At 56.1% G+C, this 57,671-nt stretch carries 51 protein-coding genes (1 of these 51 only partly in view); 31 read left to right on the forward strand and 20 right to left on the reverse strand.

The window, feature by feature from the left end:
• Positions 1–177: 177 nt before the first annotated feature.
• The 4 genes from M6D89_RS00245 to rlmB all read left to right on the forward strand — a co-directional run bounded on the left by M6D89_RS00245 (position 178) and on the right by rlmB (position 7,600).
• Positions 178–2,985: a TonB-dependent receptor gene (locus M6D89_RS00245; RefSeq protein ID WP_253966021.1), complete on the forward strand. Its 2,808-nt coding sequence runs from the start codon at positions 178–180 to the stop codon at positions 2,983–2,985.
• Positions 2,986–3,377: 392 nt separating this feature from the next.
• The gene (locus M6D89_RS00250) at positions 3,378–4,097 is read left to right on the forward strand and encodes a FadR/GntR family transcriptional regulator (RefSeq protein ID WP_253966022.1); all 720 of its coding nucleotides are present in this window, start codon (positions 3,378–3,380) and stop codon (positions 4,095–4,097) included.
• A gap of 74 nt (positions 4,098–4,171) precedes the next feature.
• Complete coding sequence (rnr, locus tag M6D89_RS00255; RefSeq protein WP_253966023.1) at positions 4,172–6,784, forward strand: ribonuclease R; 2,613 nt, start codon at positions 4,172–4,174, stop codon at positions 6,782–6,784.
• 75 nt (positions 6,785–6,859) lie between these two features.
• Positions 6,860–7,600, forward strand: a complete 741-nt coding sequence (gene rlmB, locus M6D89_RS00260; protein ID WP_253966024.1) for a 23S rRNA (guanosine(2251)-2'-O)-methyltransferase RlmB — start codon at positions 6,860–6,862, stop codon at positions 7,598–7,600.
• Positions 7,601–7,615: 15 nt separating this feature from the next.
• On the opposite strand, the gene M6D89_RS00265 is transcribed toward rlmB, so the two are convergent.
• Positions 7,616–8,764, reverse strand: coding sequence for a trypsin-like peptidase domain-containing protein (locus M6D89_RS00265; RefSeq protein ID WP_253966025.1), 1,149 nt, complete (start codon positions 8,762–8,764; stop codon positions 7,616–7,618).
• Between the two features lie 23 nt (positions 8,765–8,787).
• Entirely contained in the window at positions 8,788–9,264 is a 477-nt protein-coding gene (locus tag M6D89_RS00270) for a Z-ring associated ZapG family protein (RefSeq protein ID WP_253966026.1), read from the reverse strand.
• A 152-nt stretch (positions 9,265–9,416) separates the two neighbouring features.
• Here M6D89_RS00270 and M6D89_RS00275 point away from each other — a divergent pair, with 152 nt between their 5' ends.
• The 16 genes from M6D89_RS00275 to M6D89_RS00350 all read left to right on the forward strand — a co-directional run bounded on the left by M6D89_RS00275 (position 9,417) and on the right by M6D89_RS00350 (position 26,207).
• Positions 9,417–10,088 carry an alpha/beta hydrolase gene (locus M6D89_RS00275; RefSeq protein ID WP_253966027.1) on the forward strand — a complete coding sequence of 224 codons (672 nt, stop codon included), beginning with the start codon at positions 9,417–9,419 and terminating at the stop codon, positions 10,086–10,088.
• Positions 10,085–11,188, forward strand: a complete 1,104-nt coding sequence (gene zapE, locus M6D89_RS00280) for a cell division protein ZapE (protein ID WP_253966028.1) — start codon at positions 10,085–10,087, stop codon at positions 11,186–11,188. Before M6D89_RS00275 ends, zapE begins: the two co-directional genes overlap by 4 nt.
• 126 nt (positions 11,189–11,314) lie before the next feature.
• Positions 11,315–11,743 carry a 50S ribosomal protein L13 gene (gene rplM, locus M6D89_RS00285; RefSeq protein WP_253966029.1) on the forward strand — a complete coding sequence of 143 codons (429 nt, stop codon included), beginning with the start codon at positions 11,315–11,317 and terminating at the stop codon, positions 11,741–11,743.
• A gap of 14 nt (positions 11,744–11,757) precedes the next feature.
• Positions 11,758–12,150, forward strand: a complete 393-nt coding sequence (gene rpsI, locus M6D89_RS00290; RefSeq protein ID WP_253966030.1) for a 30S ribosomal protein S9 — start codon at positions 11,758–11,760, stop codon at positions 12,148–12,150.
• 271 nt (positions 12,151–12,421) lie between these two features.
• Complete coding sequence (gene petA / locus M6D89_RS00295; protein WP_253966031.1) at positions 12,422–13,015, forward strand: ubiquinol-cytochrome c reductase iron-sulfur subunit; 594 nt, start codon at positions 12,422–12,424, stop codon at positions 13,013–13,015.
• A gap of 2 nt (positions 13,016–13,017) precedes the next feature.
• Complete coding sequence (locus tag M6D89_RS00300) at positions 13,018–15,069, forward strand: ubiquinol-cytochrome c reductase (RefSeq protein ID WP_253966032.1); 2,052 nt, start codon at positions 13,018–13,020, stop codon at positions 15,067–15,069.
• Positions 15,070–15,123: 54 nt separating this feature from the next.
• The gene (locus tag M6D89_RS00305; RefSeq protein ID WP_253966033.1) at positions 15,124–15,753 is read left to right on the forward strand and encodes a glutathione S-transferase N-terminal domain-containing protein; all 630 of its coding nucleotides are present in this window, start codon (positions 15,124–15,126) and stop codon (positions 15,751–15,753) included.
• A gap of 53 nt (positions 15,754–15,806) precedes the next feature.
• Positions 15,807–16,208: a ClpXP protease specificity-enhancing factor gene (locus tag M6D89_RS00310; RefSeq protein ID WP_253966034.1), complete on the forward strand. Its 402-nt coding sequence runs from the start codon at positions 15,807–15,809 to the stop codon at positions 16,206–16,208.
• 150 nt (positions 16,209–16,358) lie between these two features.
• Positions 16,359–16,976 (forward strand): Yip1 family protein, encoded by a 618-nt coding sequence (locus M6D89_RS00315; RefSeq protein ID WP_253966035.1) that lies wholly within the window; start codon positions 16,359–16,361, stop codon positions 16,974–16,976.
• 186 nt (positions 16,977–17,162) lie between these two features.
• Positions 17,163–18,131, forward strand: coding sequence for a PstS family phosphate ABC transporter substrate-binding protein (locus tag M6D89_RS00320; RefSeq protein ID WP_253966036.1), 969 nt, complete (start codon positions 17,163–17,165; stop codon positions 18,129–18,131).
• Positions 18,132–18,262: 131 nt separating this feature from the next.
• Positions 18,263–20,548, forward strand: a complete 2,286-nt coding sequence (locus tag M6D89_RS00325) for an ABC transporter permease subunit (protein WP_253966037.1) — start codon at positions 18,263–18,265, stop codon at positions 20,546–20,548.
• A gap of 18 nt (positions 20,549–20,566) precedes the next feature.
• The gene (gene pstA, locus M6D89_RS00330) at positions 20,567–22,234 is read left to right on the forward strand and encodes a phosphate ABC transporter permease PstA (protein WP_253966038.1); all 1,668 of its coding nucleotides are present in this window, start codon (positions 20,567–20,569) and stop codon (positions 22,232–22,234) included.
• Positions 22,235–22,394: 160 nt separating this feature from the next.
• A complete protein-coding gene (gene pstB / locus M6D89_RS00335) occupies positions 22,395–23,165 on the forward strand; it encodes a phosphate ABC transporter ATP-binding protein PstB (RefSeq protein ID WP_272496036.1) in 771 nt (256 codons plus the stop codon).
• A gap of 91 nt (positions 23,166–23,256) precedes the next feature.
• Positions 23,257–23,988, forward strand: a complete 732-nt coding sequence (gene phoU / locus M6D89_RS00340) for a phosphate signaling complex protein PhoU (protein ID WP_253966039.1) — start codon at positions 23,257–23,259, stop codon at positions 23,986–23,988.
• A gap of 74 nt (positions 23,989–24,062) precedes the next feature.
• On the forward strand, positions 24,063–24,617 hold the full coding sequence (locus M6D89_RS00345) for a thioredoxin family protein (protein WP_253966040.1): 555 nt from the start codon (positions 24,063–24,065) through the stop codon (positions 24,615–24,617).
• A 3-nt stretch (positions 24,618–24,620) separates the two neighbouring features.
• Complete coding sequence (locus M6D89_RS00350) at positions 24,621–26,207, forward strand: mechanosensitive ion channel family protein (RefSeq protein WP_253966041.1); 1,587 nt, start codon at positions 24,621–24,623, stop codon at positions 26,205–26,207.
• A 58-nt stretch (positions 26,208–26,265) separates the two neighbouring features.
• Here the strand turns inward: M6D89_RS00350 and purD are convergent, their stop codons facing one another.
• From purD to M6D89_RS00400, 10 genes are all read right to left on the reverse strand, one after another.
• Positions 26,266–27,558 carry a phosphoribosylamine--glycine ligase gene (gene purD / locus M6D89_RS00355; RefSeq protein WP_253966042.1) on the reverse strand — a complete coding sequence of 431 codons (1,293 nt, stop codon included), beginning with the start codon at positions 27,556–27,558 and terminating at the stop codon, positions 26,266–26,268.
• 79 nt (positions 27,559–27,637) lie between these two features.
• On the reverse strand, positions 27,638–29,215 hold the full coding sequence (gene purH, locus M6D89_RS00360) for a bifunctional phosphoribosylaminoimidazolecarboxamide formyltransferase/IMP cyclohydrolase (protein ID WP_253966043.1): 1,578 nt from the start codon (positions 29,213–29,215) through the stop codon (positions 27,638–27,640).
• A 100-nt stretch (positions 29,216–29,315) separates the two neighbouring features.
• The gene (gene fis, locus M6D89_RS00365) at positions 29,316–29,612 is read right to left on the reverse strand and encodes a DNA-binding transcriptional regulator Fis (RefSeq protein ID WP_253966044.1); all 297 of its coding nucleotides are present in this window, start codon (positions 29,610–29,612) and stop codon (positions 29,316–29,318) included.
• On the reverse strand, positions 29,609–30,598 hold the full coding sequence (gene dusB / locus M6D89_RS00370; RefSeq protein WP_472924526.1) for a tRNA dihydrouridine synthase DusB: 990 nt from the start codon (positions 30,596–30,598) through the stop codon (positions 29,609–29,611). Before dusB ends, fis begins: the two co-directional genes overlap by 4 nt.
• Positions 30,599–30,816: 218 nt before the next feature.
• A complete protein-coding gene (locus M6D89_RS00375; protein WP_253966045.1) occupies positions 30,817–32,166 on the reverse strand; it encodes a DUF3426 domain-containing protein in 1,350 nt (449 codons plus the stop codon).
• A 90-nt stretch (positions 32,167–32,256) separates the two neighbouring features.
• Positions 32,257–33,138, reverse strand: a complete 882-nt coding sequence (gene prmA / locus M6D89_RS00380; protein WP_253966046.1) for a 50S ribosomal protein L11 methyltransferase — start codon at positions 33,136–33,138, stop codon at positions 32,257–32,259.
• A 52-nt stretch (positions 33,139–33,190) separates the two neighbouring features.
• Positions 33,191–34,534, reverse strand: a complete 1,344-nt coding sequence (gene accC / locus M6D89_RS00385) for an acetyl-CoA carboxylase biotin carboxylase subunit (protein WP_253966047.1) — start codon at positions 34,532–34,534, stop codon at positions 33,191–33,193.
• 35 nt (positions 34,535–34,569) lie between these two features.
• Positions 34,570–35,034, reverse strand: a complete 465-nt coding sequence (accB, locus tag M6D89_RS00390; protein WP_253966048.1) for an acetyl-CoA carboxylase biotin carboxyl carrier protein — start codon at positions 35,032–35,034, stop codon at positions 34,570–34,572.
• 42 nt (positions 35,035–35,076) lie between these two features.
• Positions 35,077–35,523, reverse strand: coding sequence for a type II 3-dehydroquinate dehydratase (gene aroQ, locus M6D89_RS00395; RefSeq protein WP_253966049.1), 447 nt, complete (start codon positions 35,521–35,523; stop codon positions 35,077–35,079).
• A 290-nt stretch (positions 35,524–35,813) separates the two neighbouring features.
• On the reverse strand, positions 35,814–37,586 hold the full coding sequence (locus tag M6D89_RS00400) for a protein-disulfide reductase DsbD family protein (protein WP_253966050.1): 1,773 nt from the start codon (positions 37,584–37,586) through the stop codon (positions 35,814–35,816).
• 290 nt (positions 37,587–37,876) lie between these two features.
• Between M6D89_RS00400 and M6D89_RS00405 the strand changes: the two genes are divergently transcribed.
• The 4 genes from M6D89_RS00405 to M6D89_RS00420 all read left to right on the forward strand — a co-directional run bounded on the left by M6D89_RS00405 (position 37,877) and on the right by M6D89_RS00420 (position 42,541).
• A complete protein-coding gene (locus M6D89_RS00405) occupies positions 37,877–38,611 on the forward strand; it encodes an N-acetylglucosaminyltransferase (protein ID WP_253966051.1) in 735 nt (244 codons plus the stop codon).
• A 90-nt stretch (positions 38,612–38,701) separates the two neighbouring features.
• On the forward strand, positions 38,702–39,091 hold the full coding sequence (locus M6D89_RS00410) for a copper chaperone PCu(A)C (protein ID WP_253966052.1): 390 nt from the start codon (positions 38,702–38,704) through the stop codon (positions 39,089–39,091).
• A 13-nt stretch (positions 39,092–39,104) separates the two neighbouring features.
• A complete protein-coding gene (locus tag M6D89_RS00415; protein ID WP_253966053.1) occupies positions 39,105–40,187 on the forward strand; it encodes a DUF2333 family protein in 1,083 nt (360 codons plus the stop codon).
• The gene (locus M6D89_RS00420; RefSeq protein ID WP_253966054.1) at positions 40,184–42,541 is read left to right on the forward strand and encodes a DNA polymerase II; all 2,358 of its coding nucleotides are present in this window, start codon (positions 40,184–40,186) and stop codon (positions 42,539–42,541) included. The genes M6D89_RS00415 and M6D89_RS00420 overlap by 4 nt, the downstream gene beginning before the upstream one ends.
• A gap of 3 nt (positions 42,542–42,544) precedes the next feature.
• Here M6D89_RS00420 and M6D89_RS00425 read toward each other — a convergent pair whose 3' ends face one another.
• Positions 42,545–43,624, reverse strand: a complete 1,080-nt coding sequence (locus M6D89_RS00425; protein ID WP_253966055.1) for a CAP domain-containing protein — start codon at positions 43,622–43,624, stop codon at positions 42,545–42,547.
• Positions 43,625–43,628: 4 nt separating this feature from the next.
• Here M6D89_RS00425 and M6D89_RS00430 point away from each other — a divergent pair, with 4 nt between their 5' ends.
• Positions 43,629–43,946: a hypothetical protein gene (locus tag M6D89_RS00430; RefSeq protein WP_253966056.1), complete on the forward strand. Its 318-nt coding sequence runs from the start codon at positions 43,629–43,631 to the stop codon at positions 43,944–43,946.
• A gap of 446 nt (positions 43,947–44,392) precedes the next feature.
• On the forward strand, positions 44,393–44,794 hold the full coding sequence (locus tag M6D89_RS00435; protein ID WP_253966057.1) for an SMI1/KNR4 family protein: 402 nt from the start codon (positions 44,393–44,395) through the stop codon (positions 44,792–44,794).
• 79 nt (positions 44,795–44,873) lie between these two features.
• Here M6D89_RS00435 and M6D89_RS00440 read toward each other — a convergent pair whose 3' ends face one another.
• The 7 genes from M6D89_RS00440 to M6D89_RS00470 all read right to left on the reverse strand — a co-directional run bounded on the left by M6D89_RS00440 (position 44,874) and on the right by M6D89_RS00470 (position 53,261).
• Positions 44,874–46,934 carry an FG-GAP repeat protein gene (locus M6D89_RS00440; RefSeq protein ID WP_253966058.1) on the reverse strand — a complete coding sequence of 687 codons (2,061 nt, stop codon included), beginning with the start codon at positions 46,932–46,934 and terminating at the stop codon, positions 44,874–44,876.
• A 148-nt stretch (positions 46,935–47,082) separates the two neighbouring features.
• Positions 47,083–48,945, reverse strand: a complete 1,863-nt coding sequence (locus M6D89_RS00445; protein WP_253966059.1) for an FG-GAP repeat protein — start codon at positions 48,943–48,945, stop codon at positions 47,083–47,085.
• Positions 48,946–49,103: 158 nt separating this feature from the next.
• Positions 49,104–49,655 carry a PA14 domain-containing protein gene (locus M6D89_RS00450; protein WP_253966060.1) on the reverse strand — a complete coding sequence of 184 codons (552 nt, stop codon included), beginning with the start codon at positions 49,653–49,655 and terminating at the stop codon, positions 49,104–49,106.
• Positions 49,655–51,160: a phospholipid carrier-dependent glycosyltransferase gene (locus tag M6D89_RS00455; RefSeq protein WP_253966061.1), complete on the reverse strand. Its 1,506-nt coding sequence runs from the start codon at positions 51,158–51,160 to the stop codon at positions 49,655–49,657. The genes M6D89_RS00450 and M6D89_RS00455 overlap by 1 nt, the downstream gene beginning before the upstream one ends.
• Positions 51,161–51,248: 88 nt before the next feature.
• Positions 51,249–52,418: an FAD-dependent oxidoreductase gene (locus M6D89_RS00460; RefSeq protein WP_253966062.1), complete on the reverse strand. Its 1,170-nt coding sequence runs from the start codon at positions 52,416–52,418 to the stop codon at positions 51,249–51,251.
• Positions 52,415–52,858 carry a DUF2214 family protein gene (locus M6D89_RS00465; RefSeq protein ID WP_253966063.1) on the reverse strand — a complete coding sequence of 148 codons (444 nt, stop codon included), beginning with the start codon at positions 52,856–52,858 and terminating at the stop codon, positions 52,415–52,417. Before M6D89_RS00465 ends, M6D89_RS00460 begins: the two co-directional genes overlap by 4 nt.
• Before the next feature lie 79 nt (positions 52,859–52,937).
• The gene (locus tag M6D89_RS00470; protein ID WP_253966064.1) at positions 52,938–53,261 is read right to left on the reverse strand and encodes a DUF1820 family protein; all 324 of its coding nucleotides are present in this window, start codon (positions 53,259–53,261) and stop codon (positions 52,938–52,940) included.
• A gap of 180 nt (positions 53,262–53,441) precedes the next feature.
• Here M6D89_RS00470 and miaB point away from each other — a divergent pair, with 180 nt between their 5' ends.
• The 5 genes from miaB to lnt all read left to right on the forward strand — a co-directional run.
• The gene (gene miaB / locus M6D89_RS00475; RefSeq protein WP_253966065.1) at positions 53,442–54,806 is read left to right on the forward strand and encodes a tRNA (N6-isopentenyl adenosine(37)-C2)-methylthiotransferase MiaB; all 1,365 of its coding nucleotides are present in this window, start codon (positions 53,442–53,444) and stop codon (positions 54,804–54,806) included.
• Between the two features lie 133 nt (positions 54,807–54,939).
• Positions 54,940–55,974 carry a PhoH family protein gene (locus M6D89_RS00480; RefSeq protein ID WP_418930346.1) on the forward strand — a complete coding sequence of 345 codons (1,035 nt, stop codon included), beginning with the start codon at positions 54,940–54,942 and terminating at the stop codon, positions 55,972–55,974.
• 2 nt (positions 55,975–55,976) lie between these two features.
• Positions 55,977–56,486 (forward strand): rRNA maturation RNase YbeY, encoded by a 510-nt coding sequence (gene ybeY, locus M6D89_RS00485; RefSeq protein ID WP_253966067.1) that lies wholly within the window; start codon positions 55,977–55,979, stop codon positions 56,484–56,486.
• Complete coding sequence (locus M6D89_RS00490; protein ID WP_253966068.1) at positions 56,483–57,331, forward strand: HlyC/CorC family transporter; 849 nt, start codon at positions 56,483–56,485, stop codon at positions 57,329–57,331. The genes ybeY and M6D89_RS00490 overlap by 4 nt, the downstream gene beginning before the upstream one ends.
• Positions 57,332–57,439: 108 nt before the next feature.
• A protein-coding gene (gene lnt / locus M6D89_RS00495) for an apolipoprotein N-acyltransferase (protein WP_253966069.1) crosses the window boundary here: on the forward strand, positions 57,440–57,671 show its 5' end (the start). The gene runs 1,313 nt beyond the window's last position; 232 of the gene's 1,545 nt are visible here — the first part of the coding sequence; its start codon is at positions 57,440–57,442; its stop codon lies beyond the right edge, outside the window.

The following is a 57,671-nucleotide window of genomic DNA, read 5'->3' on the forward strand; positions in this document are numbered from 1 at the left end:
TTGTGGTTGACAGCAAAAACTTTGAGTATTAGCATTCAAATTGTAATACAAATAACGGCTCCACGAGGAGTGTAAACCTTATTTTTTCCGGCTGTCGGCCGGGTCCGTGTGTTTTGTATTCATTAATAATAATTTGGTGCGCATATGACTACGCGCCATACATAACGGAGAAAAGCTATGTTCAAGCGACGTTTGCTCAGTTCCTCAGTAGCCATGGTTGCTGCTCTGGGTTCCCTACAGGTTGCCGCACAAGATAACCAAGAAGACATGGATATGCTGCTCGAAGAAGTAGTCGTTACCGGTGTTCGTGCCAGCCTTAACAAAGCCATTGATATCAAGCGCGACTCCATGCAGGTGATGGACGCGATTATTGCCGAAGACATCGGCAAGCTGCCCGACAATAACGTTGTAGAATCCCTGCAGCGTGTGCCTGGTGTTCAGGTAACCGATCGCTCTGAAGGTGAGGTCAACACGGTAACCATTCGCGGTTTAACCGATGTAAGCACAACCGTTAACGGTCGTACTATTTTTACCGCTTCTGGCCGCTCTATGGCGCTAGCCGACTTACCTTCAACTTTGGTGTCGCGTATTGACGTGATTAAAAACCGTTCGGCGGGGCAGTTTGAAGAAGGCATTGCCGGTCAAATCGATGTTCACACCTTCCGTCCATTCGACTTTGATGGTTCTAAAGTATCTCTGGCGGCCCGCGCTGTCTACAACGAAGACTCGGAAGAGACAGATCCAATCCTGAGCGGTTTATTCAGCAACGTATGGGAAACCGGTGTGGGCGATTTCGGTGCCCTAGTTAACTTGTCGTATCAGGAAACCAACTTCCGAGGTCAGTCAGTGACACCGGGTGCTCAAGTACCCTTTATGACAGAAGATCCGCTGGAAGGCTTTGTACCGTTGCAGCGTATTTTCCCCGATACCGGCTTCTGGACCCCAGGTCTTGACAACGGCCTGCCCGATGAAGCGGGTTCCACCTTGAACATGAATGGCGTTGATCAAGAGTACTATCTGGCTCGCGACGCTATGTTCCAGTCTGACTTGCAGGGCGAGCGCGAGCGCACCGCAGCCAATATCTCGCTGCAGTTTGCGCCTAACGATTCGTCTACTTACACCTTCGAGTCTATGTACACCGGCTACCGCAACGATACTTTCAACTCGCTGCACTTCTCATTTGTTGACTGGTGGGGCGCGCTGGGTGAGCTGGGGCCGATTGAAGACACCTTCGAAGTCTACGAAGGCACCAACGTGATTAAAGAGCGTTCGGTCAAGTATCCGTTTACCTTCACCAGTGGCGACTATGCCACCAACGCCACCGACTCCTTTATGTCGGCCATTCGCGGCGAGTGGGATATTTCCGATAACCTGACTTTGGAATCTGAGCTGGTTTACCAGGACAGTGAGTTTGAAACCGAATTTATCGCCATGCGCGGTAATGGCGGTGGTCGCTATATTGTAAATGCAAATTACAGCGCCAACCCCTTTATTAACTTTGAAGACAATCCAGATACTGCGGATGTAAATGAAGGTGATCTGACCGACCTGACCCACTGGTCTATGGGTGAGCTTTATGACAATGGCGCTCGCCGCGAGGGCGAGGCGGTTACCTTTACCACCGATGGCGAATACTTGAATGAAGGTGGTTTGTTTCATACCTTTAACTTCGGTTTGCGCTACGACGATCACGATGCGGCAGAATACGGCCGTGATCAGGGTGGTATTACCTGTGATGCGGGCAACACCACTGGCGACGCTGCGAATTGTCAGTTTGCCTCTTACATCGACGAAGGCATTTCCTGGGTGAACGACAGCTTCATGGAGGGTGAATACGATGTGCCGCGCTCTTGGGCGACCCCTAATGGCGAATACCTGCTGGCTAATCGCGCTCAGTTCTTGAACTTGTACGGTTTGGATCCCTCTGATCCATTGATGGAGCAGTTCAACATTAACGAAGTAAACACCGCAGTCTACGCAACCGCGCAGTTTGAAACCGAGCTGGCTGGCATGCGCTTTGACGGTGAGATCGGTGGCCGCTACGTTAACGTGCAAACCGATACTGAGTTTGTTGACCAGCAAGATCAAACCCGTACCCAGGGCTCTACCGAAACCAGCGAATTTCTGCCCAGCTTGACAGCGCGCTGGCACTTCACCGAAGGCTTGCTGATGCGTTTCAACTATGGCGAAACCCTGCGTATGCCAGGTTACTTTGATCTGAACCCGACCATTACTTACTACGATGACATTACTGACATCGGTTATGGTACCGCCAGTGGCGGTAACGTGGACCTCGAACCCACCATGTCGCAGAACCTGGACTTGTCGCTCGAGTGGTACTTTGGTGATGCAAGCTCTGTTTATGTGACCGCATTCCAGCGCGATATCGAAGGCTTGGTGGTCGGTTTCCGTAACGTGGTAAACCGCGATATCGAGGGCTTCAATACCGATACGTTTGTCTTGTCGCAGCCTGATAATGCCTCTAACGGTAAGTTGTCTGGTATCGAGTTGGGTACCAGCTATTTCCCCGAGAACCTGCCGGGCTTACTGGATGGTTTTGGTATCCAGGCAGCGCTGACTTTGCTGGATTCCGAGCAGGATATTCCTCTGTTGGATGAAGAGGGTCAGGTAGAGGGCACTGAAACCACCGATATTATGGGTGTGTCGGATACCTCTTATAACATCACCTTGGTTTATGATCGTGAGGCGTTTGACGCTCGTTTGGCTTATGTGTGGCGTTCGGAGTTTTTCAACGCGAACTCCTCCGCGCAGTTTGCCAACCCCATGCCGATTTGGCGCGATGCGCAAAAATCGCTGGACTTCCAGCTTAACTACGACATTACCGATGACTTCACCGTCTCGTTCAATGCCGTTAACCTGACTGGCGAGCTGACCCACGAAAGCTATGGCAACAGCCCTTACCACCGTATGGGTAACTGGAAGATTGCCCGCACCTTCGGTTTGGGTGCTCGCTACTCTTTCTAATTCCACTAATGGGCTAGTGGATGCAGAAGTGAGCCCCTTCGGGGGTCCAACCGGCTAACGCCGGAAGCGCCTTCGGGCGCACAGGCAGAGCAATCTGCCTATGTATTACTTCACTCTGTGCTCTGTATTAGCGTGCGGTCGGCACGGGGTGTTGCGATACATGGTCTCTTCTTGTTTTGCCCCCTTTTTTAAGGGGGCTTTTTTGTATCTGGCGTTCGTGTCTGGCTCTTTTGACCCGCCGTTACCCTCCTCAATCATCCATTTCATACCTCGATAGAGTCTGTTATTTGATTCCAGATCGCCCGGAACTGGCTCTTTATCGGACATTTTCACTTGAATCTGGGCGCAAGAGTCGATACTTTTAGCCAACTTGTAATATTGAGTGACAGTTAATGGCCGTATTAGAGCGAAACAATAATTTATCTCAGCGCATGACTCAGCAACTGGGTCGGGCGATTGTCTGCGGGGACTATCAGCAGGGCGAAAGCCTGCCGACCGAAGCCGAATTGTGTGAAGAGTTTGGGGTAAGCCGCACCGCCGTGCGTGAGGCGGTAAAAATGCTATCCGCCAAGGGGTTGATCTCAAGCCGTCCGCGTCAGGGTATCCGCATTATGTCGGAAGAGGAGTGGAATATTTTCGACTCCGATCTGCTTAAGTGGTCCCTAGAAGGTAACCCCTCCATGAAAGTGCTGAAAGAGTTTCTGCAGATGCGCATCGCCATTGAGCCCGAAGCGGCGGCCCTGGCGGCGCGTTTTGCCCGCCCCGAGCGGAAGCAGGCCATTGGCGATGCTCTGGAGCGTATGCGGGTGGCTCAAGATAACTCGGAAAACGAGCTTGAGGCAGATATCGATTTCCACATCAGCATTCTCTACGCCAGCGAGAACCGCTTTTACATCCGTATGCGGGATTTCACTCGCACCGCACTTAACGTGAGTATTCGCCACACCAACGTGATTAAGGCGAACCCCGACGGGGTGATTGAAGACCACGCCAAGGTGTACCACGCGATTTGCAGCGGCAATGCCGAGCGCGCCAAAAACGCCATGTTTTTGCTGATCGATGAGGCTTTGGGCTTTATTGAGCAAGAGCTGGACAAGGCTGGGCAGTCTTAAAGCATACAAAGCCTCTCTATATACCCTATAATGCCGGATGAATTTACATTCCCCGGCATTATGGAGCCTATCTTTTGAGTAAACGCCAAGGTCCACCTTCCGACCCGTTTGCCGACCGCGAAGCGCAAAAATACGAAAACCCCATTCCCAGCCGCGAGCTGATTCTGGAGCTGCTGGATCGCCAGCCCGGTCCCTGCACCCATCCGCAAGTTGCCCAGTTACTCGAGTTGAGCGATGAAGACGATATTGAAGCTTTGCGCCGACGTTTAATCGCCATGGCCCGCGATGGCCAGCTGGTGAGTAACCGCCGCGGTGCTTTTGCGCCTATTGATTTGACCGAACTGGTGCGTGCCCGGGTTCAGGGCCACCGCGACGGCTTTGGTTTTGCCATTCCGGTGGAGGGCGGTGACGACATTTACCTGCACAACCGCCAGATGCGCAAAGTCTTTGACGGCGATGAAGTGCTGGTGCGCCTGCAGGGCGAAAATTACCGGGGTAAAGAAGAGGGCGCCATTGTCGAGGTATTGGCGCGCAACACTAAAACCCTGGCGGGGCGCTTTATTAAAGAAGATGGGGTACAGTTTTTAAGCCCCGAAAACGCCAAAATCACCCAGGACATCATGGTCGCTCAGGGTGATGAGCTGGGTGCCAATACCGGGCAGATTGTGGTGGTGGAAATCACCCGTCAACCGGAAAAACAGCGCCCCCCGCAGGGCCGCGTGATTCAGGTGCTGGGGGATCATATGGCCCCTGGAATGGAAATTGAGCTGGCGATTGAATCCCACGGCATTCCCAATCAGTGGAGCCACGCGGCGCTCAGCGAAGCCGAAGCTTTGCCCTCCGAAGTGGACGAGGCCCACAAAACTGGCCGGGTGGATCTGCGCGATCTGCCCTTTGTGACCATTGACGGTGAAGACGCCCGCGATTTTGACGATGCGGTCTTGTGTCAGCGCAAAAAAAGCGGCGGCTGGCGACTGTTTGTGGCCATTGCCGATGTCTCGCACTATGTGCGCCCCGGCACCGGTTTAAACGAAGACGCAGTGCGCCGGGCTACCAGCGTTTATTTTCCCGATCATGTGGTGCCCATGCTGCCGGAGAAAATCTCCAACGGCCTGTGCTCGCTGAACCCCCATGTAGACCGGCTGGTTATGGTGTGCGAGATGACCGTCTCGGCCGCCGGGCAGGTCAGTGGTTACAAATTCTACGAGGGGATTATTCACTCCCACGCGCGCTTAACCTACAACCAGGTGGGGGCGGCTTTGGCTGGCGATGAAGCGGTGCGCGAAGAGCTGGCCGATCGCTTAAACGAGCTGGAAAACCTGAACGAGCTATACAAAAGCCTGCGCGAGGCGCGCACCGAGCGCGGCGCGATTGACTTTGAAACCGTCGAGACGCGTATTGTCTTTAACGATGAGCGCAAAATTGACGAGATTGTGCCTGTGCGGCGCAATGATGCCCACAAAATTATCGAAGAGTGCATGCTGTGCGCCAATGTATCGGCAGCGCGCTTTTTGGAAAAGCACAAAATCACCTCGCTGTACCGGGTTCACCAGGGGCCTACCGCCGAAAAACTGGAAAATCTGCGCGAATTTCTCGCAGAGTTAGGTCTGGGCCTGGGCGGTGGGGACGAGCCCACCTCGGCGGATTATCAGGTGCTGATGGAGGCAATCAGCAATCGCGGCGACGCCAATATGATTCAAACCGTGATGTTGCGCAGCTTGCGCCAGGCGGTTTATCAAGTGGAAAACGACGGTCACTTTGGACTGGGTTACGATGCCTACACCCATTTTACCTCGCCCATTCGCCGCTATCCGGATTTGATTGTGCATCGCGCGATTCGCTCGGTGGTGCGCTCCGACCAGCCCTCGTCTCATGTGGAGCGGGTAGAGGGTGTGGCGCCGATTCCGCAGGATAAAATTTACCCCTACAGTGTGGCCGACATGATTTCTCTGGGCGAGCATTCGTCCATGGCCGAGCGCCGCGCCGATGAAGCCTCTCGCGATGTTGTCAGTTGGCTTAAGTGTGAGTACCTGCAGGATAAAGTGGGCGACGTTTTCGACGGTGTGGTCAGCTCGGTGACCGGCTTTGGTTTGTTTGTCGAGCTGGTGGATATTTATGTGGATGGCCTGGTGCATATCACCGCCTTGCCGCAGGACTACTACCGCTTTGATCCGGCCAAGCACCGCTTAGTGGGTGATCGCACCCGGCAGGTGTTCGGTCTGGGCGACGAGCTTAAAGTGCGCGTCGTGCGGGTGAGCCTGGATGAGCGCAAAATTGACTTTGAACTGGAAAGTGTCACCAGTAAACGTCGCAGCGCGGCTAAAAATTCCGGCGGTGGCAAGAATGCCGGTGGCGGTAAAAAATCTGGCGGGGGTAAAAAACCTGGTGGTAAAACCAAGGGCAAGCAGGGCAGTCGCGGTGGCAAAAGCTCGGGCGGCAAAAAGGCCTCGTCTAACCCGCGTGCCAACCAGAGACCGGCCGATCCTTCTAAGCCCAGAAAACCGCGCAAGAGGAAACCCAAGCATGGCTCTAAAACCGACGCGCAAGTTCGTCGCTCGTCGCAAGATTCGGCAGTTCGATCGTCGCAAGCACAGTCAGAGACGAAGAGCCGATCTGTATTTGCGCAGGCAGCAGCTGGTTTTAAGAAGGCGCTGGCGCGCTTTAAAAAGAGACCTCCGCAGGACTAACGCCATGTTGTTTTGGTGCGATAAATACGCCGGCGGCGCGCCCGAGCCCGAACAGGAAAGCAAAAGAGAACAATTGTGAGTAAAAATGACATTCTCTACGGTCTGCACGCCGTGCAGGCGGTGTTAAAAAGCGCCCCGCAGCGGGTGCTGACCCTTATGGTCTTGCAGGGCCGTGCCGATCAGCGGCTGCAAAAAATTCTGCAGCTGGCAAAGCAAAACGGCATTTCGGTGCAGGAGGCCTCGCGCAAAAAAATGGACGCTCTGGCGGGGGATGCCAATCATCAGGGAGTCATTGCTCAGGCCCGCCCCGGCAAAAATTACGATGAGGCCTATTTATACGATTTGCTGGATGGTATCGAGCACGCGCCTTTTTTGTTGGTTCTCGATGGCGTGACCGACCCCCACAATCTGGGCGCCTGTATGCGCTCGGCCGATGCCGCGGGAGTGGACGCGGTGATCGCCCCCAAAGACAATTCCGCCGGGCTAAGCCCGGTCGCGCGTAAAGTGGCCTGTGGTGCGGCCGAAGTGGTGCCCTTTATTCCGGTTACTAACTTGGCGCGCACCCTGGAAAAGTTAAAAGCCCGGGGCGTATGGGTAAAAGGCGCCGCCGGTGAAGCCACCGAGACGCTTTACACCACTGAGTTGACTGGGCCGGTGGCGCTGGTTATGGGCGCCGAAGGGGAGGGGTTGCGACGTCTGACCCGCGAAACCTGCGACAGTCTACTTAAAATTCCTATGGCGGGCACCGTCAGCAGTCTGAATGTGTCGGTCGCGACCGGTATTTGTCTGTTTGAAGCATTGCGCCAGCGCAGCTGACGCAGTGTATCTGCGCTAGGTTCTTACGCTGCTGCCCGTGGGGCGCTCGGCGACGGTGGCTTCCAGCTCTAGTTGTTCCGGGCTGTCGTTTAGCCTCGGGCGCAGCACACGCATACTCACCTCGGTGCCGGGGTCTAAATCCGCTACTTCATTCAGGCCCTGGCGCTCGGTGCCAATGGGTTGGCCGTTAATGTGGGTGAGAATATCGCCGCGCCGAATCCCGGCTATATCTGCCGGCTGGTTAATGCTTACCTCGGTCACCAGCACACCCGCCGCAGTGGTAATACCCAACTCCAGCATTTGCGCCTGGCTCAGGCGCTCAACGGTTAATCCAAGCCAGCCGCGTACCACCCGGCCGTATTTGATAATATCGTTCAGCGAATCCATGGCATCGTCCACCGGCAGCGCAAAGCCGATGCCCACCGTGTCGAAAATAATGGCGGCGTTAATACCCAGCAAATTGCCCTGGGTATCGATTAAGGCGCCGCCGGAGTTGCCGGGGTTAATGGCGGCGTCGGTCTGTATATAGTTTTCGTAAACGCTCAGTCCCAGGCCATAACGGCTAAGGGCGCTGACAATACCCTGGGTAACCGTCTGTCCCACCCCAAAGGGGTTGCCAATGGCGAGTACCACATCGCCCACCCGCACGCTGTTAGGGTCGCCCAGATTAATCGCGGTCAGGTTATCCAGCTCGATTTTTAACACTGCCAAATCGCTTTCGGGGTCATTGCCAATAAAGGTGGCGCCGGCGCGGCGGCCGTCGTGCAGTAGCACCAGTATTTCATCGGCGCCGTCAATCACATGATTGTTGGTGAGCAGGTAGCCCTCCTCGCTCACAATAACCCCTGAGCCCAGTGCCGACTGAACCCGCTTTTGCTGGTTGGGATTGCGGAACAGATGCTCGTACATGGGGTGGTCTGCCAGTGGGTGGCGACGGGTTTCGATGACTTTGCGCGAATAAATGTTTACCACCGAGTTGGCGGCGCGGTCGACCGCATCGGCGTAGCTGGCCGTTTGTCCACTGGCCTTGTGGCTGATGGTCGGGACGCGGGCCTCACCGTTGGGGAGTAGCTCGGGGTAAAGGGCGAATACAACAAAGGCGATAAAAAGCCCGGCCGCTACGGGCCAGGCTAAAAACTTAAACAGACGAACAGCGAGGGGCATGCGAGCTCCGGCAGTGAGAGAAATTAAGAGCGGCTTTCGGGCTCTGCCGCTTCGCTGTGACTATGACTATCGTCAAAGCCATATTCCTCACTCAGTGTGCCTTTGCTGCCCTCGCGCTTGGGGGCCCAGTCGCGCGGCGCCTCTACGCCCGATTGCTCCAGCTCTTCGCCCCGCGATTCGCCGGGTAGCTGGTGTTTGGCGTCGGCCAGCAGCTGGCGGCTTATTTCGGGGGTGCTGAGCTTCAAAGCGCTGGCAGCCAGGTGCTCGTGCATATCGCGGTAGCTGTCGTTTAAGCTGTTAACCAGCTCGGTGGTGCGCGCAAAGTGCTCGGTGACATCGCGCTGATAATTATCCAGTGCCTGCTCTGCTTCTTGCAGACGCTTCTGCACGTCGGCATTGCGGCCGCCGCCCTGGCTACCGCGGGATAGTACATAGCCGATGGCGCAACCGACCAACAGGGCGACCAAGGCGCTGACGATAACCGTAATCAGTGAATACACAAAACTCTCCTTCCAAAAGTAGAACGCTCTGGGGTTGGTCTGTGCCAACCATAGTGCCAAAAGACTCTAAACGGTATTATACGGTTTTTTGTTCTGTAAAGAGAGGTGTGGGCGCAAGTTGCTGCACCCAGCTTCATAAATAAAGGTTCACCATGACTGATGTATTTGCCCAAAAAGGAAAGTTTACCCTGGACGGCCCCGCCGGTCGTCTTGAGGTGGCCGCCAGCGCGGGCGACGCGAACGGCCCCTACAGGGGGCGCAACCTGTGTGCGGTTGTCGCTCACCCGCACCCACTGCACGGCGGCACAATGGACAACAAGGTGGTGACAACCCTGCAGCGGTGTTATCGCGATCTGGGGGTAGACAGTTTGCGGTTTAATTTTCGCGGCGTGGGGGCGAGCGAGGGGGAGCACGATCACGCCGTGGGCGAGGTGGATGATATGTTAGCGGTGCTTCGCGCCGCCGAAGCGGCCAGGCCGGGCGCGGAGTTTCTGGTTGCCGGTTTTTCTTTTGGCTCGTCGGTGGCCGCCCGCGCCAGCTACCACGTTAATGCCGCCCATTTGTGTTTGGTGGCGCCGCCCATACCTCGCTACGACTTTGATCGCGAGGGACAATTTAACGCACCGCTCACCGTGCTTCAGGGCGAGAGGGACGAGCGCGTTGAAGCCCAGGCAGTAAAGACTTGGTCTGAGTCACTGCGCGGGGTGGTCCGCTATCACGCCTTTGCCGACACCGGGCACTTTTTTCACGGCCAGCTGGTGGCATTAAAAGAGACGCTTAGCGCTGATCTGCAGCGGCTGTTGCCGCCGGAGGGTGGCGCGTGAGCGAGACACTCTCTCCCCGAGCACGATATCAGGCCGACCTGCAGCGCGAGGGCTTTCGTCGCGATGAGTCTCAGGCTCAGGCGGTAGAGGCGCTGCAGCAGCTTTACGAAGCTCTGCTAAAGCCCGCCCCCAGGCCCGGCCTGTGGGACCGGTTGCGCGGGCGGACTGAGGTGCCGCCCGTGCGCGGCCTGTATTTTTGGGGCGGAGTAGGGCGCGGTAAAACTTATCTGATGGATAACTTTTACGAAAGCCTGCCATTCGATCACAAAATGCGCGTGCATTTTCACCGCTTTATGCGTCGTGTGCACCGCGAGTTAAAAGCACGGGCAGGGCAAAAGAACCCCCTGGAGCAGGTGGCCGATACCATTGCCGATGAGGCTCGAGTGATCTGCTTTGATGAGTTTTTCGTCAGTGATATCACCGACGCCATGATCCTGGCGGGACTGCTCGATGGCTTGTTTCGACGCGGCGTTACCCTGGTGGCGACCTCCAATATTGAGCCTGCGGGGCTATATAAAGACGGCTTACAGCGGGTTCGCTTTTTGCCCGCCATTGATCTGCTGCAAAAACACACCAAAGTGATCAATGTCGATGGTGGTGTGGATTACCGTCTGCGCGCCCTGGAGCAGGCCGAGCTTTATTACACCCCCCTGGGCGAGGCCGCGGAGCAGGGGCTTGCCCGCGCCTACGACAGCTTGGCCCCGGCCGGTGCGCATAAGCGCGCCGATATTAAATTAGAGGTGGAGGGGCGTCCCATTAAAGCCAGGTTTGTCGCCGACGATATCGCCTGGTTCGATTTTGCCGAGCTGTGCGACGGGCCGCGTTCGCAAAATGACTATATTGAGCTGGCGCGGGAGTTTCATTCGGTGATTGTCTCGGATGTGCCGCAGCTGGGGGGCGATAAAGACGATCAGGCGCGCCGCTTTATCAATCTGGTGGATGAGTTTTACGATCGCCATGTAAAGCTGGTAGTCTCGGCGGCCGAACCTTTGACCCGTTTGTACGGCGGCGGGCGCTTGGGGTTTGAATTTGAGCGCACCGCCAGCCGCTTGTTGGAGATGCGCAGTCGCGAGTATCTGGCCCGGCCCCACAGGCCTTAAAAGTCGCACCGATATTCTGTGGTGAAAAAGATAGAAAAAAGCCTAAAAAGAGCTTGAAAAGGTGTCGGTGCTTATGTAGTATTCGCGCTCTTTTGTGGGAAGCACCACCTAGTAGGCAGGTATAACATGAAGACATATAGTGCTAAAGCAGAATCGGTCGTTCGCGATTGGTTCGTCATCGATGCAGAAGGTAAGACTCTGGGCCGTATGGCTACCGAGATCGCTACTCGTCTGCGCGGAAAGCACAAACCTGAGTACACCCCGCATGTTGACACCGGTGACTACATCGTAGTCATTAACGCAGAGAAAGTTGCTGTGACCGGTAAAAAAGCGACTGACAAGATGTACTATCGTCACACTGGTTACATCGGTGGCATCAAGTCAATGAGCTTTGAGAAGCTGATCGAAAAGGCCCCAGAGCGCGTTATTCAGAGTGCTGTAAAAGGCATGCTGCCGCGTGGTCCGCTCGGTCGAGCTATGTTCAACAAGCTGAAAGTGTACGCAGGTAGTGAGCATCCGCACACTGCTCAGCAGCCGCAAGAACTTAACATCTAAACGGAAAGCTGATTATGGCAGTTACTCAATATTACGGTACCGGCCGTCGTAAGACCTCGACCGCTCGAGTGTTCATTACACCCGGCACAGGTACAATCACCATTAATGGTCGTCCGCTGGATCAGTATTTCGGTCGCGAAGTTGCGCAGATGGTTGTGCGTCAGCCGCTGCAGACCGCCGATCTGACGGAAAAGTTCGACGTTAAAGCCACTGTCGCCGGCGGCGGTAGTTTTGGTCAGGCGGGCGCTATTCGCCACGGTCTGACTCGCGCTTTGATTGAATACGACGAAACTCTGCGTCAGCCGCTGCGTGCCGAGGGTTATGTAACCCGCGATTCGCGCGAAGTTGAGCGTAAGAAAGTCGGTCTGCGCAAAGCTCGCAAAAAGCCACAGTTCTCCAAGCGTTAATTGGGTTTTTTGCTGCTGTGCAGCACAGATGCGGAAAAGCGTCCCGGGCTTTGCCTGGGGCGCTTTTTTCGTATTTGCCTATCGCATAGTTGTTAGATCTATTTGTCCGAGTTTCTCGCCAGCCCTTACCGGGCGCGGCCTTGCGCGCTTTTCCTTGTAACGGGCGCGCATATTCATTAAGATTGAGCAATTTTTTAAGACAATAAGATCTATCTAAATCTTTGAAAATCAGTGATTTTTAGCCGTCGATGCTGTTAGGGGAGAAGTCGTCATGAGCGATGACGTTGTCAACAAAACACGCCGCCGTGTACTCACCGGCGCCACAAGTGTAGTGGGCGCTATTGGTGCAGTGGGCGTTGCGGTCCCGTTTGTCGGGTCCTGGAATCCGAGTGCCAAGGCGAAAGCCGCCGGTGCACCGGTGCAGGTGAATATCAGTAAAATTGAACCGGGTGCCATGATTACCGTCGAGTGGCGCGGCAAGCCCGTGTATATCGTGCGCCGCACCGAAGAGGCCCTCGAGAACCTCACTAAAACCGACGACTTGGTGCGCGACCCCAATTCCGAAGAGCCCCAACAGCCTCCCTACGCTCAAAACCACGCCCGCTCGATTAAGCCAGAGGTATTGGTTTTGCTGGGTTTGTGTACCCACCTGGGCTGCGCGCCTATGTTTCGACCTGAGGTCGGCGCTGCCGATTTAGGCGGAGATAACTGGCAGGGTGGTTTTTTCTGCCCCTGTCACGGTTCTAAGTTCGATTTGGCCGGCCGCGTTTTCAAAGGTGTGCCCGCGCCCATTAACTTGCAAGTGCCGCCCCATAGGTACGACAGCGACTCTGTGTTAACCATCGGCGTGGATCAGGAGGCATAAGCATGAGCAAGTTAAAAGGTCTATGGAATTGGGTTGATGCCCGCCTGCCGGTACAGCGCGCCTGGGATACCCACATGGGTAAGTACTACGCGCCCAAAAACTTTAACTTTTGGTATTTCTTCGGGGTTTTGTCGATTCTGGTGCTGGTTAACCAGCTGCTGACCGGTATCTGGCTGACCATGAATTACACGCCCAGCGCCGAAGAGGCCTTCGCCTCGGTCGAGTACATCATGCGCGATGTCGATTACGGCTGGATTTTGCGCTATATGCACTCCACGGGTGCCTCCGCCTTTTTTGTGGTGGTTTACCTGCATATGTTCCGCGGCTTGATGTACGGCTCTTATAAGGCGCCTCGCGAGCTGGTGTGGATTTTCGGTATGACCATCTACCTGGTACTCATGGCCGAAGCCTTTATGGGCTATGTACTGCCTTGGGGCCAAATGTCTTACTGGGGCGCTCAGGTGATTGTGTCGCTTGCCGGAGCGATTCCGGTCATTGGCGATGCACTGGTAGAGTGGGTGCGCGGTGACTATCTGATTTCGGGGATTACCCTGAACCGTTTCTTTGCTCTGCACGTGGTGGCACTGCCCATTGTGCTGTTGGGCTTGGTGGTGCTGCACCTGTTGGCACTGCACGAAGTGGGTTCTAACAACCCGGACGGTGTAGAGATCAAGAAAAACAAAGACGAAAACGGTGTGCCTAAAGACGGTGTGGCTTTCCACCCCTTCTACACCGTGCACGACTTGGTGGGCGTTTCTGTCTTCTTGTTTGTGTTCTGCTTTGTGCTTTTCTTTATGCCGGAGATGGGCGGTTTCTTCCTGGAGTACGCCAACTTTGAAGAAGCGAATAATCTGAAGACCCCCGAGCATATTGCACCTGTTTGGTACTTCACGCCTTTCTACGCGATTCTGCGCGCAGTGACTTTTGATATTGGGCCTTTGAGTTCCAAGTTCCTGGGTCTGATTGCCATGGGCGCGGCGATTGCCATCTTGTTCGTGCTGCCCTGGCTGGATAAGAGCCCGGTTAAGTCTATGCGCTACAAGGGCAACATCAGCCGTATTGCACTGATAGTATTTGCCGCCGCGTTTGTGATTCTGGGTTACTTGGGTGTGAAGGCGCCGACTCCCGGTCGTACGATTTTGTCGCAAGTTTGTACCATTTTGTACTTTGCCTACTTTATCGCGATGCCTTTCTGGACCAAGCGCGAGAAGACTCTGCCCGAGCCCGAGCGCGTGAAAATGAAAGGCTTGCCGGCGCATCTGACGCTGGGCGGTTTTGCGCTGTTTATCCTGCTGGTGGTTGTGCCCATTAAAGCAGTGGGCGCCGAGAGTCACTTTGCCTGTGGCTCTATCCCCTGCGACACCATGGAGCCGGACCTGGAAAACAAGGCGTCGCTGCAGCGCGGGGCCAAGTATTTCGTCAACTACTGCATGGGTTGTCACTCGGCCAAGTTTTCCCGCTATGGCCGCGTGGCCGATGATCTGGGTATTCCTGACGATGTGATGATGGACAACTTGGTGTTTGGCGATCGTCGTATCGGCGATTTGATGGAAAACGCCATGACCAAAGAGCAGGGCAAAAAGTGGTTTGGTGCCGCGCCGCCGGACCTGACTCTGGTAGCCCGCTCTCGCTCACCCGAGTGGTTGTACACCTACCTGCGCAATTTCTATAAAGATGAGTCGCGCCCTCTGGGGGTTAACAACCGCGTGTTTGCCAATGTGGGTATGCCCCATGTGATGATGGAGCTGCAGGGGCTGCACGAGTGTGGTGCCGGCCCCAAGCTGGACAGCCACGGCAACGCCGAGCGCGACAACCTGGGTAACCTGGTGATGGACGAGCACTGTGGTGGCCTGGTGGAAGGTGATATCAAGGGCAGCATGAGCGAGGAAGAATTCGATCGCGCTATCTACGACCTGGTGAACTTTTTAGAGTATGTGGCCGAGCCTTCACAGCTGGATCGCAAGCGCATCGGTGTGTTTGTTCTGCTGTTTTTGAGTGTACTGTTCGTCTTTACCTACCTATTAAACCGTGAGTACTGGAAAGGTATTCACTGATTTTAGAGCGGGCTATGGCCCGCTCCCATCAAACGATAAATACTGAGGTGACTAATGGGTGTTGTGACTAAGCGCTCATCCATGATTTTTTATTCAGATCCCACGGATCACTATAGCCATCGGGTACGCATTGTATTAGCTGAAAAAGGTGTTTCAGTGGATATGATCGAGGGGAATGCGGTTAGCAAACCTCGCGAGCTCGCCGATTTAAACCCCTACAATACCCTGCCCACCCTGGTGGACCGGGACTTGTCTCTGTACGAGTCAAAAGTGATTATGGAGTATCTGGATGAGCGTTTTCCTCATCCACCGCTGCTGCCGGTTTATCCGGTGGCGCGAGCCCAAAGTCGCCTGTGGATGTACCGCCTGGAGCGTGACTGGGCGCCCCTGGTAGACACTATTGTGCAAGACAAAGACGATGAAAGTGTTGCCCATGCGCGCAAAGAGCTCAAAGACAGCCTGCTCACCATTGCGCCTATCTTTGCCGAAATGCCATTTTTTATGAGCGAAGAGTTTACGATTGTCGATTGCTGTTTAGGGCCCATTTTGTGGCGCCTGAATGATCTGGGCATTGAATTGCCCAACACCCGTCCCAGCCAGCCTCTTAAACAGTATATGGAGAGGCTGTTCTCCCGCGATTCTTTCCAGCAAAGTCTGACCGAGTCAGAGCGGGAAATGAATTAAAGCTCGGGGCCGTTGGCCCCGTTTTTCTCTTTTCATTTGTCCGGAGCCCGACTATGTCCATGAGCTCAAGCCGCCCCTATATGATTCGCGCACTCTACGAGTGGATTGTAGATAATGCCTGCACCCCTTATATGCTGGTGAACGCCAAGGCTACCGGGGTTGAGGTGCCACAGCAGCATGTCAACAAAGAAGGCCAGATTGTGCTCAATATCTCCCCCATCTCAGTGGTGGATCTGGATTTGGGCCTGGAGGCAATTACCTTTAACGCTCGCTTTGGCGGTGTGCCACAGGATCTGTTTGTACCTACCTATGCGGTGATGGGGATCTACGCCCGGGAAAATGGTCAGGGTATGGTGTTTGAATCTGAGCCTGAGCCGGAACCGCCGACTCCTCCAGAGCCGAGTAAACCTGAGGGGTCTGAGGAGAAACGACCCAGCTTGCGAGTGGTTAAGTAACGGGTTGTTACCCCTTGTCTTGCTATATTTCGCTGAGCATTTAGTGATCAGCTTAATATAGCAATTACTTCTTTGTTGCCCAGGCGGCGCAGTTGTTATCTTAAACCTACACATTCCTGAATAATAAAAATCAGTTGTAGGAGACGTAAGATGGCGATGTTGCAGCATACCTTTGGGATTTTCACCAACCCGGATCGCGAATGGCAGCGCATTCGTAACGAAGAGCAAAGCTTTTTCAAAGTTTATTGGACGCATGTGCCTCTGCTGGCTTTGATTCCTGTGGTTTGCGCCTATTTTGGCGTTACGCAGCAGGGGTGGAGTATTGGCAGCGGCGGTATCGTCAAGCTGACCGCCGACAGTGCCCTGATTCTCTGCGCTTTTGCTTACCTGGCTCAGTTGGCGGCGGTCTATGTTCTGGGGGAGTACATTAACTGGATGAGTCACAGTTTTGGCGTCACCGATGCTGCCTCTAAACGCCACTACGAAGGGACTGCACTCGCGGTGTATTCAGCCACCCCAATGATGTTGGCGGGCGTGGTCTTGCTCTATCCCGAGCTATGGCTGGTGGCCGGAGTCTTTATTTTGGCGGCCTGCTACTCTATTTACCTGATTTATGAGGGCATTCCTATTTTGATGAATATCCCCAAAGAGCGCGGATTCGTCTATGCCAGCTCGGTCATTACCGTGGGTCTGGTACTGGCGGTGGTGGTGATGGTGGCCACCGTGATTGTCTGGGGTACGGGAATGGGGCCTGTGTACGTGAGCTAATTCCTTTGGAAAGAATGATCAAAAGCGGCCTCAGTGCCGCTTTTTTTATGTCTGCTTAAAGAGCCTAAAAGCAATATGTATTTTTTGTGACAATTTCCTTACAGGTTGTCATATAACTGTCATATAGGCTCGATAGAGTGCGCCCGAGTTAAAAATTTTGCGACATAACTTACCGAGGAGCGCTCCATGAAAGCCAGCAAAATTATCCGTGGTCTGGCTCTGGCCAGTTCGCTGCTGTGCAGCACGGCCTTTGCCGATGTCGACCCCAATCTTGCCGAATACGAGGCCGTCTCGGGCGTATCCGGCAACGTAAACAGCATCGGTTCCGATACCCTGAACAACCTGATGACGCTGTGGGCCGAAGAGTTCGCTAAGTATTACCCCAACGTCAATATTCAGATTCAGGGGGCAGGTTCCTCTACCGCTCCACCGGCTCTGACCGAGGGCACCGCCAACTTCGGCCCGATGAGCCGCGAGATGAAGGCCTCGGAAATCCGCGCTTTTGAAGCTCACTATGGTTACAAGCCCACTGCTGTCCCGGTAGCAATTGATGTGGTGGCGGTTTACGTCAATAAAGATAACCCCATTGAAGGCATGACTATGGCCGAAGTGGATGCAGTCTTTTCCGCAACCCGCCGTTGTGGTTACGGTGAAGATATCACCCGCTGGGGTCAGCTGGGTTTAGATGGCGCCTGGGATAACCGCGACTTCACCATTTACAGCCGCAACGCGGTATCCGGTACCTACGGTTTCTTTAAAGACGTCGCCCTGTGTGGCGGCGACTATAAAGCCAGCATTAACGAGCAGCCGGGTTCGGCCTCAGTGGTCCAGGGCGTGAGTGAATCGGTAAACGGTATCGGTTACTCAGGTATCGGCTATGTGACTTCCAGCGTGCGTGCCTTGCCCTTGGCCGCTGAAGAAGGTCAGCCCTATGCCCCGGCCGATGCCGAGCACGCCGCCGATGGCAGCTACCCCATGGCGCGCTTTCTCTATGTCTACATCAACAAGCATCCCAACCGTCCGCTGGACCCCATGCAGGCCGAGTTCCTGAAAATGGTGATTTCCAAGCAGGGTCAAGAGGTCGTGGTTCGCGATGGGTATATTCCTCTGCCCGCCAAAGTCGCCGAGCGCGTGACCAACGAACTGGGTCTATAGCCCGGGCTACGACGGTCGGCGTTAGCCGACCATCGCAATCTACCGCCTTTAGTCTCGCTGTTGCCCCTTTGGCTGTGGGCGAGGCTCCAGGCGCGCAAATGCTTTAATTTATTTATCGGGATTAACTGGTAATGAGTGACACTACTTCCGCTGAACAGGCGGGCGCAAGCCTGATGCCCAACGCTCGTGAAAGGGCGCGGTTACGCAATCTACGGCGTGTTAAGGACCGTCTCTCACACTGGGGGGTGGCAACGGCCGGCCTGGCGGTGGTGGGTGCCCTGGGGCTTATCTTTTTCTATTTGTTCTCTGAAGTCGCCCCATTGTTAAAAGATGCCGACGTGGACCTGGCCGAGTCCTACCCGCTGACCGCTACCGGTGTCCAGACGCCCGCTGTTAAGCATTTAGTGCTCGAACGTTACGAGGAACTGGGCGCGACCATAACCCCTGAAGGTGTCAGCTTTTTTGCGGCCGACAGTGGTGAGCCCACAGTTAATTTTCCTATTCAGGGGCCCAGTGCCGATAATTTAACGGCCTTTGCCGCCGGGGTCCCCGCCGATGGGGTTTTGGCGTTTGGTGATGGCAAGGGCCAAGTGTCCCTGGCCCAGCTGAATTACCGCTTAAGCTATCCCAATGATCAACGTGAGATTACTCCCGAGGTGCTCTATCCCTTGGGAGAAACGCCTCTGCAGATCGATGAACAGGGCCGTAGCCTGACTCATCTTGCGGCTCAGGCTACGTCTAAGGGTTATGTGCTGGCAGCGGTTACCCAGGATAATCGCCTATTGCTGGGACGCTATAGCAGTCGCGAAAACCTGATGACCGGCGAAGTGATTACCACAGGCTCGGTTGAGCAATTGCCCGCCTTACCAGGTGGTGCCCAGGCTGAATTTGTTCAGGTCGATCAGACCGTGCAGCATTTGTTGGTTGCCGATGATCAGAGCCAGTTGCATTTGTACGATATCTCCAACAGTAATTCCGCCAAGCTGACGGAGACGGTGAATACCGAGCGAGGTCAGGTTACGGCGCTGGAATTTCTGGTGGGCACAGGCTCGGTCGTAGTGGGTACTGATTCCGGCAGCGTCAGCCAGTGGCTGCTGGTGCGCGATGCGGACAATATCTATCACATAGAGCCGGTGCGTGATTTTGAATCCTTGCCCGCCTCGGTCACGACGATTGCCCCGGAATACGCCCGTCGCGGTTTCTGGGTAGGTGATGCCGAAGGCAGTGTTGGCGTTTATCACGGCACTGCATCTCAGACTTTGATGATTGAGCAGGTGGCCGACTCGGCGATTGAGCAGATCGCGATCTCACCGATTAACCGCAAAATGTTGGTGCTGGATAATTCGGGCGCCGTCCAGGTCATGGATGTATGGAACGAACACCCCGAGGTGTCGTTTAGCTCGCTCTGGCAGAAGGTGTGGTACGAGGGACGCGAAGGGCCCGAGTATGTGTGGCAGGCCTCGTCGGGCGGCGACGGTTTTGAATCCAAAATGAGTTTGGTGCCTCTATCGCTGGGCACGCTCAAGGCGGCGCTGTTCGCCATGCTGTTTGCCATTCCGCTGGGCATTATGGGCGCACTCTATACCGCCTATTTTATGACCCCCAAAATGCGCGGCCTGGTCAAGCCCACAATTGAAATTATGGAAGCGCTGCCCACGGTAATTCTGGGTTTCTTGGCGGGTCTGTGGCTCGCGCCGTTTCTGGAAAATCACCTGCCTGCCATTTTTAGCGTTCTGATTTTAATGCCGCTGATGATGGTAGTGGTGGGTTTCGCCTGGTCGCGTTTGCCCCAGAGTATTCGCACCAGTGTCCCCGAGGGTTGGGAAGCGGCCATTTTGATTGTGCCGGTGTTGCTGACAGGGTGGTTCTGTGTGGCCATGAGCCCTCATATGGAAGTGTGGTTCTTCTCGGGCAGTATGCGTCAGTGGTTTACCGATAATGGCATTAATTACGATCAGCGCAACGCTTTAGTGGTGGGTATCGCCATGGGCTTTGCGGTGATTCCCACCATCTTTTCCATTGCCGAAGACGCCATCTTTAACGTGCCGCGTCACCTCAGTCAGGGGTCATTGGCCCTGGGGGCGACCCGCTGGCAGACCGTGGTTGGGGTGGTGTTGCCCACCGCCAGCCCGGGTATTTTCTCGGCTGTGATGATGGGTTTTGGTCGCGCTGTGGGCGAAACCATGATCGTGCTGATGGCGACCGGTAACAGCCCTGTGGTGAATTTCAATATCTTTGAGGGTATGCGGACTCTGTCGGCCAATATTGCCGTGGAGCTGCCAGAGACGGCGGTCGCCAGTACCCACTTTAGGGTGTTGTTCCTGGCGGCGTTGGTGCTCCTGGCGCTGACCTTTATCGTCAATACCTGCGCGGAAATTATTCGTCAGCGCCTGCGTAAACGTTACAGCAACCTATAAACCCGGAGACGACACAGAATGAAAACTTGGTTAAAAAGTGGCGCCCCCTGGATCTGGCTCAACGGTGGAGCTGTGGCCCTGTGTGTGGTGATGGTTGTGGGCCTGATTGGCTTGATTGCGGTACGCGGTTTCGGCCATTTCTGGCCCGCCGATGTCCTGCAGACCACCATTGTCGATAAAAGCGGTGAGCAGCATGTGATTTTGGGCGAGCGTGTGCGCTCGGAAACCATTCCCGCCGCTGTGGCCCGCGATGGCGGCTACAGTCTGCCCGAGGATGTCGAGCTGGTGACCCGCTATTTGATTAAACAGGGCAACCGTGATGTCAGCGGGCGGGACTTTAACTGGTATATGGAAACCGGTATGGCGGACTGGGAATACCCGGAAAACGCCATGGTCATCGAGCGTCGCGAGTGGGGCGGCTTTTACGGCTTTCCGGTAGCGCTGGAGCAAGAGGGCGAGGTGCTGTTCAATAGTTCTGAAGAAGGCTTCTGGCAGGCTTTGGACGAGGCCGTTGAGCGCAGTGTTGAGCTTCACGATGAAATTACCCATATCGAGAAAGTCGATATTGGCCGCATCAACCACGAGCTGGAGCGTATCCGTCTGGAGCGTCGCCGCATGGAGCTGGATGGGGCCGATGCCTCTGCTCTGGCTGAGGCCGATGCCGAGTTCAGTGCCCGTAAGGCCGAGCTGGACGCGCAATACCGCCAGGTAAAGGCTGAGCGCGATGAGCTGTACCATCAGCTCGAGCGCGACACACTGGTGGCCGAAGTGGCCTCCGGTACTCAGGTGAATATTCCGCTGCACAATATTGTGCGGGTGACCCGCCCCAATGCGATGGGGGTAGTGGGCAAAATGGGACAGTACCTGGAGCGCTTTTGGGAGTTCCTGACCGACGAGCCCCGCGAGGCCAACACCGAAGGGGGTATTTTCCCGGCCATTTTCGGCACTATCACCATGGTGTTGGTAATGTCGATTATCGTCACACCCTTTGGCGTTTTGGCGGCGATTTACCTGCGTGAATACGCCAAGCAGGGGCCGGTACTGCGTTTAATCCGTATTTCGGTCTACAACCTGGCCGGTGTGCCCTCGATTGTGTACGGGGTGTTCGGCCTGGGCTTTTTTGTTTACTTCCTGGGGGGCAGTATCGACGAGCTTTTTTACCCCGAATCTCTGCCCGCGCCAACCTTTGGCACGCCCGGCCTGTTCTGGGCCTCGTTGACCCTGGCGCTGCTGACTTTGCCGGTGGTGATTGTCTCTACCGAAGAGGGGCTATCGCGTATTCCCACCACCATTCGTCAGGGTTCACTGGCGCTGGGGGCGACTAAATCTGAAACCTTGTGGAAGGTAGTGGTGCCTCTGGCCACTCCGGCGATGATGACCGGTCTAATTTTGGCTATTGCCCGCGCCGCCGGTGAAGTGGCGCCGCTGATGCTGGTGGGGGTGGTTAAACTGGCGCCGTCGCTGCCGATCGATGGCAACTACCCCTATTTGCACCTGGATCAGAAAATCATGCACCTGGGCTTCCATATTTACGATGTGGGTTTCCAAAGTCCCAATGTCGAGGCGGCGCGCCCGTTGGTCTACGCCACGGCCCTAACGCTGGTGTTGCTGATTATCGTGCTCAACTTAACCGCCATTCGAATTCGCAACAGCTTGCGGGAAAAATACCGCAGCGCCTCAGATTAATCACGGGAGTTTAACCATGTTAGAGACGACCGACGTTGCCGAAACCAATGCCCCGACCGAGACGGCAGACAGTGCCGCACAATACCGTGCTGTGGTAGAGTCGCACGATAACAGTGCGCGCAGCGATGCCGAACCGCACCCTCATGATCGAACAGAATCTATGTCTATGGAAAATGAAACCATTAAGCTGGAGGTTGAAAATCTCAACCTCTATTACGGCGAAAAGCGTGCGCTGAACAACATCAGTCTGGATATCCCCGAGAAAAAGGTGACCGCTTTTATCGGCCCCTCGGGCTGTGGTAAATCGACCTTGCTGCGCTGCTTTAACCGCATGAACGATCTGGTAGACAGCTGTCGGATTGAGGGCAAAATTCTCCTCGATGGCGACGACATTTACCGCAAATCCGTGGATGTGGCCGAGCTGCGCCGTCAAATTGGAATGGTGTTCCAAAAGCCCAACCCTTTTCCCAAGTCTATTTACGAAAACGTCGCCTATGGTTTGCGTTTACAGGGCGTGAAATCCAAGCGCACTTTGGATACCGTGGTCGAGAATTCGCTGCGCGGTGCAGCCTTGTGGGATGAAGTAAAAGACCGTTTGCACGACAACGCCTTCGGCCTGTCTGGCGGTCAGCAGCAGCGTTTGGTCATTGCCCGCGCGATTGCGATTGAGCCGGAAGTCATTTTGCTCGATGAACCGGCTTCGGCGCTGGACCCGATTTCGACTTTAAAAATTGAAGAGTTGATTTACGAGCTCAAAGACAAGTACACCATTGTGATTGTGACCCATAATATGCAGCAGGCGGCCCGGGTATCCGATTACACTGCCTTTATGTACATGGGGGATTTGATCGAGTTCGGTGATACCGATACCTTGTTCACCAATCCCACTGAGAAACAAACCGAAGACTATATTACCGGTCGCTACGGCTAGTAGGCTGTGGAAAAACAGCCTAGATTTTTCAGCGGCCCGCGGGTCGCTGGTTCGCCCCCGGTAACCTTAATTACAGCAGAAGACCCTCGTCATGGATATTACTAGTCATACGCATCACATTTCCCAGCAGTACAACATCGAGCTGGACGATATTAAAACCCACCTCGCGGAAATGGGCGGCATGGCTGAGCGCCAGGTTAACGATGCCATTACCGCGATGATTGAGGTGGATCTGGAGAAGGCCGAGCAGGTGGTCCACGGCGATCGCAAGGTTAACTCCATGGAAGTGTCCATTGATGAAGAGTGTGTGCGCATTCTCGCCAAGCGTCAGCCCGCCGCCGGCGACTTGCGTTTGGTGATAGCGGTGACCAAAGCGATTACCGACTTGGAGCGCATTGGCGACGAGGCGAGTAAAATTGCCCGTCAGGCCATTGCGTTAAGCCGCGACGGCGCCGCGCCGCGCGGTTATGTGGAAATGCGTCATATTGGCAATCATGTCTCGCGGATGCTGCACGAGGCGCTCGACGCCTTTGCCCGCCTGGATCTGGATGTGGCACTTAAAGTCGTGCAAACCGATCGTACTGTGGATATGGAATACTCCACCGCCATGCGCGAGATGATCACCTACATGATTGAAGACCCCCGCAGTATTACCCGGGTGCTGAATATTATGTGGTCGCTGCGAGCGCTGGAGCGTATCGGCGACCACGCGCGCAATATCGCCCAGTATGTGGTTTATCTGGTAATGGGCGAAGATGTACGCCACGGCAGCATTGAAGAGATTGAAGAGCAGCTGGGCCAAGATCAAGAGGATGGAGAATAGGTCGCTCGGTTTTACTTTCGGGCTTCATCGCGGTTAAATGGTCATAATATTTAGGGAATCTCTAAGGAGGAATTATGGCTCGCACACCGTCCAACATGCTGCCTTTGGGCACAGATTTACCGCAAGTAACTCTGCCCGATGGCGCCGGTGATAGCTACGATATTCACAACAATTTAAAAGAAAACGGGCTGCTGGTGATGTTTATCTGTAACCACTGCCCCTTTGTATTACATATAGCCGATTATCTGGCTCCCATGGCGTTAGAGTTGTCTAAATTGGGGGTCGGTTCGGTCGCCATCAGCGCCAACGATGTCGAGAAATACCCCGACGACTCGCCGGAAAAAATGGTGGCCTTTGCCGCCAATCACAATTTCCCTTTTCCCTACCTTTACGACGAATCTCAGGATGTTGCCCGCGCCTTTGACGCCGCCTGCACCCCCGATTTTTACCTCTTCGATGGCGACGGCAAACTGGTGTACCGAGGCCAAATGGACAATGCCCGCCCGGGCAATGACGAGCCCGTAGACGGCGCCGATTTACTGGCCGCCGCCCGCGCCCTGGCCGCCGGCGACAGTGTCGCCCCTGCGCAACGCCCCAGCCTAGGGTGTAATATTAAATGGAAGGAATAAGCCTTGACCCCCCGACAAGGATTGCGCTTTTGTATTCTGTGTCTCTTGCTGCTCGCGCCTGTGGTGCAGGCGCAGGAGCCCACCGCTAAAGAAATATTTGAATCTAGCCTAGCCGCTGAAGAGGCCGCCGCGCACATGGAGCGCGAGGAACCTATGGCGACCCCGCTGGGCACAGTGTTGTTGCTGCGCGAGGCGGGTACTCGTCAGGATTGGGCTAAGATGGCGGAATACGCGGATTTCCGCTATCTATCGGAAGATGTTCTGGCCGAGGGTAAAGAGGCGCTGATGCGCAAGCTGAGCCTGGCCTGGGAGCAGTATCAGATACTGGATTTAACCAGTGTAAGCGACGACGAAACGGGTAATCAGGACGACGGTTTGCCGCGTTATCGCGACTCGCTGGGCAGTTTAGATTACGGTTCGGATAGTTTTGATATCTACCTGCAGCGAGTACCCACAGAAGACGGCAGGCAAGTCTGGAAACTCTCCAACGCCACCATTGCCCAGATTCCCGCGATGTGGGAGCAGTTTGGTTATCCCCCTCAGCTAGAGCAGCTAGAGCGCTGGTTGCCCGAGTTTAGACTTTTTCATATGCACAACTGGCAGGTTGTGGCGCTGGTTTTATTGGTTGTGGTCGGTTGGCTGGGGACCGGCCTTATCAAATGGATACTGCTAAAAGTAATCAGCCGTAGCCCTGTCTATGGCGAAACCATGCAGCGGCTGATCGAGCGACCACTGCGGCGCTTTTTGTTTTTTGTCTTTATAAACTGGGGCGTTTTTCAGCTGGGCCTACCGCTCAAAGCTCGGGTTATCTTCGACACGGGATTTCTCTCTTACCTGGCGGGGCTCTTTTTGGTGTTGGGCTTGGTTGAGTTCGGTCGCGCTGTCTATATTTCCCGTGCCATGGCTCGCGATGGCGATTACGCCCCAGGCTTTGTGACGCCCTTCGTCACCATTATCAAAGTCGTTGTTATTGTCCTTGCGGTGCTCTTATGGTTGGAGCGCGCCGGCTACAATATGGCCACGGTGCTAACCGGCCTGGGGATTGGTTCGCTGGCGGTTGCCCTGGCCGCGCAGAAAACGTTAGAGAACGTCTTTGGGGCCTTTACCCTATTCATTGCGCGGCCGATAAAGCCCGGCGATTTTTGTTGCTTTGGCGACGTGCTGGGGGTGGTAGAGGAAATTGGTTTGCGCTCCACTACCTTGCGCAAGTTAGATCGCACTTTAGTAAACGTGCCCAATTCGCTCTTCTCGGCGCAGGTGCTGGAAAATTATTCGCAGATTGATCAGCGCCTGTATCGCCAGACCTTTTATGTATCCTTAGCGGTGGAGCGCCCTCGTTTACAACAGGCCATTGAGCGTATGAACGAGGTGTTAGAGGCGCACCCCAGGGTGCTGGAATTATCGCGGCGGGTCAGATTCGAAACCATTGCCCGCGAGGGGTTTGTGCTGCAGGCAAACGCCTATATCAGCACCGCCGATTTTAACGAGTTTCTGCCCATAGCCGAGGAGCTAAACCTGCAAATGCTGGAAGTGTTGGAGCAGCTTCAGATTCCTCTGGCGCACTGGTATCCCGAAAACAGTAGCGGTTAAATTTCCAGCGCTTTTAAGGTGCCAATAAAAAACCCGCCGTAGCGGGTTTTTTTAGTGCTTAGCTTTTGTTTTGTTCCCGCGCAATCGCGCGGTAGGCAATATCGCGGCGCAGATAAACGTCTTTCCAGCTCACCTGGTCGGCCAGCTTGTAGGCGCGCTCTTGCGCCTCGCTGACGGTATCGCCCAGGGCCGTGGCGCACAGCACCCGCCCACCGTTGGTGACCACCTGGCCGTCTTTATCGGCGGTGCCGGCGTGGAATATTTTCTCGCCGGGAGTCTCGGTTTCCGGCAAGCCCGAGATTACATCGCCCTTGTTGTAGCTGCCGGGGTAACCGCCGGCGGCCAGTACCACGCCTACACTCGCGCGCGAATCCCACTGGGCCGTGACCTGATCCAGCTCACCGCGGGTGGCGGCCAGACACAGTTCTACCAAGTCGGATTCTAAACGCAGCATAATGGGCTGAGTTTCGGGGTCACCAAAGCGGCAGTTGTACTCGATAACCTTGGGCGCGCCCTGCTCATTGATCATTAAGCCCGCGTAGAGAAAGCCTGTGTAGCGGTTGCCCTCGGCGGCCATGCCTTCAACGGTGGGCTTAATCACTTCGTCCATAATACGCTGGTGCACATTAGCGGTTACCACCGGGGCGGGGGAGTAGGCACCCATGCCGCCGGTGTTGAGGCCGGTATCACCGTCGCCGGCGCGCTTGTGATCCTGGCTCGTGGCCATAGGCAGAATATTCTCGCCATCCACCATCACGATAAAGCTGGCTTCTTCGCCGGTCAGAAACTCTTCGATGACCACACGACAGCCGGCGTCGCCAAAGGCGTTGCCCGACAGCATGTCGCGCACTGCTTCTTCGGCCACTTCCAGAGTTTCGGCCACAATCACCCCTTTACCGGCGGCCAGGCCGTCGGCTTTTACCACAATGGGGGCGCCTTTTTCACGCAAGTAGGCGAGGGCGGGTTCGACTTCGGTAAATTTTTGATAGTCGGCGGTGGGAATGTTGTGGCGGGCCAAAAAGTCTTTGGTAAACGACTTGGAGCCTTCCAGTTGCGCCGCACCCTTGCTGGGGCCAAAGCACTTAAGCCCGTGATCGGCAAAGTAATCCACCACACCTTCAACCAGTGGCACTTCGGGTCCCACAATGGTCAATTCCACTTGCTCGGCCTTGGCAAACTCCACCAATTGGGCAAAGTCGCTTACGCCGATATCAACATTTTTAAGCTTGTCGTCCAGCGCCGTACCCGCATTACCCGGTGCCAGAAACACCGTATCGACTTTTTTACTTTGCGCGGCCTTCCAGGCCAGCGCGTGCTCGCGGCCACCGCCGCCGATGATTAGGATGTTCATAAGGGCTTTTGATTCTGTGGGTGTTGAATGTTTATGGCTCGTCGGACGTCAGACGTCGGACGTCCGACGAGCATTCGTCTTAGTGCCTAAAATGCCGCATTCCGGTAAATACCATGGCAATGCCCGCTTCGTCGGCGGCGGCGATGACTTCGTCGTCGCGCATGGAGCCGCCGGGCTGAATGACGGCCGCAATACCTGCAGCGGCGGCGTTATCAATGCCGTCGCGGAAGGGGAAGAAGGCGTCGGAGGCCATGACCGAGCCGGGCACTTCCAGGCCCGCGTGCTCGGATTTAATGCCGGCGATGCGCGCGGAGTTAACGCGGCTCATCTGGCCCGCGCCTACGCCTACGGTGGCGCCGTCTTTACCATAGACAATGGCGTTGGATTTCACCATTTTGGCGACTTTCCAGGTGAACAGCAGATCGCGCATCTGCGCCTCAGAAGGCACTTGTTTGGTGACCACTTTCAGGTCTGACTCACCCACGGTGCCATTGTCGCGGTCTTGCACCAACAGGCCGCCCGAGACGCGTTTGTAATCAAATTCGGCGCCGCCGGTGCTCCATTCGCCGCACTCGAGCAGGCGAACATTTTTCTTGGCGCTAACCGCTTCTACGGCGTCGGCTGCGATGCTGGGCGCAATGATTACCTCGACAAACTGTTTGGCCACAATTGCCTGGGCGGTGGCGGCATCCAGCGGACGGTTAAAGGCGATAATGCCGCCAAACGCGGATTCCGGGTCGGTGGCAAAGGCGCGCTCGTAGGCGCTCAGCAGATTGTCGGCCGAGGCTACGCCGCAGGGGTTGGCGTGCTTGACGATCACACAAGTGGGGGCGTCAAACAGTTTAACGGTTTCCAGAGCGGCGTCAGTGTCGGCAATGTTGTTGTAGGACAGCTCTTTGCCCTGCAGCTGCTTGGCGGTGGCAATAGTGCCGGCAGCCGGGTTTTTCTCCACGTAGAAAGCGCTTTTCTGGTGCGAGTTTTCGCCGTAGCGCAGGGTCTGCACCTGGTAGAATTGGCTGTTAAAGGTGCGCGGGAAGTCTTCGTTGCCACCCTCGACCTTGCGGCCAAAGTAATTGGCAATGGCGCCGTCGTAAGCGGCGGTGTGCTCGTAGGCTTTAATGGCCAGATCGAAACGGGTTTTGTAGGTGGTGCTGCCGCCGTTGGCTTTCAGCTCGGCCAGGACTTTTTCATAGTCGCTGGCATTCACCACAATATTGACCCAGGCGTGGTTCTTGGCCGAGGCGCGAACCATGGTGGGGCCGCCGATATCGATGTTCTCGATGGCATCTTCCAGCGAGCAGTCCGGGTTGGCAACGGTGTTTTCAAAGGGGTAGAGGTTAACCACCACCATGTCGATGGTGCCAATGCCGTGCTCGCTCATCACCGCGTCGTCCTGACCGCGGCGGGCGAGAATGCCGCCGTGTACTTTGGGGTGCAGGGTTTTTACCCGGCCGTCCATCATCTCGGGGAAGCCGGTGTAGTCCGATACTTCCACCGCGGGAATCTGGTTTTCTTTAAGTAGACGGTAGGTGCCGCCGGTTGAGAGGATTTCTACACCCATTTGGTGCAGTGCGGTGGCAAATTCGACAATTCCGGTTTTGTCCGACACGCTGATCAGCGCGCGCTTAACCGGTGCCAGGTCGGTGACATTGCTCATGTGGTTTCGGTTTCCCAGTAGCATGTTGACAGACAGTAGAAATAAAAAGGGTGGTTAACACCACCCTGAAAAGCGTAGACGCCAAGCGTCCTTCTAGCGCTTAGAGCAAGCCGTACTGCTTAAGCTTTTTGCGCAAAGTGCCACGGTTCAGTCCCAAAACCTGAGCGGCGCGGGTTTGGTTGTGGCGAGTGTATTTTAGTACCACCTCAAGCAGAGGCGCTTCCACCTCGGCCAGCACCATTTCGTAAACATTGCTTACCGATTGCCCGTCTAAGTGTTGGAAGTAGTTCTCCATGGCTTGCTCTACGCTGCCGCGCAGCGACTGGCCCTGAGGTTCGGCCACGGTTTCCTGGGGGGCGATAGGTGCATCGGTGATAAAAGTTTCTGCTGAATTCATGCCGCTTTTTCCTCTCTTTCTATCAGCGGTTCGAAGTAATCCCGAACGCTGGCATGTTGATCTATGGTCGTTTCCAGCCGGTTGAAGCTGGCGCGAAACGGCTTGCTGTCGGGCATGGTCTGTAAGTACCAGCCCAGGTGTTTGCGCGCGATGCGCGGGCCCATAACGGGGCCGTAAAATTCGGCCAGTTCACCCAGGTGGGTGCAAAGTATGTCCCTGATTTGACTCAGGGGTGGTTCCGGCAGGTGTCGGCCTGTGCGCAGATAATGATCGATCTGCCGGAAAATCCAGGGGCGCCCCTGGGCTGCCCGTCCAATCATGACGGCCTGGGCGCCTGTGTGGTCGAGTACCTGGCGCGCTTTTTCGGCGCTGTCGATATCGCCATTGCAAAATACCGGTAGGTTACTTTGGCGTACCACATCGGCAATCGTGTCGTACTCGGCGGTACCGTTAAAACGGCAGGCGCGGGTGCGACCGTGAATTGCCAGCGCGGCAATACCGCAGTCCTCGGCAATGCGGGCAATGTTAAGGGCATTGCGCCGCTCGGGGCTCCAGCCAGTGCGTATTTTTAAGGTGACCGGAACATCCACGGCAGCGGTGACCGCCGCGAGAATATCGCCCACCAGAACTTCGTCTTGTAAAAGCGCCGATCCCGCCGCTTTCTTGCACACTTTTTTGGCCGGACAGCCCATATTAATGTCGATGATTTCGGCGCCGTTATCGACGTTCAGTCGGGCGGCGTCGGCCATCATTTGCGGATCTCCGCCCGCTATTTGCACGGATATCGGACCGGCTTCTCCGCGGTGATCGAGCCGTTGGCGGCTTTTGCGGCTGTGCCATAAGCTGCTGTCGGAGGTCACCATTTCTGAAACTACCAGTCCGGCACCTTGCGCGCGGCACAGTTGACGAAACGGTCGGTCGGTTACACCGGCCATGGGGGCCAATATGACCTTCGAGTCGATGTGATAGGGGCCTATCTGGATCACTGTCAACGACCTGCTAGGGTTTCAGTCACTTTGCGCTGCACGGGTTTTCGGGCGACAGGTGCCGCCGAAAAAAGGGTGGCTATGATACCTTTTTGTTATCCACTTGGGAACGCAGATTTTACCCAGATTGGCTTTTTTTTAGCCGTTTTTGCCCTTGACTTTGTGTGTCTTTATCCCTACCGCAGAGGGCGAGGTCTGGCCGGTGAGCGGGTGTTGGCTCAGCGTATTTCCAGGCGGTAGTTGACCGCGCTGGGGCCTGGGTCAGCCAGCTCCAGCGACAGGTGAACAGGTTGTTTGCGCGGCATGGTTTGGCTGCCGGCTAACTCACCGCGCAAATATTCAGCGGGGGTGAACTGGCGGCTGGCGACGACCTTGTCCCGGGTGTCGGTAAATGTCAGCTGCAGTTGGGGGAAAGTCTGCGAAAAGGCGGCGTTATTAACGATAATGGCGTCCACCACCAGGGCATTACTTTGCTCGGGGTGATTGCGGACCACCAAGTTGTAGGCGCGAATCTTGGATTTATCGGCCATCGCGGGCAGTTCGCAACCCAGTAGGTTACACGCACTTTGATAGTAATCGCGGTAGGGTTGGCTGCGGCTTAAACGATCGAATTGCAGCCAGGCAATTTGCACCACCAGTAGCACGAGGGCCAGCAGACTCAGGCCGCTCCACAGCGCTCGCGAGCGCCATTGGCCACTGCCGGCACCGGTCATCTCCACCGGCACTGGGTCTATGCCCATCAACAATGCGCTGCGCTCGGAGTCGTAGGCGTGCATTCTCTCTTCTTTATAAAAGCCTTCCTCACTGTCGTCGGGTTCCGGCTCGCTATCGGCAAAGCTAAAGGTGGGCGCCGTCGGCTGCTCATCGGGTTCGGGAAGGGTAATGTCGCCGGGGGCGCTTTCTGGCGGCGTCTGATTGGCCAGCTCGTCGTCAAAGGGGGTTGAGACGTCCGCTTCAGAAGGCTCGATCTGGTCTGCTTCGGGCTCGTGAATAATACTCAACGGATCGTCGTAGTGAGTCACCGGCGAGGGGTCTTGGTCTTCATCCAGTAAGTTTTCGGCCCAGGATTCGTCGCTGTCGTCGACAAATTCTTCTTGGCGGCGGGCGGGCGCGCGTTCAAACAGCGAATGCTCGGGGAAGTCGCGACTAAAAAGCGATGTATCCGCCTCGTCTGTGTCGCTGTCCATATGGTCGCTGATGAGGATGTCGTCATCCAGTTCGCTCTCTTGATCAATTTGTGCCTGATCAAACTGGAGCTTCCCGCTTGACTCCTTAGCGGAGGTGTCTTTGTCCGGGCTGTCTTGTGGTGGCTCGGCGTCAATGGCTAAGCTTGTCTGAGTGGGCTCGGGGGGCGCCGGTTTGACTGGCGCGGGGGCCGCTTGGGGTTTTGCGGCCGGGGTCTTGGGTTTAGCGGGTTTGGCTCGTGCCCCTTCCACTAAATGCTTTTCGGCGTCGAAAATATGCAGGCAGGATCCACAGCGCACGGCGCCCTTGGCTTTTTGTATCTGGGTCGGAGTGATACGAAAAGAGGTTTTGCACTGGGGGCAGCGGGTCACCATATTCGCCATGGATTAGTCTGTCCTTATTAACGCCTGGGCGCACAGATGTGGGATCGCTGAGTGTAGCGAGAAACTGGCTTGTGGTAAATGTGCGCCATTTTAGCGAACTTTGCGCCCAGTGATACGAACCCATTCGTCTTTTTGGGCGATGGGGTCAAAATCAAAGTGCTCGCGGTAGGCGTCCATGACAGCCTGGGCCTGGGTGGCGAGAATGCCCGATAAGCATAGGCGGCCGCCGGGGCGGGTTAGCTCGGTCAGGGCGGGCGCCAGTTCGGCCAGAGGGCCCGCGAGAATGTTGGCTAGTACAATATCCGCCGCCTGGGTGGGGGCGTCGCCGGGTAAGAACACCGGCATGGCGTTGTCGGCCAGGTGGTTGCGTGCGGCGTTATCTGCGGTGGCTATCAAGGCCTGAGGGTCAATGTCGACGCCCACGGCGTGTTTAGCGCCCAGCTTGAGCGCGGCAATGCCCAAAATGCCTGAGCCGCAGCCGTAGTCAATAACCTCGGCTGAGGCTACATCCTGCTGGTCCAGCCACTGCATACACAAAAAGGTGGTGGGATGAGTGCCGGTGCCAAAGGCCAGGCCCGGGTCCAGCAAAATATTAACCTTGTCGGGCTCCGGTGGTTCGCACCAGCTGGGGCAAATCCATAAGCGCTCGCCGCAGCGAATGGGGTGGTAGTTGGCCATCCACTCGCGCTCCCAGTCTTTGTCTTCCAGTTGTTCCCAGGCGTGGCTGGGCAGGGGCGCGGCATAGCTTTGCGCTATGGCCTGGGTGGTGGCGCGGGTGTCAATCTCCGCCTCGAACAGGCCGGTGAGCTTTACCTCATCCCACAGGGGTGTTTCACCCAGTCCCGGTTCGAGAATGGGTTGGTCAGCGTTGTCTTCCAGGGTGACCGAGCAGGCGCCGTTATCCAGCATTGCGTCTTCCAGCGCTTCGGTCTGTTTGCGAGAGGTGGTCAGTTTTAATTGCAGCCAGGGCATAGTAGGGCTTGAGCTCGGGCGCCGCCGCAGGGCGGGCGGCGCCTTACAGGGGTTAGCCCTCGAGCTTTTTCTCCAGATAGTGAATGTTGACGCCGCCTTCGCGGAAGGCCGAGTCGCGCACCAGGCGCTTTTGCAGCGGGATATTGGTGCGAATGCCGTCGATAATGGTTTCTTCGAGGGCGTTGCGCATACGATCCAGCGCTTCGGTGCGGGTGTCCGCCAGGGTAATGATTTTGGCGATCATTGAGTCGTAGTTGGGCGGTACCGAGTAGCCGCTGTACAGGTGCGAGTCCACTCGCACACCCAGACCGCCGGGGGCGTGATAGTTTTTAATCTTGCCGGGGCAGGGCATAAAGGTGTCCGGATCTTCGGCGTTGATACGGCACTCGAAGGCGTGTCCGCGAATCACTACATCCTCTTGCTTGATGGACAGCTTTTCGCCCGAGCAGACGCGGATTTGCTCTTTAATAATATCCACGCCGGTCACCATTTCGGTCACCGGGTGCTCAACCTGAACCCGGGTGTTCATCTCGATAAAGTAGAAGCGACCGTCTTCGTAAAGGAACTCGAAGGTGCCGGCGCCTTTGTACTTCATTTCGATACAGGCTTTGACGCAGGCGGCGGCGGTGGATTCACGCACATCGTCGGGAATACCCGGTGCCGGTGCCTCTTCCAATACTTTCTGGTGGCGACGCTGCAGCGAACAGTCGCGATCGCCCAGATGAATGGCGTTGCCCTGGCCGTCGGAAAGTACCTGAATCTCTACGTGACGCGGATTTTGCAGGAATTTTTCCATGTAAACCGTATCGTCCCCAAACGCCGATTTGGCTTCGTTTTGGGTAATACTGATCGAACTCATTAATGAGGCGGCGCTGTGCACCACGCGCATACCGCGTCCACCACCACCGGCGGCGGCCTTGATGATAATGGGGTAGCCAATGCGCTCGGCCGTCGCCAGACACTGATCGGCATCGTGCACCGGCAGTGGGCCATCCGAACCGGGTACTGTGGGTACGCCCGCTTTTTTCATGGCCACAATCGCCGATACCTTATCGCCCATCATGCGGATGGTGTCGGGGTCGGGGCCAATAAAGGTAAAGCCGCTTTTTTGCACCTGTTCGGCAAAGTCGGCGTTCTCCGCCAAAAAGCCATAGCCCGGGTGCACCGCGACCGAGTCGGTCACTTCCATGGCGCTGATAATGGCGGGAATGTTCAGGTAGCTAAGCGGTGACGGATTGGGACCTATGCACACGGACTCGTCCGCCAGGCGCACGTGCTTCAAGTCGCGGTCGATCTGTGAGTGAACGGCCACGGTTTTTATGCCCATTTCTTTACAGGCGCGCAGCACCCGCAGGGCGATTTCGCCGCGATTGGCGATCAAAATTTTGTCAAACATATACCAACTCCTCGATATCTATCGGCACAGGGTGCTTAAACGATGGTTACCAAGGGCTGATCAAACTCCACAGGCTCGCCGTCTTCTACCAGCACAGCCTCGATGGTGCCAGATTTGTCCGCTTCGATTTGGTTCATCATTTTCATCGCTTCAACGATGCAGATGACATCGCCGGCTTTTACTTGTTTACCGACTTCGACAAACGCCGCCGCGCCCGGGCTGGGTGAGCGATAAAAGGTGCCAACCATAGGTGATTTAACCGCGTGGCCGGTTTGCGCTGGCGCTTCGCTGGGGGCTTCGGCTTCGCTGGCAGCAGCGGGCGCTGCGGCCGGAGCCTGGGCGGGCGCTGGAGCCTGGGCGTAGAATGGCTGAGGGGCAATGGTGGCATTGCCAGAGTTGCGGCTGATGCGTACGGACTCTTCGCCCTCTTTAATCTCCAGTTCGCCGATATCAGACTCTTCCAGCAGTTCGATCAGTTTTTTGATTTTGCGAATATCCATGTGTGCCCTCTTACAATTCAGGTGTCGTATTTATGAGTGGTGTTAGGCTTGGCCGGCGCAGCGGCTTAAGGCCGCTTGCAGTGCCAGCTGGTAGCCCTCGGCGCCGAGGCCGCAAATAACGCCCTCGGCAATATCGGAAAAATAAGATTTGTGACGAAACGCTTCGCGTTTATAGACATTGCTTAAGTGCACTTCAATAAACGGTATGTTTACCCCCAGCAGGGCATCGCGCAGGGCGACACTGGTGTGAGTAAAGGCGGCGGGATTAATGATTATAAAGTCAACGCTTTCGCCTGCGGCCCGATGAATACGCTCGATCAGCTGGAGCTCGGCGTTGCTTTGCAAGTGACTCAGCTGGTGGCCTTGCTCGCGGCAAATATTCTCCAGTCGACGGTTGATATCCGCCAGGGTGGTGGCGCCGTAGACGCCTGGTTCGCGGGTGCCCAACAAGTTGAGGTTGGGGCCGTGCAAAACCAAGATGTTTGCCATGGTGAGTCCTTAAGCCTGTCGCTTGTGGTTCGGTTTTCGTCACAGGGACAGAAGTTTGCCGCAAAAAAGATCGCCTGTCCACGCTGCACTGTCATTTTTATAGTTTTGCTGAAAAATGGCAGCACGTTTACGTCTGTTCGCTAGCATTTTGCGTTATTCATTTTTCTGTAAAAGGTGCTTCGCGCATTTTTCGCGCTCTTTTTAGCGCATTTTGTTCGCCAGTTCATGGCAAGATAGCAGGAAATGGCGAAAAATGCATAACTGTGCGGCTAAAATCGGCAATATTCTGGCTATTGTTGCCCATCTTGCGAAAATGCTTCCAGTAAGTGTTGTTTGCGCAGTAATTGCGGCAAAACATCGGCCTTGCCTTTGCTTCCCGGCGCAAACCAAAGATACAACGGCACGCCGCTGCGCTGGTATTGCTCCAGCAGCTCGGTAATGGCGGGGTCATGGTTGGTCCAGTCGCCCTTGAGGGTGGCAATATCATAGCGCTCAAAGGCCGCCTCGATCTCGTCGGTGTTCAGGGTGATGCGCTCGTTGGCCAGGCAGGTCAGACACCAGTCGGCGGTCAGGTTGACAAAAACCCCGCGCCCATCGGCGCGTAGCTCGCTCAGGCGCTCGGCGCTATAAGGCTGCCAGCGGTTGTCGGCGGCGGGCTCGCGCTTAAGCCAGATAAACGGCAGGCTTAGCGCCGCGATTACCGCGATCAACACCAGTACTGCCAACAGGGTGCGGACACCTTTGTGGCGCGGTTGGTGGGTTTTAAGCCACAGGGCAAAGGCAAAGCTGAGAACCCCCAAAAGCAGCACTACCACCGCGTCGCTGCCGGCTTGACGCCCCAGTACCCATAGCAGCCACAGTGCTGTCAGGTAGAGCGGAAAGGCGAGTGCCTGTTTCAGGGTATCCATCCAGGGCCCCGGCTGGGGCAGGTGGTGAACCAGGCGAGGAAAATAGCACAGCGCCAGCAGGGGGAGAGCCATGCCGAATCCGAGTGCAGCGAAAATAGCCAGTGAGTAGATGATGGGTTGAGTCATGGCATAACCCAGCGCCGCGCCCATAAAAGGCGCGGTGCAGGGGCTGGCCACGACGGCTGCCAACACCCCGGTAAAAAACGAGCCCGAGAGTCCAGACTTTTGAGTAAGCCCCTGTCCCAGCCCCATAAAGCCCGAGCCAATGTTCAGCAGGCCCGACAGCGCCAGACCCATCAGCAAAAACAAATAGCACAGCGCGGCAATCAGCAGTGGCGACTGCAGCTGAAACCCCCAGCCGATGGCTTCGCCACCCGCGCGGGCTAGCATTAGTACGCCGGCAAAGGCGACAAAGCTGAGCACAATGCCGGCGGTGTAGGCCCAGCCATGTAGGCGCAGGCGTTCGCGGTGAGCGCTCGCCAGGCTAAGAACCTTAATGGATAGAACCGGGAAAACGCAAGGCATCAGATTGAGAATAATGCCGCCTAATAGGGCAAAGGCCAGAGCGGGTATAAGCCAGCCATTGTTCGGCGGCGCGGGTGCTGAGATGGTTTGCGTGCCGCTGGGCTCTGCAATGATATCAACCTGTCCGGCAGCGGGGTTAACCTCAGTGTACTCATGTCGCGGGGGGTAGCACAGCCCTGCATCGGCGCAGCCTTGCGAGGTAATTTTAAGGGTGAAGGGCTCTTGTTCGGGCCTTATCGACAGCGTCAGGGTGGCGCCTGAGTAATACACCTGCATGTTTTTCTCGAAGTACTCGTCGTATTTTTCGGTACTGGGCGAGTATTCGGGCTCTAGGGTTTCACCGCTTAGGGTTTGCAGGGAAAATTGTTGCCGATACAGATAGTAGCCGGGTTCGATGTCCCAGTGCAGAATAAGCTTGCCGTCGCGCACCCAGGCCGAGAGCATATAGGCTTCTTCCACCGGTAGAAATTCGGGGTCGTTGTTGTTATCGGCGCCCAGCGATTGTTGTTGGCTTGGCGAGGCCTCGCCCGAAGCACTCGGGGCAAACAGAGATTTTTGCTCGGCGGTAGCATTAAGGGCGGCCAGGCTAAGCCCCAAGATAATGGCAAATAAGCGCAGTAACTTTGGCATTTCAAATATCGCTAGCGGTAAAAAAGGTGGTTTATTTTCGCGTTCTCGGGCGATGATTACAATTGAGTGTTGTCCGGTTCGGCGAATAAGAGTGCTAAATACCGTTTAGGTTCCCGGGCCGGAGGATGGTCGTCTGGGCTGGTTGGGCACGATTAAGGTCGCGCTAAGGGGTTTTTACTCGGCCCGGTAGGGGCTAAACTGACGTCAATTTGCTGCGCGGCAGCAAGGGTGCTTGGGGCAATCATAAGATCGCTCGGGTAAAATGAATCTCCAGGTCGGAAACTGTGCTTTTGGCAACTCTATTTTCTCGCGTTGCGTTATTGGATTGGCGCCACTGTTTGGCTGTGCTTGCGGCCTTGTGGTTGGTAGGTTGCGCGCAACCGGTGGTAGAACCGCCACCGCCCGAGCCTGCTCCCGAGCCCGCTGAGCCCAAGATAAGCCCCGCGCAAGCCAAAGCCAATAAAATTGCCTGGCGTTTGAGTCGGGGCGATCGCGCTCTGGCTCGCGACCGATTGCTGAGCCCCAACTACGATAATGCCTATGATCACTATCAAGCGGTGCTGCTTTTAGAGTCGGATAACCGCGAGGCGCAGCTGGGCTTGCAGGCGATTGTATTGCGTTACCTGGATATGTCACGCAGTGCGGCCCAGCGCAGTCGATTTCGTGACGCCGAGATTTATTTAGACCGCGCCGCCAGTGTCTTGCCCGACAATGCGGCGGTGCAGGATATGGTTGCACGCCAGCGCGAGGCTATGGATAAGCCGCTCGAGCGGCCCGAATCGAGCGACTCGGTGCGATTGAATACCAGTGCCTTGGCCGCGCGCAGTACTGAGGCCAAAGCACAGTTGGCAACCCTGGCGCAGCGGGCTCGCAGCCAAGACATTATGGTGTTGATTGTCGCGGCAAGCGATGCCCAGGGCCGCTGGATATACCAGACAATGCGCGAGGCTGTGCCAGGCTATTTATTGCGCGGCGATATTAAAATTGGTTCGCCGGCGCGAATTGAATTCTTGCCCCCACCTTAAACCGAGAAAATGATGATGGGTCAGTGTGTAAAGTTTTTCAGTTGCGTTGTGCTTTTGTCGGTGTGGGCCTCGGTGGTTCAGGCGGCGCCTGTGACCGTCAGCGACGCCTATGTCCGTTTGCCGGTGCCCGGACAGACCATGACCGCGGCCTTTTTTCGTTTGCAAAGCACAAGTGACGAGCCGCTTGTGTTGAACCGGGTCAGTTGCGGCTGCGCCCAGCGCACCGAGCTGCACGCCAGCACCAACGCCAACGGCATAATGAAAATGCGCAAACAATCGTCTTTTACCCTGGCCCCCGGCGCCCGCGCTGATTTTGCGCCCGGCGACTGGCATGTCATGCTGTTTGACGTGGATACCTCATTGCGCTCGAGCGATACCGCCGAGTTGATATTGCATTTTGCCGATGGCGAAACCGTGCCGGTAACCGCGTCGATCAAGAGCGTTTTTGACGAGCCGGATCACAAGCACCATCACCACTAACAGGAGAGTCGGTATGGAAGGAATCAAACGGGGTTGGCATAAGTTAACCCGACGCGAAAATGACACAGCGCTGGACGGCGATAGCGACACCTTTCAGGCCAAGAGTGAGGGCCGCGGGCCCTGGGCTTGGGTGTTGCTGACGGTTGTGCTGCTATTGCTGCTGTTAACCGTTTTAGGTATTTACTGGAGCTATACGCCTGCCACGTTTAATGTTCAGGCCCGTACCGAAACCGTATTGGCCGAGCGCTCGCGCCAGCCGGTGGTAGGCGCCGCGACTACCGTGAGTCTTATGACGGTGGTGGAAACTCTGCTGGAAAAGCCCGGCGGTTACTTAAGTAACGATGTCACGCCGCCCAGTGTGTGGCTGGATAATATGCCTAACTGGGAGTATGGCGTGATTATTCAGGTACGCGATATGAGCAAAGCCATGCGCGAAGCGTTTAGTCGCTCACAGTCCCAGTCGCTGGAAGACGAAGATCTGGCGGTGGCCGAATCGAGCTTTAACTTTAATACCGATAGTTGGTTGTTTCCCCCCACCGAAAAACAATACCGCAAAGGCCTGAGTGGGTTAGATGCCTACTTAGCCCGACTGCTTGACCCCGGTCAAAAGAATGCCCAGTTTTACGCCCGCGCCGATAATTTGCGCTACTGGTTGGCGACCGTGGAAACCCGATTGGGTAATTTGTCGCAACGCCTAAGTGCCAGTGTGGGCCAGCGCCGGTTAAATACGGATTTGGCCGGTGACAATGCCGCCGCTCAGGCGACCCCGGCCCCCAGTGATCAATTTGTAAAAACCCCATGGTTGGAAATTGATGACATTTATTTTGAGGCGCGCGGTTCGGCCTGGGCACTGTTGCATTTGTTGCGCGCAGTGGAGCAGGACTTTGAGCAAATCCTGCGCAAAAAAAATGCGTTGGTGAGTTTGCAGCAAATTATCCGCGAGCTCGAGGCAACGCAGCACCGTGTGTACAGCCCCATGATTTTAAATGGCAGTGGCTTTGGTGTGTGGGCTAATCACTCACTGGTGATGGCCTCGTATATTTCCCGCGCCAACGCGGCGATTATCGATTTGCGGGAGTTGCTCGCCCAGGGATGACAGACGGTTTTTTGCTCACCCGCCACTGGCGCGATACGCGCCGCGGGTTAGAGCTGGAGTATTGGTGGGCCACGGATAATGGCCCGATTCAGACAAGGCACACCGCCCAAGAGGCGGTGTTTTTTATTGCCGCCAGTAAACTCTCTAAGGCTCGGGATATTCTGGCGGAGTTGCGCGGTTGGCGCACCCGCGAGCTGGATTTGACCACCCGCGAGGGCAAGCCCGTCGTGGCCTGCTACTTCTCGCGTGTGGCGCTCGCGCGCGAGGCGGAAAAGCGTTTAACCTCCCACGCCATTGCCTGCTGGGAGGCGGATATTCGCCCCCCGGAACGTTTTTTGATGGAGCGTTTTATCACCGCTGCCGCGCGTATTGGTAATCTTGGCGAGTATCCCGGTGCCACGCTTATCGATCCGCCGTTACAGCCTAGTGATTATCGTCCCGCCTTAAATTTGGCCTCCGTAGATATCGAAACCACCATGGATGCGCGCCAGCTTTATTCTATCGGCGTTTTCTCGGCCCGCACTCAAGTGGTTTTTATGGTGGCGGATATGCAGGTGCAGCGAAAGCTGGATGACTCGGCGCGGCTGGTGTATTGCCCCAGCGAGCGCGATTGTTTACTTGCCTTTCTAAGCTGGCTGGAAAGCGAAAACCCGGATGGTTTAATCGGTTGGAATTTGGTGCAGTTTGATTTGTGGGTACTGCAGCGGATCGCGGATCGGTTGGGGGTAAAGCTGACCCTGGGACGCGGTGGGCAAAAGCCCTATTGGCGTGAAGAAAAGGGCGAGGGCGGGCGCCGTTTTATCAGTGTTCCGGGCCGGGTAATGCTCGATGGTATTGAGCTATTAAAAGCCGCCAATTACCAGTTTGAAAGTTTTGCCCTTGATCAGGTCGCTGCGCAATTGCTTGGCGAGGGAAAGCTGCTGCACGGGGCCGGGCGTGGCGAAGATATCACCCGTTTGTATCGCGATAATAAGCCCGCTCTGGCTCGCTACAATTTAAAAGACTGCGAGCTGGTGTGGAATATTTTTGCCCGCGAAAATTTGCTGGCCTTTGCGGTGGAGCGCAGCCAGTTAACCGGTTTGCTATTGGACAGAATCGGTGGCTCGGTAGCGGCCTTTGAATACAGTTATTTACCCCGCTTGCATCGCGCCGGTTTTATCGCCCCCAACCTGGGCGAGCTAAAAACCGATATTGTCAGCCCCGGCGGTTATGTGATGGATTCGCAGCCCGGTATTTATCAGCATGTGCTAGTGCTGGATTTTAAAAGCCTGTACCCCAGTATTATTCGCACTTTTTTTATCGACCCCTGCGCCTTTTGGATGGCAAGCTTGGCTCGGGCGCCGTCGGCCCAGTGTGTGCCGGGTTTTAACGGCGCCGAGTTTGATCGCGAAAGTGCCATCTTGCCCGGTATGATTGAAAATCTTTGGCAGGCCCGGGATGCGGCCAAGCGCGAACAAAATCAGCCGCTGTCCTACGCGATTAAAATTATTATGAACTCGTTTTACGGCGTGTTGGGGTCAACCGGCTGCCGCTTTTTTGATCCTCGGGTGGCCAGCTCTATCACCCTGCGTGGGCACGACATTATTCAAAGCAGTAAGCGCTGGCTGGAATCCGAAGGGCTGCAGGTTATCTACGGCGATACCGACTCGGTGTTTGTCTGGTTGCGCGGCGAAAGCGCATCGCTGAGCGGGGAGCAGGCGACTCGTATAGGCCAGCAACTGGCTGCGGGGCTTAACCAGTGGTGGCAGGAAAAACTGCAGGATGAACTGGGTATCGATAGCTCGCTGGAAATAGAATTTGAAACTCACTACCGCAAATTCTTAATGCCGACGGTGCGCGGTTCCGACGAGGGCAGTAAAAAGCGCTACGCTGGATTGGTAACCAAGGGTGACACTGAAACTCTGGTTTTTAAGGGCCTGGAGTCGGTGCGCACCGACTGGACTGCGTTGGCACGCGAGTTTCAAACCGAGCTTTATCGGCGAATATTTTTGGGGCTGGATTACCGCGATTTTGTGTTGACGAGCGTCGATGATTTGATGCGCGCTCAGGTGGATGATCAGCTGGTGTATCGCAAACGTTTGCGTCGCCGGCTGGATGAATATCAGAAAAACATTCCCCCCCATGTGCAAGCGGCGCGCAAGCAGCGCGATTGGGGGCTGGGCGTGTGTCGGCGAGGCGACTGGGTGAGCTATGTCATTACCCAAAACGGCGCCGAGCCCGCCGAGGGCAGACGCAGCGCGATTGATTACGAGCACTACCGCGAGCGCCAGCTGGCACCGGTAGCCGATGCCATTTTGTATTTTCTGGGCGACTCACTCGCCGCCATCACCGATCAGCAAATCTCCCTGTTTTAGTCCCTACCAGGTGTTAACGCTGACCTCGGTACCCTCGACAATGACATCAAGCTTGCGATTGGCACTTTCGATGCTAATTGACTGTGATACCTCGGTGGGGATTGGACTACCCGATACAGTCACTGTGTGAGTACCCTCGCTTAGGGGGAGGGCATAGACGCCCGTATCGGGGGTGGTCATGCTCTCGCCGCCCGCCGTGATCTGCGCGCCGCCAATGCCTTCGCCGACATCGTAAAACTGATTGCCGTTGAGGTCCTGATAGATAACCCCGGTAAGGTAGTGCTGTGACTCACGGGCGAACATTTCGGTCACCATCGATGCCAGCCACAGACGGCCGTTGCTCGATTGCATGGTGCCTTTCAGTTGCCCCACACCGAGTACCTGGACATTGGTCTCAAGGATGTTTGTCCGGTGGCCTGAGGATTGAAACAACCCCTCGTGGTGGGATTTGATGCGATCGCTAAGATTGATGTTGCCGCCCGATGTGCCGGCCCAGGCGATATTTTCCCAGCAACATAGTCCACCGGTATAATCGGCATCGGCAGCGCGGTCGCTGGGGCTGCTGCCCAGGGCCCCGGTATGGCTGAAACGGTTGGTGTTTAGCATCCACTGGCTGTGTTCGCGCGAGGCGTGCATTAGCTGGGTATTGAACGCCAGAGGTGGTTTGGGGGCGGGGGTTATGGTGCCGGGTGCCAGGCTTTCATTCAGATCAATGCCATAGCGCGCGGCCTCGGCCTCGGGGTTAGCGCGCGCGCGGTTGATCAATTCCAGCATCAACACCTCTTGAGCGGTCGGCTGCTGGCGCCCGGCGTCGCTGCGCGGTGTGGCCGATACCTCTACACTGTCCGGCGATTCTTCAGCCCCCCGGGTGGCTGTAACGACAAAATAGTAGGTCGTTTCATTCGCCAGCTCAGTGATTGTGACCGGTGAACTGACGCCCTCGCGCCAATCGCCTCCGGTAAAGGCGCCAATATTATCCGAGTCTACATAGGGCTCGCTGGCCCAGAACAGGTTGTAGCCCTGCGCGCCGGGTGCCTCAGCCCAGCTGAGGGTTACGCGGGTGTTATCGGCGCGGGCGACCACCTCGGTGACACTGCCCAGTGCTACCGAGCTACTGCTGGAGGATTCGCTGGATGAAGAGCTGGACGAAGAAGTCGACGATGAACTCGACGACTCACTGCTGGATGAGTTGGCGCTGGAGCTTGACTCAGAGCTTTCGCTGGATGCCTGGCTCGACGAGCGGCTGGAGGCGCTGCTTGTGCTGGACGAGCTTGGCGTGGAGCTTGAGCTGATCGCCACTGAGCTGGACGCCGAGCTGGGAGCTGAGCTGTCTGACGACGCGCTGCTGCCAGGCACCTCGCTGCTGGCGCTGGACGAGCGGTCGGGTAGGCTGCTCGAGGAGTGACTGCTGACCGAGTCGCTTGAGGCGCTGGCCTGGGGTTGGGATGACTGGGCACCCGTGGATGAGCTCATGGAGGAACTGGCGTTGGTTGGGGGTGGGGCAGAGTCGTCGCTGCCCGAGCCTCCACAAGCGGTAAGCGAAAGTATGGACAGAGTAATAAACAGGTTTTTCATGGGCTATCTAAACACCGATATGAGACGAGCGGGCAAGATAGCGCTTAGGCAGGCCAGAGGAAACTGGGATTGATTGATTTGTGAGCTGTGACACATGGAGAACTATGACATCACTTTCCGCCCGGCAAACCAGGCGTTACTTTATGGGTGTGTGCCCTGCCGAAAAGTGGCGCGGCCGTCTTGTCTGTCTGCTCGAGGCGACGGCTCTCAGCCCAGGCTTGCCCCTCCTGCCGGGGCGCGGTAGTCTAAGCCGCCCAAAGAACAATGGATACAACGATGGAAGAGGTTATCGAAGAGCTTAGAGATCGCAATCTGCCGGTCCCTGTTCCCCTTGAGTTACCTGATCACGACACCCTGGTTGTGGTGGAAGAGGAGATTTTACTGCCTTTACCACGGGAAATGAGACAATTTATGCTTGAGGTGGGCGATGTGATCTGTGGCGCCCTGGAGCCTGTAACCGCCGCCGATCCCTACAGCCACACCTATCTGCCCGAAGTGGCTTCCCAGGCCTGGGCCCAGGGCGTGCCCCGGCACCTGGTGCCGCTGTGTGAAACCCACGGTCATTATTACTGTGTCGAGCCCGAGGGCGAGGTGGTGTTCTGGCGCGATGGCAACTTGACTGATGAGCGCTGGCAGAGTGTATGGGAGTGGGCGCGGGACGTGTGGCTGGATAGTTAATCTGCGCTTTCTCTTCACTCACCCAGATACAAAAAAGGCCAGCGTAAACGCTGGCCTTTTTTGTAAGCGATCGCCGATATTAGTACAGCAGCACGGCGCCGGCGGCCTCGCTGTCGTTATCGCTGGGATCGGCGTCGACACCTGTGCCACTGCCTGCCTCGCGGTAGGCCGAGGTGGCCAGAGTGTCACCGTTTTCCGACAGGGCTACCGCTTGCCCTAAACGATCGGGCTTGTCGGCCGCTATCCCTTTGACGTAGTGACTTTGTTGCCAGGCGTTGTCGATGCGTTGAAAAATATAAATCGCACCGGCGTCGATAATGTCGTTGCTGTCCTGGTTGCCGTCAATACCCACGGCACCGCCGTCTTCCCTATAGGCGCCTACCGCTAGCATTGAGCCGTCGGCCGAAAGACGTAACGCCTGCCCAAAGCGGTCGTAGATATTGGGGTTAGACGCTTTGATATAGGCTTTTTGTTGCCACTCGTCACCACTGAACTCAAAGATATAGGCCGCTCCGGTACCGCTGCCGTCCACGGGGTTTTCTTCCGAGGGGAAGTTGGACGGGTCACCGTTGACTCCGGTTGCCAGTGACCCCTCGGCGGAGGCGCCCACCGCCAGGGTATTGCCGTCGTCACTAAAGCTGACGGCATTGCCAAATCCCGCCCCAGGGTAATTGCTTAATGAGTGCGCATAGGCCGGTTTGAGATAGGCTTGTTGCGACCACTCGCCAGCGCTGCGGGCAAAGATGTAGACGGCCCCCGAATTAAATGCGGTCGAGTTCTCTTCAGGTGTTTCGCCGTCGACTCCTACGGCCGCCCAATCTTCGCCAATGGCACCTACCGCCAGGCGGTCGCCGCTGGCCGATAGGGCTACTGCCGAGCCAAAGCGATCTTGCTGGGAGTGCTGGCTGGGTTTTACATAGGCCTGTTGGCTCCAGCCGCTGTCGGTTTTGATAAAGACATAGGCTGCACCGGCCAGGCTCAGGCTATTGTCCTGCTGGTCGCCGTCTATACCGGTGGCCGAGCTGTCTTCACCAATGGCGCCCACGACCAGGGTCGTGCCGTCGCCCGATAAGTCCAGAGACTGACCGAAGCGGTCACCGGCGGTGTTGCTGTCTTGGCTGCTACTGCTGCTGGCCGCGGATGATGAGGATGAGCTGCTGGAGCTGGTGCTCTCTTCTGTCGGGGTGTTGGAGGCTTTGACATACGCGGTCTGGGCCCAACTGCCTTCGCTGCGCTCAAAAATATATACTGCGCCGGCGTCGCTGGCGCTGTTGTTATCCTGTTCGCCGTTAATGCCCCGGGCGTTGCTGTCTTCGCGCAAGGCGCTGACCGCCAGGGTATTACCGTCGTTTGACAGGCTAACGGCATAACCAAAGCGATCGTCGGTAATCAGGTACTCGTACTCCTCGCCCTCATCGTCTTCGATGGTGCGTGGATATTCGGTATTAGAGGCTTTAATGTACGCCTGCTGCGCCCAGCCAGAATCCTCTAGCTGAAACACATACACCGCGCCGGTGGCGAAGTTGGTGTTGTCGTCTTGATCGCCGTTCACGCCGGTTGCGATAGAGTCTTCTTGAGTGGCGCCTACGGCCAGGGTTTTGCCGTCGGCGGATAAATCCAAGCTCCAGCCAAACCAATCGTAGGTCTCGGTGTTGGAGGCTTTCAGATAGCCGATCGCGTCGAGCATGGCATGTACAGCGGTTGTCTCGTTAGAGTTCGTGCAAGCACTCTCGCTCGTGCAGGCCTCGACCATATAGCGTGCTTCGGCCCAATCTTGGGTGTGTACACTGACATTGTCGTAGATTTCCGGCGCCGTGACGTCTTCGCCCAACTGGGTGAAGCCACTGCTGCCATCGGGGTCTTTGTATACCCGGTAAAAAGCCGCCTCGGGCACCGCGTCCCAATATACGCGCAGGGTTTTGACGCCCGCCCCCTCGATATTGATGTCGGGCCAGGCAGCTTCGGCCGGCGCACTGCTGGCGCTACTGGTACTGGATGACGAGCTGATCGAGCTGCTGCTGGAACTGCTGGCAGTGCTGTCGTCATCATCGTCGCTGCCGCAGGCGGTCAGCGCAAAAGTGGCGAGCAGACAGGGAACCAGACCGAGTCTTTTTACGAAGGGGTACAGCGATTGAGTCATGCAGCAGCTTCCTGATTATTTATCTAAGCGGGGGATTCTGTCCGGCTGGACCAAGTGTGTCAATGTTTGCCCGCTTCGAGCGGACCAAGCGCGCGGTTTGAGACCGCGCGCAGGCAGGATAATTCCCCACCCGGAGGTGGGGGGGCGATTAATAGAGGTAGATGGCCCCCGTATCGTCGCCGGTGTCGTCGGTCGGATCGGCGGGGTCACGGCTGTCCTCGCCAGTGGCACTTACTGCCAGGGTCTGTCCGTCATGTGACAGTGCCAGTGTGCGTCCGAAGGTGTCATTGGCATCGGTGTTGGATGACTTTAAATAATTGACCGTTTGCCAATCGTCCGTTTGGGCCTCGTATACATACACGGATCCGGCGGCCGGGGCACTGCTGTTGCCGGGTTCACCGCCCAGGCCGCGCAGCTCAGAGTCTTCCCGGGGCGCGCCTACCGCCAGCAGGCTGCCGTCCTGATTAAGTGCCATTGACCAGCCAAACAGATCATCTTCATCGGTTACCTCGGCTTTAATGATGCCATCAGCTACCCAGGAGTCTTGCGTGCGGGTAAATACGTAGACCGCGCCCGAATCCTGTTCGCCAGAGGCCGTGTCATTGTCCAGATCCTCGGGAGTGAGCGGTGGCGATGTGCCGTTCAGTTTACTGTCCTCGTAAGGAGCGCCGACAGCCAGGGTGTTGCCGTCTCCCGCGAGGCTCAGGCTGTAGCCAAACTCGTCGTCAATGCCTGGATTGCTGGCTTTGATATAGGTGCTGTGCGACCACTCGGTTCCGGTGCGGGTCAACAGATAAACAGCGCCCGAGCTTTTCGCCTTAAAGTCTTCCTGGTCGCCGTTAATCTGGCCGTCGGATGAGTTTTCCCCCGGTGCGCCCACAGCTAGAGTGTCGCCCGCTGCGTCAAAATCCAGACCGTAGCCAAAGCGCGAAGGCGAAGATTCGTAGCACACAATCCCAGGTGGGGCTGGCTCAAAGCAGGGGCTGTCGTTGCGTGACGCGCGGCTGGGTTTGATATAGGCCTCTTGGCTCCAGACATTGTCACCTTGGGTGTACACGTAGACCGCACCGGCTAAGTCGATCTCGTTATTGCTCTGGTCGCCGTTAACGCCGGCCGCATTACTGGCCTCATAGGGAGCGCCTACCGCAATACGGCTGGCGTCGTCGGTCAGGGCAACGCGCACGCCGTAGTAGTCGCGTTGATCTGGATTGGACGCTTTAAAATAACCCAGCTGGGTGAGGCCATTATCGTCGCGGCTAAACAAATAAGCGGCGCCGGAGTCGGCTAGTGAATTGTCTGTGCTGTCGCCGTCGATTCCCTCGGCGCTGCTGTCTTCGTAAGGCGCGGTGACTGCTAGATACTGGCCGTCGGCGGATAAGGCCAGTGCATAACCAAACAGGTCTTCGGCGCCGCCATCGATCGCCGGGTTGTCAATTCGCTGCTCCAGGTGCCAGCCCGACTCGGTGGCGCTAAACCAATAAACAGCGCCCGCATCCTGGTGGTCGCCGTTGTCAAAGCGGGGGCTGCCCACCACTAAAATTTGACCGTCGGCCGAGAGGGCGCTGGAAAATCCAAAAGCGGCCTTATCCTGCGGGTTTGGGGTCTTCAGGTAACCGATGGCGCCCAGAGCGTCGCCCGCGACATAGACATCCTCGCTAGGAGTGCAGCCAGCCTGGTTGCAGGCTTCCACCATAAAGCTGGCGTCGTCCCAATCGGTGAGGTGCACGGCCAGAGGCAGAGTAAACGCCAGCTCATCGGTTTCACCGATGTTTTCGTAACCCGAGCTGCCGTCGGTGTTCTGGTAGATCTTATACTGAGTCGCGCCGTTTACCTCAGGCCAGCTAAGGCGCAATTGTTTGGTGCTGATTTCAGCGCCGACCTCGGCCGCCTCCGGCTGGTTCACATCGGCGTTGTTATCGTCGTCTGAATCGCTGCCGCAGCCGGCTAATAATAGTGGGGTTAACCCGGCTGCCAGCCAGGTTTTATACCGGTTAAGGGTCATTGTTGCCATGGGGGCTCCCTGTTTTCCTGAAATCTAAAGGACAAGTTTAGTGTCAGGTTCTAACTTACCAGTAAACGCGTTGCGAAGATGTCGCAATTTGTTAAAGGGCAACTCTGGATTAATAGAGTTGCCCTAAAGCCTTTCTCGATACAGTCCGTGCCCGCCAATCAGGGTAAGTATTCAATTCCTTCAATGGCTTCGCCCCAGTATCGCGGTTTGCCTTTGCCTTGGGCGACGGCTTCCAGGCTGAGGCCGGCGTTGCCGTAGCCCTGGAAGTAGTTCAGCTTGAGCCTATATTCGCCCTCGCTCAGGCGGCGATAACACGATTGCTTGCGAAAGGGCCGGTCGCTTAGGTGTTGGCACAATAACTTGTCGTCGATAAACAACGAGAAGCCATCGTCGCTGCCCACCACAAAGCGGTAGCGACCGGGTTGAGTGACCTTAAATCGGGTGGTGATATCGGCAAAAAAATCCTCATTCCAGCCCAGCACACCCAAAACCGGGTGTTTGAAACGGTTGTCCTCGTTTAATTGCACCTTGTCGATCATTACCGTGCGGGTCGCCTCGATCTTGCGAGGCGCGTCAATTTGGGTGATGGTGTCGCGATTTTTGCTCAGCGTCAGGGTTAAGTTCTCATCCACCGAGGCGGGAATAAAACGGACGATCATCGCAATCGCCGCAAGGCCTAACAGGGCAGAAAAAATCGTGTTCTTATTCATTAGCGCACCACCTGTAGTTTCCAAAAGGCAAACCAGTTGCGCATATCAAACTGCGCCTCGGTGAGCTCCCAGCTATAGGTAAAGGGGGCAAAGACAAAAAATACCGCAATCGCGAGGCCGATGTAGACCGCCAAATTGATATAGGTATGGCGACTATGCCCATGCAGCTCGGCATAAAAAATATAGTTAAAAATTAGGGCCAGATTGATCAGCCCGAACACCAGGGGCACCAGATAGTGGTAGAGGTACATCACCCGTTCGATCTGCAAAATAGCGATCATGTAGCTGAGATACAAACCGGTAAACGCCAGTATCCAGTAAAACAAGGCGGAGTCTTTTACCGGGTTTTGGTAGACGTAGCGGCTGATGATCAGGCCCGCCGACAGCACAATGCTAGCCAGCACACTAAACCAGACCACCGGGTTGGCGACCAGGTTGTGATAGCGAACATAAGTGGTGCCGTCGACGGAGCGCTTTGACCAGCGGTAGTTGATGGTTTTGGTGCCTAGGGGCCAGCCCATAGCGTAGCTGCCATTCTCGCCCTCTTTACACACATCAAGCTTGGGCACACCGTCAGCGTATTTGGCCATATAGCGCCAGTTATCCAGCAGGCCCTGGTTAAAAGCGGCAAAGCTCCAGCTCTGGCCGTCTTTGATCAGCTGCTGGTATTCGTTACTGGCTTCGTAATTTTTATGGGTGGGCAGATTGCTGCCGAGGCCAATGTGCAGATAGAAAATCGCAAAAAACACCGCCAGCAGCGGTACAACCCCGGTGGGTACGGTAATCGCCAAGTGTTGGAACAGCTTGCCCCAGTGCCAGTGTTTGATGGACTCCCACTGATCGGCCCCGTACAGCATGACAAACAGTAACAACAGCACAGCGCCGTTTACCTTGACCGCAACGGCCAGCCCGATCCAGATGCCGAGGTAGGCATAGTCGCGCAGGCGAATCGCGCGCTCTTGTTGGGCGTGCGCGGTAATCGCGCGGGCGCACTGATAAATCGCCCCCAGAATAAAAAACAGCTGCACCCCTTCTAGCATGGCGGCGCGGGAGTGAATCACCAGGGCGTTATCGAAGATCAGTAAAAAGCTAAACGCGAAAGCTAGGTGCGGGTTGCGGCTGATGCGCCGGACAATGCCGTAAAAAAACAGCACCGACAGGGCCATTAATAGAGCGGATGGAAGGCGGAAGGCGTGGTACTCAATGCCGCCCTCGGGCATATGCTGGTCGCGCAGATAGTCGGTTTGCGAGAACTTGGAGGTGTCTTTGTCGCTGTTCAGTCCCAGGGCGGCCTCGCTGCCTGCCATGAGCAGTTTGCCCAGTGGCGGGTGGGGTTCCATATACATGACCCCATCGATATATTTCTGCGCCGAGGCAATATGATAGTTCTCGTCCCAGAACAGCGCATTGGGGTGGCCAATACCAATGGTGTACACGCACAGCGAGCACACCAGCAGAACGCCCAGATAAATTTTCTGCAAATGTCGGGTCAGGAAGTTACGCATAATTATGTCGGATGTTGTTATCAAAATGCGGCCAGATCATAACCGATTGTTCTCAGCTTGCCCAATCGCGGGTGTTGAAACTGAGAGCTTATACCGGGTGTAGGCGGATCTGGCGGGTATCCAGTCCCCGAGTGGGGGCGGGTAGTGAGGGATAAAGTTTACGCATTACCTGCCAGGCGGTGGCGCGATAAGTGGTCAGCTTGCCGCCCATCACCGTCAGCGCTCGAGGTTGAGCGGGGGTGTCGGGCAGAATCATGACCTCGCGGCTGCGACCAAAGGCGCTGCCCTGAACGCGGGGTAAAACCCGCAGCCCCGCCATGGTTTGCGCCTGGGACGGCAAGACGTGTAAGTGGGGAAAGTAGTGCTTTAGCACATTGAGCAAGTAGTGCATCTCGTGGGGGTGGCACTGGGCCTGCTCAGGCGCTTGTTGGTGAGGTGTCTCGGTGGTGCCCAGCAACAGCTGTCCCTGCCAGGGCAAAGCAAACACGGCGCGCCCATCGCTGGGTGATTCCAGATAATAGTGATGCTTGAGTACCGGCGGTAAGAGGAGGTGAGCGCCCTGTACCAGATCCACCTCGGGAAGCTTTGGGGTTGGGCGGATGGACGCGTTTAGCGAGCTGGCCCAGGGCCCGGCGCAATTGACCAATATCCGCGCACTCAAACTCTGCTGGCGTCCCCTCTGCGAGTAGTGAACTTCGATCTGGCCGTGCCCGCTATCGGCGCTGTCGAACTGTGCCGGTTGCTTAAGCTCCGCCCCCAGCTCACAGGCCGAGGCCAGCACCGAACAGGTTAAAGCGCGGTCATCGGTTTGCGCCTCGTAATAGCGAAACACCGCTTTAAGATCTGTAGTCGACAGATCGTCCAGCCCGTCCCATTGCGAACGTGACAAGCGTGTAAATTGGGTGCTGGAGTCCCAACCGGATAGCAAACGGTAAAGTGAGAGGCCGGTACGAATGGTCAGAGGGTGGCGCTGGCTTTGCTTGTATACCGGAATATGCAAAGGCGCCAATGTGACCAGCTCGGGGGCAATGTTAAGGAGAATGGCGCGCTCTTGCAGGGATTCACGTACCAGCGAAAACTGCATGGATTCTAAGTAGCGCAGACCACCGTGAATCAGCTTGCTGGAGTTACTGGAGGTAGCGCCGCCCACTTCGCCAGACTCCAATACCACCACCTTGTAGCCCGCGGCGGCGGCCGCTTGCGCGACCCCGGCACCACTGATACCGGCGCCGATAATGGCGAGATCATAGTCGGTCATATTGGGTAGCGCACCATCAGTGCCGCGAGTAGAGGAATAAGGGCGAGTCCGGCCAATTGGGCGCGCTGCAAAACCACAATTTTGCCCGGCAGTTCAATGCGGTCTTGGGGCGGACTGGCTTGCGCCTGTTTGCGCGCGGCTAGAAACTTAAGCGTTGGCCAGATGGATAATAGGCCCACCAGCACAAATAACGTTACCTTAGCGTGAAAAAAGCCATTACTCAGATAAAACTGGACCGGGGTGCCCAAGGCAAAGACTTTGATAAGGCCGGTAGTTAACACCACCAGGGCGGCGGCGCCATAGACGCCGTCAAGACGCGCAATCTGGCGCACCTGAGCGGGGCTGAGGCTGGGTTTAAACAACAGGTGCTGCGCCACCATGGCAGCGTAGAGGGTCATAAACCCTAAATAGTGAAAGTAACTGATCAGACTGTCGGCCACAATGCGCATCCCGTGCAGGTGGCGGGGCCTTATTGCTCCGCCATATTGTGATCCTAAAAGATTGTTGTGCGGGAGTAAATCAGTCGCCTGGCCCCATGCCGCCGTAGGGGAAGGGGGTGACCTTGTCGCCCTTAAACTCGCTGACCTTGGCGGCGCCTTCTTTCTCTACTTCGTCGATGCGCACAATAGCGTGCATGGGAATATAAGAGCGTTTAACCCCGGCAAATTCGTTTTTTAGCTTTTCTTCGCCCGGATCGACCACCACCTGGCTGCGCTCGCCAAAAACAAACTCTTCTACCTCGATAAACCCGTACATCTCGCTCTGATAAATAGCACGGGCAAAAACTTCAAAGATCTGTCCCTGGTTGTGGAAAATCACTTTGTAGGTCGGTTTGGCGATCATAGGGTCAAAATACCAGTTTAGGGGTGTGCAAAAGGGCGCGAAGAATAGCATATTCTTGGGCGCGTGCGACCCGCATCGTGCAAAAAATAGACGATTTTTGCCTTCGGGCTATGGGATTTGACCGGTGAGATGGCTATAATGCGCGGCCTTAAATTTTGTCCCAAAGCAGGCGAACACTTTATGTCAGCGACCGAGACACCGGTTAAAAAGCTCTACATCAAAACCCACGGCTGCCAGATGAATGAGTATGATTCATCGCGCATGCGCGATCTTTTGGGTGAGTCGCACCAGATGGTGGCGACCGAAAACCCGGAAGAGGCCGATGTGGTGCTGATTAACACCTGCTCCATCCGCGAAAAAGCGCAGGAAAAGCTGTTTCATCAGCTGGGGCGCTGGAAACAGCTAAAAGAGAAGAATCCGGACATGATTATCGGCGTGGGCGGCTGTGTCGCCAGCCAAGAGGGTGACGCCATCGCCGCGCGGGCGCCCTTTGTAGACTTGATCTTCGGCCCCCAAACTCTGCACCGCTTGCCCGAAATGATGGAGCAGCCCCGCGATAACGGCGCGGTCGTGGTGGATATCAGTTTTCCCGAGATCGAAAAGTTCGACAAGCTGCCCCAGCCCGATGCCGATGGCGTAAGCGCCTTTGTCTCCATTATGGAAGGCTGCTCGAAATACTGCACCTTCTGTGTCGTGCCCTACACCCGCGGTGAAGAAGTCAGCCGCCCGGTAGGCGATGTGATGCGCGAGGTGGTGCATTTGGCCGCCCAGGGCGTGCGCGAAATCAACCTGCTGGGGCAGAATGTAAATGCCTACCGGGGCGAGTCCGACGACGGCGTGGTGGATCTGGCCGAACTGATTACCTTTGTCGCCGCCGTAGATGGTATAGACCGTATTCGTTTTACCACCTCTCACCCGGTGGAGTTTTCCGACTCGCTGATCGATGTTTACGCCGAAGTGCCCGAGCTGGTCAGCCATTTACACCTACCGGTGCAAAGCGGCTCCGATCGGATTTTGATGGCCATGAAGCGCGGCCATACCGCGATTGAGTATAAATCCAAGCTGCGCCGCATTCGCGAGCATCGCCCGGATATCAGTTTTTCCTCGGATTTTATTATCGGCTTTCCCGGCGAGAGCGAAGACGATTTCGCCCGCACCATGAAATTAATTGGCGATATCGGTTTTGATACTTCTTTCAGCTTTATTTACAGTCCGCGTCCCGGCACCCCGGCCTCGGACTTGCCCGATGACACGCCCATGGAGGTGAAAAAGCAGCGTCTTAAGATCCTCCAAGACCGTATTACCCAGCAGGCTCAGGCTATCAGCCGCCGTATGGTGGGCAATGTCGAGAGGGTACTGGTGTCCGGTTACAGTAAAAAAGACCCGGGGCAGCTGTCCGGACGCACCGAGAACAATCGGGTGGTGAACTTTCGCGCCGATAATCCGGCTCTGATCGGTAAGTTTGCCGATGTGAGAATCGATCAGGCGCTGCCCAATTCACTGCTGGGAACGCTAATCGGTTCCGAGCTTGATGAGCTGTCATAACCAGAGGTTAGACTACGTCCGCCGGTAATAAAGAAATTGCCGGTCGGCAGGCTTCCCCCACGTCGGGGAATGGTTTAGGCTTTGCAAAAGAGAACGCAACAAGAGTATTTATCCGTCCTTGAATAAACACGTCGTGCCCGAAGCCTCTCAGGTTACCTGCGAGGTAACTCTGGAGCCCAGTGACAACCGCCGTCTCGCCAGTCTGTGCGGCCAGTTTGACCAGCACCTGCGCCAGATTGAACAGCGTCTGAATATCGAAATCCGCAACCGGGGCAATCACTTTGCGCTGGTGGGAAGCCGTGCGGTGGCCGAAACCGCCGCCGAGCTGTTGCGCGAACTCTACCGCGAAACCAGTGCGATAGAGCTGACCCCTGATGAAATCCACTTGGCGCTACAAAGCGCCGGAATCGAGCAACTTATGCAAAACCAAACCAGCCAGGCGACGGACGTTGCCGAGGCCGCCCCGGCGGATGAAAAAATTCCCGCCGGCACCGTGCTCATTCGCACCAAAAAAGTCACCATCAAGCCGCGCGGCCTGAACCAGCAGCGCTATGTGCGAGCGGTGCAAACCCACGACATCAATTTTGGGGTGGGCCCGGCAGGTACCGGTAAAACCTACCTGGCGGTGGCCTGCGCGGTGGAGTCGCTGCTGCGCGACGATGTCGAGCGTATTTTGCTGGTTCGCCCGGCGGTCGAGGCAGGTGAAAAGCTGGGCTTTTTGCCCGGCGATCTTGCGCAAAAGGTCGATCCCTATTTGCGCCCCTTGTATGACGCCTTATTTGAAATGCTGGGCTTTGAAACCGTGGGTAAGCTGCTCGAGCGCAATGTGATTGAAGTGGCGCCGCTGGCTTATATGCGTGGCCGTACCCTGAACAACTCGTTTGTGATTCTGGATGAAAGTCAGAACACCACCTGCGAGCAGATGAAAATGTTCCTGACCCGGATCGGCTTTGGCTCAACCGCTGTGATTACCGGTGACCCTTCGCAGATTGATCTGCCCCGGGGGCAGAAGTCGGGCCTGAAACACGCGGTGGAGGTGCTGGATAAGGTGGAGGGCATTAGCTTCACCCACTTTGGCGCCAAAGACGTGGTGCGCCACCCCTTGGTGCAGCGTATTGTCGAAGCCTACGACGTATTCGAAGCCAACAACCCGGACCGCGAGCGCTGAGCATGGTGGTTCAGGTAGATATTGACGTTCAGGTCGACTCCGAGAACCTCCCGAGCGACGACGAAGTACACCGATGGGTGGCGGCGGCGGTCGCAGACCACCGGCCTCAGGCCGAGCTGAGTGTCTGTATCGTCGACGCCGACACCAGCGCCGAACTAAACGGCCAGTACCGGGGTAAGCCTTACCCCACCAACGTGCTTTCTTTTCCCGCCGACCTGCCCCCCGAGCTGCAATTGCCCCTGTTGGGTGATCTGGCCATCTGCGCTCAAGTGGTGGAGCGCGAGGCCCGCGAGCAGGGCAAGCTCCTTAAGGCCCACTGGGCTCATATGCTTGTACACGGCACTCTGCATTTGCTAGGTTACGATCATATTGAAGATGACCAGGCAGAGCAGATGGAAGCGCTGGAAACCCGCATTATCACCGACCTGGGCTTTGCGCCCCCCTATGCCGATTCCAATCAGGATTCGGCCTCTGTTTATACTAAAACGACACAGGTATCATCAGTGCCATGACGGACGACCCCTCGAGTAGCAGCTTGTCGCGCAACCAGGATAAATCCTGGCTGGATCGGGTTCTGCACGCCTTTTCTGGCGAACCTAAATCCCGCGACGACCTACTGGATATTATTAAAGACGCCGCCGAAAATAAATTATTGGATCAGGAAGCATTAAGCATTATCGAGGGCGCGCTGGATGTGTCCAGCCTGCAAGCGCGGGAGATTATGATTCCGCGTACCCAAATTGTCGCGGTAAAAGTCGAGGATAAGCCCAAAGAGTTTTTGCCCAAGATTATGGAGTCGGGTCACTCGCGCTTTCCCGTAGTGGGCGATTCTATCGACGATGTCAAAGGTATATTGCTCGCCAAAGATCTTCTGCGCATGATGCTGGAAGGTAATAACGATTTTAGCCTGGAAGATATTATTCGCCCGGCCAATATTGTCCCCGAAAGTAAGCGCGTCAACGTATTGCTGCGCGAGTTCCGCGAGCAGCGCTATCATATGGCGCTGGTGATCGATGAATACGGCGGTATCTCGGGGCTGATTACCATCGAGGATATTCTGGAGGAAATTGTCGGCGAAATCGAAGACGAAACCGATGAAGAGGTCTCGGACGAGTACATCAAAAAAGTCAGTGAAACCGACTATGTGATCAAGGCTCTGACCCCCATCGACGATTTTAACGATTATTTTGAGGCAGGCCTGTCGGACGAAGACTTCGACACCATTGGCGGCATTTTAATGCAATCGTTTGGGCACCTGCCCAAGCGCAACGAGACCACCGAAGTCGACGGTTTTACCTTTCGAGTGCTCTACGCCGATAATCGCCAAATCCATCTGGTGCGGTTAACCCTCGATTAGATGCAACCTAGCGCTGGGGCGATATTAGTCGCCCCAGCGCTAGGTTGAGTATCTGTTCTTTGCGCGCCATTGGCGCTTTCTCCAAGCGTAGTAGAGGTGAATCAGTCCGTGCCCCCAGGCTCCAATGAAACTGTTATAACCGGCAGCGTGCGCCGGGGATTGCACCGTTTACGCTGGTATAACGCGGGCGCCCTGGCGCTGCTGGCGGGCGCCTTACAGCCGCTGGCGCTGGCGCCGTTTAACCTCTGGCCGCTGGCCTTGCTTGGCTTGGTGGTTTTCCCCTTATTGTTGTTTAAGGTCTCTGCTCGGCGCGCCTGGTGGGTTTCGCTCGCCTTTGGTA

The sequence above is a fragment of the Gilvimarinus xylanilyticus genome, assembly GCF_024195295.1.
Lineage (GTDB): Bacteria > Pseudomonadota > Gammaproteobacteria > Pseudomonadales > Cellvibrionaceae > Gilvimarinus > Gilvimarinus xylanilyticus.

What these genes read in the sequence shown, in the direction of transcription:
- M6D89_RS00245 (WP_253966021.1), top strand. Translation starts at nt 178, where the DNA reads ATGTTCAAGCGACGTTTGCTCAGTTCCTCAGTAGCCATGGTTGCTGCT.
- M6D89_RS00250 (WP_253966022.1), top strand. Translation starts at nt 3,378, where the DNA reads ATGGCCGTATTAGAGCGAAACAATAATTTATCTCAGCGCATGACTCAG.
- M6D89_RS00265 (WP_253966025.1), bottom strand. Translation starts at nt 8,764, where the DNA reads ATGCCCCTCGCTGTTCGTCTGTTTAAGTTTTTAGCCTGGCCCGTAGCG.
- M6D89_RS00275 (WP_253966027.1), top strand. Translation starts at nt 9,417, where the DNA reads ATGACTGATGTATTTGCCCAAAAAGGAAAGTTTACCCTGGACGGCCCC.
- rplM (WP_253966029.1), top strand. Translation starts at nt 11,315, where the DNA reads ATGAAGACATATAGTGCTAAAGCAGAATCGGTCGTTCGCGATTGGTTC.
- rpsI (WP_253966030.1), top strand. Translation starts at nt 11,758, where the DNA reads ATGGCAGTTACTCAATATTACGGTACCGGCCGTCGTAAGACCTCGACC.
- petA (WP_253966031.1), top strand. Translation starts at nt 12,422, where the DNA reads ATGAGCGATGACGTTGTCAACAAAACACGCCGCCGTGTACTCACCGGC.
- M6D89_RS00300 (WP_253966032.1), top strand. Translation starts at nt 13,018, where the DNA reads ATGAGCAAGTTAAAAGGTCTATGGAATTGGGTTGATGCCCGCCTGCCG.
- M6D89_RS00305 (WP_253966033.1), top strand. Translation starts at nt 15,124, where the DNA reads ATGGGTGTTGTGACTAAGCGCTCATCCATGATTTTTTATTCAGATCCC.
- M6D89_RS00310 (WP_253966034.1), top strand. Translation starts at nt 15,807, where the DNA reads ATGTCCATGAGCTCAAGCCGCCCCTATATGATTCGCGCACTCTACGAG.
- M6D89_RS00315 (WP_253966035.1), top strand. Translation starts at nt 16,359, where the DNA reads ATGGCGATGTTGCAGCATACCTTTGGGATTTTCACCAACCCGGATCGC.
- M6D89_RS00320 (WP_253966036.1), top strand. Translation starts at nt 17,163, where the DNA reads ATGAAAGCCAGCAAAATTATCCGTGGTCTGGCTCTGGCCAGTTCGCTG.
- M6D89_RS00325 (WP_253966037.1), top strand. Translation starts at nt 18,263, where the DNA reads ATGAGTGACACTACTTCCGCTGAACAGGCGGGCGCAAGCCTGATGCCC.
- pstA (WP_253966038.1), top strand. Translation starts at nt 20,567, where the DNA reads ATGAAAACTTGGTTAAAAAGTGGCGCCCCCTGGATCTGGCTCAACGGT.
- pstB (WP_272496036.1), top strand. Translation starts at nt 22,395, where the DNA reads ATGTCTATGGAAAATGAAACCATTAAGCTGGAGGTTGAAAATCTCAAC.
- phoU (WP_253966039.1), top strand. Translation starts at nt 23,257, where the DNA reads ATGGATATTACTAGTCATACGCATCACATTTCCCAGCAGTACAACATC.
- M6D89_RS00345 (WP_253966040.1), top strand. Translation starts at nt 24,063, where the DNA reads ATGGCTCGCACACCGTCCAACATGCTGCCTTTGGGCACAGATTTACCG.
- purD (WP_253966042.1), bottom strand. Translation starts at nt 27,558, where the DNA reads ATGAACATCCTAATCATCGGCGGCGGTGGCCGCGAGCACGCGCTGGCC.
- purH (WP_253966043.1), bottom strand. Translation starts at nt 29,215, where the DNA reads ATGAGCAATGTCACCGACCTGGCACCGGTTAAGCGCGCGCTGATCAGC.
- fis (WP_253966044.1), bottom strand. Translation starts at nt 29,612, where the DNA reads ATGAATTCAGCAGAAACTTTTATCACCGATGCACCTATCGCCCCCCAG.
- M6D89_RS00375 (WP_253966045.1), bottom strand. Translation starts at nt 32,166, where the DNA reads ATGGCGAATATGGTGACCCGCTGCCCCCAGTGCAAAACCTCTTTTCGT.
- prmA (WP_253966046.1), bottom strand. Translation starts at nt 33,138, where the DNA reads ATGCCCTGGCTGCAATTAAAACTGACCACCTCTCGCAAACAGACCGAA.
- accC (WP_253966047.1), bottom strand. Translation starts at nt 34,534, where the DNA reads ATGTTTGACAAAATTTTGATCGCCAATCGCGGCGAAATCGCCCTGCGG.
- accB (WP_253966048.1), bottom strand. Translation starts at nt 35,034, where the DNA reads ATGGATATTCGCAAAATCAAAAAACTGATCGAACTGCTGGAAGAGTCT.
- aroQ (WP_253966049.1), bottom strand. Translation starts at nt 35,523, where the DNA reads ATGGCAAACATCTTGGTTTTGCACGGCCCCAACCTCAACTTGTTGGGC.
- M6D89_RS00400 (WP_253966050.1), bottom strand. Translation starts at nt 37,586, where the DNA reads ATGCCAAAGTTACTGCGCTTATTTGCCATTATCTTGGGGCTTAGCCTG.
- M6D89_RS00415 (WP_253966053.1), top strand. Translation starts at nt 39,105, where the DNA reads ATGGAAGGAATCAAACGGGGTTGGCATAAGTTAACCCGACGCGAAAAT.
- M6D89_RS00420 (WP_253966054.1), top strand. Translation starts at nt 40,184, where the DNA reads ATGACAGACGGTTTTTTGCTCACCCGCCACTGGCGCGATACGCGCCGC.
- M6D89_RS00435 (WP_253966057.1), top strand. Translation starts at nt 44,393, where the DNA reads ATGGAAGAGGTTATCGAAGAGCTTAGAGATCGCAATCTGCCGGTCCCT.
- M6D89_RS00440 (WP_253966058.1), bottom strand. Translation starts at nt 46,934, where the DNA reads ATGACTCAATCGCTGTACCCCTTCGTAAAAAGACTCGGTCTGGTTCCC.
- M6D89_RS00445 (WP_253966059.1), bottom strand. Translation starts at nt 48,945, where the DNA reads ATGGCAACAATGACCCTTAACCGGTATAAAACCTGGCTGGCAGCCGGG.
- M6D89_RS00450 (WP_253966060.1), bottom strand. Translation starts at nt 49,655, where the DNA reads ATGAATAAGAACACGATTTTTTCTGCCCTGTTAGGCCTTGCGGCGATT.
- M6D89_RS00455 (WP_253966061.1), bottom strand. Translation starts at nt 51,160, where the DNA reads ATGCGTAACTTCCTGACCCGACATTTGCAGAAAATTTATCTGGGCGTT.
- M6D89_RS00460 (WP_253966062.1), bottom strand. Translation starts at nt 52,418, where the DNA reads ATGACCGACTATGATCTCGCCATTATCGGCGCCGGTATCAGTGGTGCC.
- M6D89_RS00470 (WP_253966064.1), bottom strand. Translation starts at nt 53,261, where the DNA reads ATGATCGCCAAACCGACCTACAAAGTGATTTTCCACAACCAGGGACAG.
- miaB (WP_253966065.1), top strand. Translation starts at nt 53,442, where the DNA reads ATGTCAGCGACCGAGACACCGGTTAAAAAGCTCTACATCAAAACCCAC.
- ybeY (WP_253966067.1), top strand. Translation starts at nt 55,977, where the DNA reads ATGGTGGTTCAGGTAGATATTGACGTTCAGGTCGACTCCGAGAACCTC.
- M6D89_RS00490 (WP_253966068.1), top strand. Translation starts at nt 56,483, where the DNA reads ATGACGGACGACCCCTCGAGTAGCAGCTTGTCGCGCAACCAGGATAAA.